The following is a 56,374-nucleotide window of genomic DNA, read 5'->3' as shown; positions in this document are numbered from 1 at the left end:
CTCAAGCCCGGCGGCCACTACCGGGCGGAGCACTTCGCGCACTGACCGCGTAGTTTCGCGAGGCTGCAACCAGCGTCTGGGACAATGGCGGCCATGAACACCCGGGCAGCTACCCCGCTCTCCCTGGCACCCGGCGTCGTCGCCGAGGCCGTCGTGGACCTCCAGGCGATCGCCCACAACGTGCGGGTGCTGCGGGGGCACGCCGGTGCGGCCCAGGTGATGGCCGTCGTCAAGGCCGACGGCTACGGCCACGGAGCGATCCCGGTGGCCCGCGCCGCGCTGGCCGCCGGTGCCGCCGAACTGGGCGTGGCTACCGTCGACGAAGCCCTGGCACTGCGCACGGCCGGCATCACCGCGCCGGTGCTGGCGTGGCTGCATCCGCCCGGCATCGACTTCGGACCGGCGCTGCTGGCCGACGTCGAGATCGCGGTGTCCTCGGTGCGTCAACTCGGCGAGCTGCTCGACGCCGTGCGCCGCACCGGACGAACCGCCACCGTGAGCGTCAAGGTGGACACCGGGCTGAACCGCAACGGCGTGCCGCCGGCCCAGTATCCGGCGATGCTGGCCGCGTTGCGCCGCGCCGTCGCCGAGGACGCCGTCCGGGTGCGCGCGCTGATGTCACACATGGTGTTCGCCGACCAGCCGGGCAACAGCGTCAACGACGTCCAGGGTGCGCGCTTCGCCGAGATGCTGGCCGAGGCGCGCGCCCAGGGTGTGCGATTCGACATCGCCCACCTGTCGAATTCGTCGGCCACGATGTCGCGTCCCGATTTGGCCTTCGACATGGTGCGGCCGGGCATCGCGGTGTACGGCCTTAGCCCCGTCCCCGAACGCGGTGACATGGGACTGATACCCGCGATGACCGTGAAATGTGCTGTGGCGCTGGTGAAGTCGGTCCGTGCCGGCGAAGGTGTGTCGTATGCGCACACCTGGATCGCCGAGCGTGACACCACCGTGGCGCTGATGCCGATCGGCTACGCCGACGGGGTCTTCCGGTCGCTAGGCGGCCGGCTCGAGGTACTGATCAACGGCCGGCGCCGCCCCGGCGTCGGACGCATCTGCATGGACCAATTCCTCGTCGACCTGGGCCCCGGTCACCTCGACGTGACGGAGGGCGACGAGGCGATCCTGTTCGGTCCCGGCGCCGATGGCGAGCCGACCGCGCAGGAATGGGCCGATCTGCTAGGCACCATCCACTACGAAGTGGTGACCAGTCCACGGGGACGGATCACCAGGACCTACCGCGAGGCCGAAAACTGTTGAGCAATGAGGAAATTCGCCGGCGACACGGGGGAAGGACGTGGTTTGCCGGGGGTGCCGGGCTGACCGCGGTCGCGACCATCGTCGGCGCCTCGGTGCGCCGATCCATGACGCAACGCATCAGCCACGTCGAAGACCCGTATGCTGGTGAGGATTTCGAGCGGATGCCCAGCGACCGTAGCTACGTGGTGACCACCGGCGACGGGGTGCCGCTGGCGGTGCGGGAAGTCGGTCCGGTGGACGCGCCACTGACGATGGTGTTCGTGCACGGTTTCTGCCTGCGGATGGGTGCCTTCTACTTTCAGCGCACGCGGCTCGCCGAGAAGTGGGGGCCACGGGTGCGCATGGTCTTCTACGACCAGCGCGGCCATGGCCGGTCCGGTGAGGCCGCGCCGGAGACCTACACCCTGACCCAGCTCGGTCAGGATCTGGAAAGCGTGCTGGCCGAGGTCGCCCCGCGCGGGGTTCTCATTCTGGTCGGCCACTCGATGGGCGGGATGACGGTGCTCTCGCACGCCCGGCAATACCCCGAGCATTACGGCACCCGTATCGTCGGAGCGGCGCTGATCTCCTCGGCCGCCGAAGGCGTTACCCGGTCACCGCTGGGCGAGATCCTGAAAAACCCTGCGGTGGAAGCATTTCGGTTCACCGCGCGGTCCGCCCCCAAATTGATGCACCGCGGACGCAACGTGTCACGCTCGCTGATCGGCCCGGTGCTGCGGGCCGCCTCCTACAGCGACCTGCACGTCAGCCGGAGCCTGGACGCGTTCTCCCAGCGCATGATGAACGGTACCCCGATCCCGACGCTGGTCGGCTTCATGCGGGCGCTGGAAGTGCACGACGAAACCGGCGGATTGTGGACGCTGCTGCGAATCCCGACGCTGATCGCCTGCGGCGACCACGATCTGATCACGCCGGACGAGTACTCGCGGAAAATGGCGGCGTCGCTGCCACAATCCGAGCTGGTGATCGTCCACGGCGCCAGTCACCTTGCCCTGCTGGACAAACCCGAGGCGATCAACGAGGGCCTGGTCCGGCTGGTCAACCGCGCCAACCCGGGCCGGGTGACGTTGTGGTACCGACGGATGGAAGATCGGTGGCGGCGTCGTGGCTGAGCTGAGGTCGAGCTCGGGCACCGCGACCTGTGACCGCGTGCAGGACACCATCGCGCTCGGTGCGCGGCTGGGCCGGGAGCTGCGCGCCGGTGACGTGGTCGTGCTCTCCGGTCCGCTTGGGGCAGGAAAGACGGTGCTGGCCAAGGGAATCGCCGAGGCCATGGACGTCGACGGGCCGGTCACCTCGCCCACCTACGTGCTGGCCCGGGTACACCCGCCGCGACGCGCGAACGCGCCGGCGATGATTCACGTCGACGTGTATCGGCTGCTGGATCGCCACGGCGCCGACCTGCTCGCTGAACTCGATTCGCTGGACCTCGACACCGACCTCGAAGATGCCGTCGTCGTGGTGGAGTGGGGTGAGGGCTTGGCCGAACGGCTGGCCGAACATCATCTCGACATCCGGCTGGAGCGTGTCAGCCACTCCGACGTGCGGATTGCGACCTGGCGATGGGCACACCCGTGAATCTGCTTCTCGCACTGGACACATCCACCCCGGCCGTGACCGCCGGCGTGGTCCGCCGCGACGGCGCGGCCTGCACCGTGCTGGCCCAGCGCGTCACCATCGACGCCCGCGCCCACGCCGAAAGACTCACACCTAACGCCCTGGGTGCACTGGCCGACGCCGGGCTGACGATGAACGACCTGGACGCCGTCGCGGTGGGCTGCGGTCCCGGCCCGTTCACCGGGCTGCGCGCCGGGATGGCCACGGCCGCCGCGTACGCTCACGCGCTGGGCATCCCCGTGCACGGCGTGTGCAGCCTGGACGCCATCGGGGTGCTGACCTCCGGCGACACCCTGGTCGTCACCGATGCTCGGCGACGTGAAATCTATTGGGCCCGTTACCAAGACGGAGTCCGCGTGCAGGGCCCGGCGGTCAATGCCCCCGCTGACGTCGACCCCGGTCCGGCCCGGGCCGTCGCCGGTTCGCCCGAACACGCCGCGCTGTTCGGCTTGCCCGTGCGCGAGCCCGTTCATCCCACCCCCGCCGGGCTTGTCGCCGCGGTGACGATGCCGGCCGGGACGGCGGACGGAGGAGCCGCGCCATCAGCCTCAGCGGTGCCGGACTGGTCGGCTGAGCCGGCGCCGTTGGTGGCGTTGTATCTGCGCCGCCCCGATGCAAAACCGTTGGCGGCGCGGCAATGACCGCCGCCGGCGAACCAGTGACCCTCGGCGCGTTGACCCGGGCCGATGCGCAGCGCTGCGCGCAGCTGGAAGCCCTGTTGTTCGACGGCGACGACCCGTGGCCCGCCGACGCGTTCAACCGGGAACTGGCCAGCGCCCACAACCATTACGTGGCGGCGCGCACCGCCGACACACTGGTCGGCTACGCCGGGATCGCCAAACTGGGCCGCAAACCGCCGTTCGAGTACGAGGTGCACACCATCGGCGTGGACCCCGCATACCAGGGCCGCGGGATCGGCCGGCGGCTGCTCGAGGAGCTGCTGAAGTTCGCCGGCGGCGGCGTCGTGTACCTGGAGGTACGCACCGACAACGAGCCGGCCATCGCGCTGTACCGCAGCGTCGGCTTCGAGCAGATCGGACTGCGCAGGCGCTACTACCGGGTCAGCGGCGCGGACGCCTACACAATGCGACGGGAAGCCACATGAGCACAACCATCCTGGCGATCGAAACATCTTGCGACGAAACGGGAGTGGGGATCACTCGGCTGGACCCCGACGGCACCATCACCCTACTGGCCGACGAGGTCGCCTCCAGCGTCGACGAGCACGTCCGGTTCGGCGGGGTGGTCCCCGAGATCGCGTCGCGGGCCCATCTGGAGGCGCTCGGCCCGACCATGCGCCGCGCGCTGGCCTCCGCGGGCGTCGCCAAGCCCGACGTCGTCGCCGCCACCATCGGGCCCGGCCTGGCCGGCGCGCTGTTGGTCGGAGTGGCTGCGGCCAAAGCGTATTCGGCCGCGTGGGGGGTGCCCTTCTACGCGGTGAACCACCTCGGCGGGCACTTGGCCGCCGACGTGTACGAACACGGTCCGCTGCCCGAGTGCGTGGCACTGCTGGTCTCCGGGGGCCACACGCACCTGCTGCACGTGCGCTCACTCGGCGCACCGATCGTCGAGCTGGGCAGCACCGTCGACGACGCCGCGGGTGAGGCCTACGACAAGGTGGCCCGGCTGCTGGGGCTGGGGTATCCCGGCGGCAAGGTGCTCGACGAGCTGGCCCGCAGCTGCGATGGCGCCGCCACGCAGATCCCCGTCTTCCCGCGGGGTATGACCGGCCCCGCCGACGACCCGTACGCGTTCAGTTTCTCCGGCCTCAAGACCGCGGTGGCCCGCTACGTGGAAAGCCAACCCGACGTGAACACCGCAGCCATCGCCGCCGGATTCCAGGAGGCCGTCGCCGACGTGCTCACCCGGAAGGCGGTGCGCGCCGCCACCGAGCTGGGCGTGCAGACCCTGCTGATCGCCGGGGGAGTGGCCGCCAACTCGCGGCTGCGGGAGTTGGCCACCCAGCGCTGCGCCGAGGCGAACGTGACGCTGCGAATCCCCAGGCCCCGACTCTGCACCGACAACGGCGCGATGATCGCGTCCTTCGCCGCGCACCTGGTGGCGGCGGGCGCGGCGCCGTCGCCGTTGGACGCGCCCACCGACCCGGGACTGCCGGTGGTAAAAGCCCAGGTGAGCTGAGCTCACAGCGGAAAAATCGGGGAAGCAGCGGGGCGGCCTTGAGTGCTAGCACTCTCGTGTATAGAGTGCTAGGTGGCAATCGGGCTATCCCCTGTGTCGGCACCCGCGACGACGGCCCAAGGGCATGACCGAATGCCGAATCATCTGGTAACTGGACGGTTCGGGCTCGGCCTGGATCGACCGCCAACACCAGTCCGGGCGATCGCCCGGACCCGATCCAAATAGTGGAGGCTCCAATCGTGGCGAAGGTGAACATCAAGCCACTCGAGGACAAGATTCTCGTGCAGGCCAACGAGGCTGAGACCACGACCGCGTCCGGTCTGGTCATTCCTGACACCGCCAAGGAGAAGCCGCAAGAAGGCACCGTCGTCGCAGTCGGCCCCGGCCGGTGGGACGAGGATGGCGACAAGCGGATCCCGCTGGACGTGTCGGAGGGCGACACCGTCATCTACAGCAAGTACGGCGGCACCGAGATCAAGTACAACGGCGAGGAGTACCTGATCCTGTCGGCGCGCGACGTGCTGGCTGTCGTTTCCAAGTAAGAACCGTGTCCCGCCCCGGCGATCACCGTGCGCAGGCACGGGTGATTTCCGGGGCGGCATGCGTTCACGGGCGTGTAAAGGACCCTGATGAGCAAGCTGATTGAGTACGACGAAACCGCGCGTCGCGCAATGGAGGCGGGCGTCAACAAGCTCGCCGACGCGGTGCGGGTCACGCTGGGCCCCCGCGGCCGGCATGTGGTGCTGGCCAAGGCCTTTGGTGGCCCGGTGATCACCAACGACGGCGTCACCGTGGCGCGGGAGATCGACCTGGAAGACCCCTTCGAGAACTTGGGCGCCCAGTTGGTGAAGTCCGTGGCGACCAAAACCAACGACGTCGCCGGCGACGGCACCACCACCGCCACCGTGCTGGCACAGGCACTGGTCAAGGGCGGCCTGCGCATGGTCGCCGCCGGTGCCAACCCGATCGCGCTGGGAGCCGGCATCAGCAAGGCCGCCGACGCGGTGTCCGAGGCGCTGCTGGCCGCGGCCACGCCGGTGGCCGGTCGCGACGGTATCGCCCAGATCGCGACGGTCTCCTCTCGCGATGAGCAGATCGGTGCGCTGGTCGGCGAGGGCATGGACAAGGTCGGCGCCGACGGCGTCGTCAGCGTCGAGGAATCCTCGACCCTGAACACCGAGCTGGAGTTCACCGAGGGCGTCGGGTTCGACAAGGGTTTCCTGTCGGCCTACTTCGTCACGGACTTCGACTCGCAGGAGGCGGTGCTCGACGACCCGCTGATCCTGTTGCACCAGGAGAAGATCAGCTCGCTGCCCGACCTGCTGCCGATGCTGGAGAAGATCGCCGAGACGGGCAAGCCCCTGCTGATCGTGGCCGAGGATGTCGAGGGCGAGGCGTTGGCGACGCTGGTCGTCAACTCGATCCGCAAGACCCTCAAGGCGGTCGCGGTCAAGGCGCCGTTCTTCGGTGACCGCCGCAAGGCCTTCCTCGAGGATCTGGCGATCGTGACGGGCGGCCAGGTGATCAACCCCGACGCCGGGCTGCTGCTGCGCGAGGTGGGCACCGACGTGCTCGGCTCGGCCCGCCGCGTGGTGGTCAGCAAGGACGACACCATCATCGTCGACGGCGGCGGCAGCAAGGACGCCGTCGAGAAGCGGGTCAAGCAGCTGCGGGCCGAGATCGAGGCCAGCGACTCCGACTGGGATCGCGAGAAGCTGCAGGAGCGGGTGGCCAAGCTCGCCGGCGGCGTGGCCGTCATCAAGGTGGGGGCGGCTACCGAGACGGCGCTCAAGGAGCGCAAGGAAAGCGTCGAGGATGCCGTCGCCGCCGCGAAGGCCGCGGTCGAAGAGGGCATCGTCGCGGGCGGCGGATCGGCGCTCATCCAGGCCGGCAAGTCGCTGCAGGATCTGCGTGCCTCGCTGAGCGGTGACGAGGCCGCGGGCGTCGACGTCTTTGCCGAGGCGCTCACCGCGCCGCTGTACTGGATCGCCACCAACGCCGGCCTGGACGGCGCGGTCGCGGTCAGTAGGGTCCGTGAGCTGCCGGCCGGCCACGGCCTGAACGCCAGCACCCTGAGCTACGGCGACCTGATCGCCGACGGGGTCATCGACCCGGTCAAGGTGACGCGCTCGGCGGTGCTGAACGCGGCGTCGGTGGCTCGCATGGTGCTGACCACCGAGACGGCGGTCGTCGACAAGCCGGCCAACGAGGACGACGACCACGGCCACGGCCACGGTCATCACCACCACCACTAGAAATCGCTGTGCGAAGCACCCCCGGTCTTTTCGCCGGGGGTGTTTTGCTTGCCGCCCGGTCTTGTGGCCCGCCGGAGTCAGATGATGCGGCCACCCAAACTCGCCGAATTCGCGGACCGGTGACGGCTCGGCGCCCCTCAGAGCCCGGCGATGACGATGCCCACGCCGACCACGACCGACAGCGACAGTGACACTAACAGCACGCTGACGATCATCTCTTTAGCCGCGGACGCCTGGTGGCCCGCCGCCGCGATCGGAGCGAGTTTGCGGCCGGCGCCCCAGGCCGCCGCCAGCAGCGAGGCCAACCAGTTCACGTAGGCCGAGTAGACGATCAGCACCACCGCCGTGGCGCCCCAGGCCGCCGGCAGCTGGACGTGTGGCCAGAGCAACCCGAGCACCACCAGGAACAAGCCGTTCAGTACGGCCTCGAGATGGCTGGACAGCGCCATGCGCGGATTCTTCAGCGCGGGAACGGCGATGCCGGTGAGCAGTCCCAGCAGGAACAAAACCAGCCCCAGCGCGAACAGCACCGTCTGCATGTCAGAACAGTACGGTTTGCAGGTCGGACCCGGGGCCGCTTCCCGGGACGCAAACCGTTACCGCCTGCCCGCCCCGGGGTACACGTCTGCGGTGACGTCGACGGAGTTGGGCTGTCCGAAACGGATGGAGTTCGGACCATGCGGCGGCGTGCGGCCCGACGGTCAATGCGAAATGCGCCCCGGCGCTTGCGTATTCGCCGACGTCGTGCCGTGGTCGGGAGTTGTATCGGCACCGCGGGCCGTGCGAGCTCCCCTGGTATTGGCCGACTTCAGCTGCACGCCGTTCGACCGCAACGACGTCGCGGCCACCGCCGCCGTCCTGGCTCCCGGCTGTGACGCCGTCCTGGTGGGCGAGCATCAAAACAAGCCCGATTTCCCGCCGACGTTGATGGGTTCGCTGTTGCTCGACGCGGGCGTGACGCCCTGGATGACCTTGTCGTGTCGCGACCGCAACCGCGTCGTGCTCGAACAGGAGCTCAGGGGCCTGCACAGCATCGGCGTCGAGACTGTGTTGTGCGTGACCGGCGACGGCCGGGGCTACGACGTGTGCCCGGACGTCACGCAGACTTTCGATCTGGACGGGCCACGACTGGTGTCGCTGGCCGCGTCGGTGGGCATGGTCGCGGCGGTTCCCGAGACACCGACCGCGCCGCCGGTGCACGCCCGCCCCGAACGGCTGGTCCAGAAGCAACGCGCGGGCGCGAGCCTGGCCGTGCTCAACCACGTGCCCTTCCCGGCGATCATCGCCGAGTTCATGACCGCGGCAACCGCGGCCGGGTTGACGATCCCGGTGATCGCCGCGGTCGCGGTGTTCACCGATCGCGTTTCGGCGGCGGTGTTGCAGGGCCTGCCCGGCCTGGAACTCGACGAAAGCGTGACCGAGCGGGTGCTGGGGGCGGCCGACCCGGTGGCCGCGGGCGTCGCGGCGGCGGTGGCGGAGGCGCGCGCGCTACTTTCTATCGAGGGTGTGGCCGGAGTCAACGTCTCCGGCCTCGCGTCGGCCTCGGGCGGCCGGCTCGGCGCGGAGATCAAGGCAGAGGTGGGCCGTGTGATTCGAGCGGAGGCATCGTGACCGATGCGATGGAGGCCGAGTTCGACACGGTGGCGGAATGGACGGCACGGGTCGCGGCGGACCTGGGACCGCAGTTTCACGTCCCCGCCGGGTGCCGGGGAAGCGGCAGCCCGGCCGCCCTGGACTGGCTGATCGAGCGCATGGGGCTGCAGCCGGGGGTTCGGCTGCTGGACTCCGGAGCGGGAGTAGGGGGTCCCGCCGCGTACGCGGCGCAGTCGCGGTCGGTACGGCCGGTGCTGGTGGAGCCGGAACTGGGCGCGTGCCGGGCCGCGGGAAAATTGTTCGGCTTGCCGGTGGTCTGTGCGGACGGGGACAAGTTGCCGTGGGCAGACGAATCTTTCGACGCCGCTTGGTCATTGGGTGTGCTGTGCACGACGCCGAATCAACTCGCGGTGCTCGAGGAGCTGCGGCGCGTGGTGCGGCCCGGCGCGGCTATCGGCCTACTCGTCTTCGTGGGCCGTCACGCCGACGCCCGCAAGCGGCTCGAGGCCAACCATTTCCCGACGCCCGACGAGCTGGTCGAGCTGACCCAACGATCCGGGCTGCGGGTCGAACACTGGCGAGGAACTGCCGATCTGCCCCCGATCCCCCAGGACTGGACGCGGCGCGTGGAGGCCGTCGAAAAGATGCTCAGCGACCGCTACGGGCACACGCAGACCTGGCAACTGGCCGAAAGCCAGAGCTCGGCGATCGGCGAGCTGCTGGCCGAGGAAAAGGTGACCGGCGAATTGCTGGTGCTGCGTCGCCCGTGACTGCGGCTGCCGGAATGTAACCGCCCCCACACATGGTTGGGTAAGGGCGTGACTATCAGACTTGGATTGCAGATCCCGAACTTCTCCTACGGCACACCGGTAGCCGAACTGTTTCCCGCGGTCATAGCCCAGGCCCAGGAAGCCGAGGCGGCCGGGTTCGACACGGTGCTGTTGATGGACCACTTCTACCAGTTGCCAGTCCTGGGTGAACCGGACGAACCCATGCTGGAGGCGTACACGGCGTTGGGCGCGCTGGCCACGGCTACCAAGAGGGTGCAGCTATCGACGCTGGTGACCGGCAACACCTACCGCAACCCGGCCCTGCTCGCCAAGGAGATCACGACGCTGGACGTCGTCAGTGCCGGGCGGGCCATCCTCGGCATCGGTGCCGGCTGGTTCGAGCTCGAGCATCAGCAGCTGGGATTCGACTTCGACACCTTCACCGAGCGGTTCGAAAAGCTCGAGGAGGCGCTGCAGATCATCGTGCCGATGCTGCACGGGCAGCGTCCCACCTTCTCCGGTAAGTGGTATCGCACCGAGAGCGCGATCAACGAGCCCCGCTATCGCGATCACATCCCGGTAATGCTCGGCGGCGGCGGTGAGAAGAAGACGTTCGGTTTGGCCGCCCGCTACGCTGACCACCTCAACGTGCTCGTCGACATCGACCAGCTGCCGCGCAAGCTCGAGGTGTTGCGGCAGCGCTGCTCCGAAATCGGTCGGGATCCGGCGACTTTGGAGACCAGCACCTTGCTGACGGTCGCGCTGGACGACGCGCCCCGCGACATCGCCGAGGCGCGCGGTGGCCGGGCGGTCGCCGGCAGTCCGGACCAGGTGGCCGACGAGATCAAGCGGCGTGTGCTCGACGTGGGTGTGGACGGTGTGGTGGTCAACCTGCCCACGCACGGTTACACGCCGGGCGTCATCACGACGGTGGGCGAGGCGCTTCGGCCGCTCGTCGGTGTCTGATCACACCAACGAGGTGGTGACCCGCACCTCGGAGGTCAGGGTCTGATGGACAGGGCAGCGCTCGGCGATGAGCAATAACCGGTCCCGTTGCGCGTGGTCGAGGTCGCCGGTCAGCTCGATCGAGCGGTCGATGTGGTCGATGAATCCGACGGTCGTCTCGCACTCGGCGCAGTCCCTGGCGTGAATACGCGAGTGCCGCAACGTGACTCGCACGCGCTTCAACGGCCACTCTTTGCGGTCGGCGTACATCCGTATCGTCATCGAGGTGCATGCACCCAAGGCGGCCAGCAGTAGGTCATATGGGTTGGGTCCGGCATCGTCGCCGGTCGGCGCCGGCTCGTCGGCGATCAGCTGATGGCGTCCGGCGGTGATCTGCTGCGTGTAGGTGCCGGTGCGCGTCTCCGCGACGATCACCGTGTCCTCGGACGACGGATTGTCCTGGCCGCTCTCGTGTGTGGTCATGACTCTTTGTACTCCACTAGGGTGAATCGCTATGTCGCCGAAAGCCTCGCTGGCAACCACACACAGCGCCATTCGCGCATTCTGGGAGGAGGAGGGCGCACGTTACGATCACAAGGACGCCCACGGCATCTTCTCTGAGAGCGAACATCGTTTGTGGACAACGGTTTTGGGTGAAATCACGCCCCCCTCCCGGGTGCTGGACATCGCCACCGGCACGGGCTTCGTCGCGTTGTTGCTCGCGGAGCTCGGTCACCAGGTGACCGGATTGGACGCGTCGCAGGCCATGCTGGCAAACGCCCGGACCAAAGCCACCGAACGCGGGTTATCCATCACCTTCGTGGAGGGCGTCACCGAGCAGTTGCCGTTTCCCGACGCCGGCTTCGACGCCGTGACGGCCCGCCACTTCATCTGGACCCTCGTCGAACCCGCCAAGGCGTTCGCCGAATGGCGTCGTGTCCTGACGCCGGGCGGGACGCTGGTTGCCGATTGTTCCCTCGATGCGCAAGTGGCGGCGCATCACTACGCCGATGACGTGGCCGCCGCATTGCCGTTCAGCGGCGTGGGTGATCCGGCGCCGGTCGTAGATGCGTTGCGGGCGGCGGGATTCGGCGCAGTCGACGTCGAAATTCTCGGCGGCGACGAGCAGCGCCGGCGCGCCGTCCTGCGGGCCCGCGCGTAACCCGTGGCCGCGGACTACCGAGCCCTGTACCAGGCTTATCTGAAATGCTGTAACGACCACGATTTCGACGGAATGGCATCGTTCTACACCCCGACCATCAAGGTCAACGACGCCACGATGGATCCCGCAGCCGTGGCCGCGCAGTTCGCGCCGATAGTCTCCGCGTTCCCGGACTGGCATTGGGATATGCGGCACATTGTCGTGGACACCGAATACATCTCGGTCCACTTCACCGTCACCGGAACCCACCGCGGCGTCTTCGAAGGAATCGAACCGACCGGCCGGCGGGTAAGCGTGTCGGAGTTCACGCTGTACCGCGTCGACAACGGCAAGTTCGCCGAGGTGTGGGATCTCGCCGACATGGGCAAGGTCGTCCGGCAGATCAGCTAGACGCGAACTCGCGGCCTCAGCGCGTTCCGGGAGGCAGGCTCGGCGGGGTCGTCGCCGGGGAAGCCGCTGTGGTCGGCAAGGACGACGTCGTCGGGGTCACCGTGACCGTGCTGGTGCTCACGGACGGCGGTGGCACGACGGCAGTGGTGGTCACCGTGGTGACGCTGCTCGTCGTGCTCGATGTCGTCGTCGTCGAACCGGACGCCGCGGCGATCACACCACAAGCGATGCGCTTGCTCTCAGTGCTGGACCCGGTGGTCAAATCCTCCGCGGTCTGGTGGACCACGAGCGAAGAACCCGAGCTGTTACGCAAGTCCGCCGCCGTCACCAAGTTCGTGGTGGTGACGAGTTTGGCCGAGCCGTCGGAACGTACCTGCAAGGCGGTCAGGTCACCGCTGGCGGGGAAGCCGCTGTGGTCCGGCGCCTGGTACACGCTTCCGGCCGATTCGAAGTCCGGCGACTCACATTTGCCGACCGCGTGAATCATTAGCCCATGGAACCCGGGGGTGAGGATCTGGTTGGGTCCGGCCTCCACCGTGACCGTGGCGTAACCGTTCGCGAAATCGATAGTGGCGGTGCCGACCTGGGTGCCGTCGGCGCTCTTCAACTGGGTCGTCATCCGCTCGGCTCCGGGTGCAGCGCTCGACGAGCCCGACGTGCCGGCCTGGTTGCCCTGCTGGTTTGCGCATGCAGCCAGTGGTGCGATGGTTGCGGTCAACGCCGCTATGGTGACGGATACGGGCTTTTTCATGGGTTTTTTCATGGGGCCGGATTTACCCCCGCTCACGCCCACCGAAACGAAGGTTGGCGGGCCCGTGCTCACCACTGCTGCACGGTCGGGCGGCGGCCACCGCGGCCGATGCGATCGCGTCCGCTTCGACAGCACGAATTACGTTGCGGCCCAACATAGCTTAATGGGGCGGACGTTACAGGCCGGCAGCAGCGGCGAATACTCTGAGCTCGCGTTCGATGTCGGATCCGGCTGGCTGGTAAACGATTTCGGTGACTCCCTGCGCGGCCAGTGCAGCGATCTTGGCCGCCAATTCCTCGGCGGTGCCGGTCACTGCCATCGAACTTGCGAAGGGAAGCACGTCGGCAACATGCGGCTCGTCACTGGGATTGGCTTGGACGAGATGTCCCTGATGGATCGCGAAATGGCGCTCGTCTTCGGGGTAGGCCTCGATCAGTTCACGCCAGTTCTGGCCGCCGGGCACGGCGTCGACCGCGGCGGCGCCACCGCGCTCGTACAGCGCGTGATCGATCACCACCGCGCCCGGACCCGCGGCGTCGACGGCGCGCGGCGACGTCAGTTCTTCCCCCTCGTCGAGCACGGTGCCGAAGCACAGCAGCGCGCGCCAGTCGCAAACCTGTGCGGCATCGGGCTGCGGTACCGCCGCGGAGAAGACGCCGTCGCCAAGTTCGGCGGCACCGCAATCGGGCGTGGTGCGCCGAAGCCGGGCAGGTGCAGCATCTTGATCTTGGCCCCGTCCCACTGCGCGGCTTCACCGGCGAGCAGCGCTTTCAGGCACCGCACGTACTCGGCGACCTGCCGCCAGGGCATCGCGCGCTGGCCCAGGGCCATGCGGCCGGTATAGCCGGAGCCGATCGCCACCACCACGCGTCCCGGTGCCAGGGTTGCCAACTCGGCGATCGCCGCGGCGTTGACCATCGGATGCCGCAAGCTGGGGACGAGCACGCCGGGCCCGATGCCGATGCGAGACGTGCGTTGCGCGCATTGGGTGAGAATCATCCACACATCGAGATACAAGGCGGGCGAGTCGTACAGCCAGGCCCGCTTGTACTGCAATGCTTCGGCCAGCTCCACGTGCGACGGGGTGTTCGTCGACGTCGCAAACGCGCACGAGATGTCCACATCCTCTAGTGGGCGGGCCGCGCCGTCAAGGTCGGCCACGCTCCTCGAGACTTAAGCCAGTGCGATAAGCGGCGGCGTGTCGTCGCAACTGGTTAAGTGTCGCGACGGGATCGCGCCACCTAAGAGTCCGCAGGTGCCCGCGGTTCAGGCCGAGCGGCGGATGCGGCCGATGTCTCCCTTGAGCAGCATGTCGCGCTCGGATTCGGACAGGCCACCCCAGACGCCGTACGGTTCACCGACATCGAGGGCGTGGGAGCGGCACTGCTGGATCACCGGGCACTGCCGGCACATCTCCTTGGCGCGCTGCTCCCGTTGCATGCGGGCGCGGCCGCGCTCCCCGTCGGGATGAAAGAACATCGACGAGTCAACGCCTCGGCACAGTCCCTGCAGTTGCCAGCTCCAGATGTCGGCGTTGGGCCCAGGTAGCTGCTCAGGCTGTGGCATGGTTGGTTCCCTCTCTGCACGGCGCGCCCAACGAGGTCGGGTTCGCAAAGTGAGTGTGCAACTGATTTAAGGGTGGCGTCACCGATGACTACCCGTCATCGCTAGAACTTAGGGGCGCTGATGAATTTCCGTCAATAGCCGTTTAGCGCGGCAAAGTATCTGAGATTAGAGCAGAATTAACTTTGCGTTCATCTGGCACGCATTTCGCGTAGGAGAACCGTGCTACCAGGCACTTGACGCCAGAAGGATTTCCCAGCTCAGGACACAAACACTTGGAAGCGCCATTTATTACAGACCCGATCGTGATTAACATTTCGGTAACACCCACAGCACGAAGTGTTTACTACTATCACCGTGATTGAAACCGGTTGCACTTCGATGATTGAGCCGACTCTGCGCGCGGCGGCGTTCGGCGATCAGCCGGGACGCTGGCCGCTACCGACCGCGACCACCAACGACGAGCTTTGGTTGCGGGCCGTCGCGGCCGGCGGCCAGGGCCGCTACGGCAGCGCCTACCGCGACCTCGCCGCCGTGCGCCGCAGCGCATCGTCCGGACGGCTGGTGTCGCTGGCCCACAGCACGCACGGATCGTTCCTGCGTCAACTCGGCGGGCATGCGCAAGCGCGCGGCTGGGACGGGCGTGCCCTCGCGCTGGCGGGCCCCGATCCCGAAGCCCGCGCCGACGCCCTGATCGGTTTGGCGGCCGACGCATTGGGCGTCGGCCGGTTCGGTGTCGCGGCGACGTTGTTGTCCCGCGCGGATTCGGTTCTCGGGGAGCCGACGCTGCCCGACCGGTTGCCGGTGCGCCGGCGATGGGTGGGTGCCGAGCTGGCGATGGCGTGCGGCGACGGCCGGACCGCGGTGCGTGCCGCCGAGGAGGCCGTCGCACTCGCCGCAGCCATGACCCCGGCCTCGGAGCGTCACCGCGTCAAGAGCGACGTCGTGCTCGCCGCGGCGCTCTGCAGTGCCGGAGCCATCCAACAAGCGCGCACCCTGGCCGACGCGGCACTGGACGCGGCGGGCCGATCGGGGCTCATTCCGCTGCGGTGGGCGGTGGCTTGCTTGCTAATCGATATCCAAAGCGTCACATTTTCGGCACCGGCGCTGACCGAAATTCGGGATATCTGCGCAGGCCAGGTGCGGCGCGCCGGGGGAACGTGGCTTTCCGCTTGAAACCGCTTGGGCCCGTTATTGTCATTGCGTGAGTTAACCCCGCGATGTGCCCGCTTTGTAACGTTGGAGATACCGCCGTCGATGACAATTCAAGCGGAACGTCTCGACGCTGTGGTTGCCGAAGCCGTAGCCGGAGACGGAAACGCCCTACGCGAGGTGCTGGAGACCATCCGCCCGATTGTGGTGCGATATTGCCGAGCGCGAGTCGGCACGGTCGAGCGGGGGGGCATGTCGGCCGACGATGTGGCTCAGGAGGTGTGCTTGGCGACGTTGACAGCACTGCCGCGCTACCGCGATCGCGGCCGCCCCTTTCTGGCCTTCCTCTACGGCATTGCGGCACACAAGGTGGCCGACGCCCACCGCGCCGCCGGCCGCGATCTCGCTTATCCCTCCGAATCCGTTCCCGAACGTTGGTCACCCGAAGCGGGTCCCGAGCAGCGGGCCATTGACGCCGATTCGGTCAGCCGCATGAACGAACTGCTCGAAATCCTGCCCGCCAAGCAGCGCGAGATTCTCATTCTCCGCGTCGTAGTCGGTCTGTCCGCTGAGGAGACCGCCGCCGCCGTCGGCGCCACACCGGGCGCGGTCCGGGTGGCTCAGCATCGGGCCCTACAACGACTCAAATCCGAGATGGTTGCGGCGGGGGACTATGCCTGAATCTGGGCCTGAATTCGGTTTCACCGAGCGACCGGGGCTGGACGAGCTGAGCCGTACCGATCTGCTCCTGGACGCGCTCGCCGAACGGCAGCCTGTCGACGTCGACGATCCCAACGAGGACGCACTGGCCACCCTGCTGGGCGATTGGCGCGACGACCTGCGCTGGCCGCCGGCCAGCGCGCTGGTTTCCCCGGAAGAGGCCGTCGGCGCGCTGCGCGCCGGCATGCTCGAGCGCCGGCGCAGCCGGCGCAGCCTCGCCACCATCGGATCGGTGGCGGCGACACTGCTGATCCTCAGCGGGTTCGGCGCGATGGTGGTGGAGGCTCGCCCGGGCGGGACGCTCTACGGCCTGCACGCAATGTTCTTCGACGAGCCCTCCGCAAGCCAAAGCCAGATCATGTTGTCCGCCAAGGCCGATCTGGCCAAGGTGCAACAACTCATCGACAAGGGGCAGTGGACGCAGGCCGAGGACCAGCTGGCCGAGGTCAGCAGCACGGTGAACTCGATGAACGACAGCGCCGGCCGCAAAGAGTTGCTGGACGAGATCGATCTGCTCAACGCGAGGGTGGATGCGCGCGATCCGAACGCGACATTGCCGCCGGCCGCCCCGCCCAGCCCCGCCGCGCTCCCGGCGCCGCAGTCGCAGGCCCCGCAGGCTCTGGCACCCTCGGCCGCGGGGTCGCCGGATGGAATCAGTCCGAGCGCTACCGTTTCGGCACCCGCGCCGTCGCCCACCCCGGCCGGCGGCCATCATCATCACCACCGGGGGTCGATTCCACCCAGTGTCACGCCCTGACGGGCGGCACTCAGCGGCGGTGAAAGCCGTCGGCGTCCGACGTCGCCTCGTTCAGCGATGCGTCGGCGTATCCCCGGCAATAATCCCAGGTGACGTAGGCGTCAGGCTCCGGGTCGTAGGCGGGCTCGTGGGGGCGGACGGTGCCGTCGATCAGCAGTTGCAGCAGGTTCGCCCGCAGCATGTCCCAGTCGTGATAGTGGTCCTGCTGACACTCGTCACAGCAGACCACAAGTCCACGAATTCCCTTGTGCGCCAATAGAGCTTCATAGACCGCGAGGTCGGCGAGGTCGGCCTCTACCGCCATCCGTTCTTGCTGATCCAGGGGTTGGCCGGGTTCGACGGCATCCAGCGCCGCCGACGGGTCACACGGGTCGTCCGCGAAAGGGTCGGGTGGCAAACCCGGCGGGAGGTGGTCACGCACGCCCCTAGCCTACGCAGGCGGGCCGTGGTAACGCCAGCAGGGAAACCTGCACGGTCAGCGTTCCGATTGGCCGGGCGGCGCGCCAGCACGTGCGACTCCTTGCCGTCCGGGACGGATAGGATGGCATTCTCGCTCCGCGCGCGTATGGAGGGTTTCACCGATGTCCCGTGGCACGTCTCACCTGGAAGACAGCTCCGACCTGGTCGCCAGTCCCTACCTGCGCGTCGGCGGTCTGGCGGACGACCGGGTGCCGACCGGCGGGGACAACCCGCACAAGGTCGCGATGCTCGGCCTGACCTACGACGATGTGCTGTTGCTGCCGGCGGCTTCCGACGTGGTTCCCGCCACAGCCGACACCTCCAGCCAGCTAACCAAGAAGATCCGGCTGAAGGTGCCGCTGGTCAGCTCGGCCATGGACACCGTCACCGAATCGCGGATGGCCATCGCGATGGCCCGGGCGGGCGGCATGGGCGTGCTGCACCGCAACCTGCCCGTCGCCGAGCAGGCCGGCCAGGTCGAGACGGTGAAGCGATCCGAGGCCGGCATGGTCACCGACCCCGTCACCTGCCGCCCGGACAACACGCTGGCCCAGGTCGACGCGCTGTGCGCCCGGTTCCGGATCTCCGGCCTGCCGGTGGTCGACGACTCCGGCGCGCTGGTCGGCATCATCACCAACCGCGACATGCGCTTCGAGGTCGACCAGACCCGGCCGGTGTCCGAGGTCATGACCAAGGCCCCGCTGATCACCGCCCGCGAGGGCGTCACCGCCGACGCGGCGCTGGGCCTGTTGCGCCGCAACAAGATCGAGAAGCTTCCCGTCGTCGACGGCCACGGCCGGCTCACCGGGCTGATCACCGTCAAGGATTTCGTCAAGACCGAACAGCACCCGCTGGCCACCAAGGACAGCGACGGCCGACTGCTGGTGGGCGCCGCCGTCGGTGTCGGCGGCGACGCCTGGGTGCGCGCGATGATGCTCGTCGACGCCGGCGTCGACGTGCTGATCGTCGACACCGCGCACGCGCACAACCGCACCGTGCTCGACATGGTCGGCAAACTCAAGGCCGAGGTCGGGGAGAAGGTCGAGGTGATCGGCGGCAACGTCGCGACCCGCGCCGCCGCCCTGGCCCTCGTCGAGGCGGGCGCCGACGCCGTGAAGGTCGGGGTGGGCCCGGGTTCGATCTGCACCACGCGCGTGGTGGCCGGGGTGGGCGCACCCCAGATCACCGCGATCCTGGAGGCCGTCGCGGCGTGCGGGCCGGCCGGCGTGCCGGTCATCGCCGACGGTGGCCTGCAGTATTCCGGCGACATCGCCAAGGCGCTGGCGGCCGGGGCGTCGACGGCCATGCTGGGCTCGCTGCTGGCCGGCACCGCCGAGGCGCCGGGTGAGCTGATCTTCGTCAACGGCAAGCAGTTCAAAAGCTATCGCGGCATGGGGTCGTTGGGTGCCATGGCGGGTCGCAGCGGCGGCAAGTCGTACTCCAAGGACCGCTACTTCGCCGACGACGCGCTTTCCGAGGACAAGCTGGTGCCCGAGGGGATCGAAGGCCGGGTGCCGTTCCGCGGCCCGCTGTCCTCGGTGATCCACCAGCTCACCGGCGGGCTGCGCGCCGCGATGGGTTACACCGGCTCGCCGACGATCGAGGTGCTGCAGCAGGCGCAGTTCGTCCGGATCACGCCCGCCGGACTCAAGGAGAGCCACCCGCACGACGTGACGATGACCGTCGAAGCACCCAACTACTACGCCCGGTGAACAGCGAACTGGCAATGGTCGAAATCGGGATGGGCCGTGTCGCCCGTCGCACCTATGAGCTCAGCGAAGTCAGCATCGTGCCGTCGCGGCGCACCCGCTCGTCGCAGGACGTGTCGACCGCGTGGCAGCTGGACGCCTACCGGTTCGAGATCCCGGTGGTGGCACACCCGACGGATGCCTTGGTCTCGCCGGAGTTCGCGATCGAGTTGGGTCGGCTCGGCGGGTTGGGTGTGCTCAACGGCGAGGGGCTGATCGGTCGGCATGCCGACGTGCAGGCCAAGATCGCTCAGCTCGTGGAGGCGGCCGAGAAAGAGCCCGAACCGTCGGCGTCGATCCGGCTGTTGCAGGAGCTGCACGCCGCGCCACTCAACCCCGACCTGCTGGGCGCCGCCGTCGCCCGCATCCGGGAAGCCGGCGTGACCACCGCGGTACGTGTCAGCCCGCAAAACGCGCAGGCGCTCACCCCGGTGTTGCTGCAGGCCGGTATCGACCTGCTGGTCATCCAGGGCACCATCGTGTCGGCCGAGCGCGTCGCCAGTAACGGGGAGCCGCTGAACCTCAAGACGTTCATCTCCGAGCTCGACGTGCCGGTGGTCGCCGGCGGGGTGCTGGATCATCGCACCGCGCTGCACCTGATGCGCACCGGCGCCGCCGGCGTCATCGTCGGCTACGGCTCCACCCGCGGCGTCACCACCAGCGACGAGGTGCTGGGCATCAGCGTGGCGATGGCCACCGCGATCGCCGACGCCGCGGCCGCCCGCCGCGAATACCTCGACGAGACCGGCGGCCGCTACGTGCACGTGCTGGCCGACGGGGACATCCACACCTCCGGCGAGTTGGCCAAGGCGATCGCCTGCGGCGCCGACGCGGTGGTGCTGGGCACGCCGCTGGCCGAGGCCGCCGAAGCGCAGGGGGAGGGCTGGTTTTGGCCGGCCGCGGCGGCACATCCATCGTTGCCGCGCGGCGCGCTGCTGCAGATCGCCGTCGGTGAGCGGCCGCCGCTGCAGCAGGTGCTCAATGGGCCCTCCGACGATCCGTTCGGCAGCCTGAACCTGGTCGGCGGGTTGCGCCGGTCGATGGCCAAGGCCGGCTACTGCGACCTGAAGGAATTTCAGAAGGTCGGTCTCAGCGTCGGGACTTAACACTGGTTTGCTACCGGCCGGTAAGTTCATACTGGTGGGGATGAAACCAGATTTCGACGTCCTGATCATCGGTTCGGGGTTCGGGGGCAGTGTCAGTGCGCTGCGGTTGACCGAAAAGGGTTATCGCGTCGGCGTATTGGAGGCGGGCCGACGGTTTGCCGACGAAGACTTTGCGAAAACGTCGTGGAATCTGCGCAAGTTCTTGTGGGCGCCCCGGCTGGGCTGCTACGGCATCCAGCGCATCCACCCCCTGCGCGACGTCCTGATCTTGGCCGGAGCCGGGGTGGGCGGGGGATCGCTGAACTACGCCAACACCCTGTATGTGCCGCCGGAGCCGTTCTTCGTCGACCCGCAGTGGGCGGGCATCACCGACTGGCGTTCGGAGCTGATGCCGCACTACGAGCAGGCCAAGCGAATGTTGGGGGTGGTCACCAATCCGACCTTCACCGACGCCGACCGCATCATCAAGGAAGTCGCCGACGAGATGGGGTGTGGCGACACCTTCGTGCCCACCCCGGTCGGGGTGTTCTTCGGTCCGGACGGCACCAAGACGCCGGGCCAGAAGGTGCCCGACCCGTACTTCGGCGGCGTCGGGCCGGAGCGCACCGGCTGTCTGGAATGCGGCTGCTGCATGACCGGCTGCCGTTACGGCGCCAAGAACACCCTGCTGAAGAACTATCTCGGGCTCGCGGAATCTGCTGGGGCGCAAGTGATTCCGATGACGACGGTCAAGGGGTTCGAGCAGCGTCCGGACGGGCTGTGGCAGGTGCGCACGGTGCGTACCGGCAGCTGGGTGCGCCGCCGGCGGCAAACCTTCACCGCGTCGCATCTCATCCTGGCCGCCGGCACCTGGGGCACGCAGCACTTGTTGTTCAAGATGCGCGACAAGAGCAAGCTGCCGCGGCTTTCGCAGCGGCTGGGGGTGCTCACCCGCACCAACTCGGAGTCGATCGTCGGTGCGGGACGGCTGGAGGTCTCGCCGGATTTGAACCTGACGCACGGCGTGGCGATCACGTCATCGATCCATCCCACGTCGGACACCCACATCGAACCGGTGCGCTACGGCAAGGGCTCCAACGCCATGGGCCTGCTGCAGACGTTGATGACCGACGGCCCCGGGCCCGAGGGCCCCGATGAAACCTACGTGCCGCGCTGGCGGCAGTTGCTGGACGCCGCCGGCGAGGACCCGCGCAAGATGCTGCGGCTGCTCAATCCTCGGCAGTGGAGCGAGCGGACCATGATCGCGCTGGTCATGCAGCACCTGGACAACTCGATCACCACGTTCACCAAGCGCGGCAAGCTGGGCATCCGCTGGTACTCCAGCAAGCAGGGCCACGGCCAGCCGAACCCGTCGTGGATCCCGGTCGGCAACGAAGTGACCCGGCGCATCGCCGCCAAGATCGACGGCGTGGCCGGCGGCACCTGGGGCGAGCTGTTCAACATCCCGCTGACCGCGCATTTCCTGGGCGGCGCGGTGATCGGCGACAGCCCCGAGCGCGGGGTGATCGACCCCTACCACCGGGTGTACGGCTACCCGTCGCTGCTGGTCGTGGATGGAGCCGCGATTTCGGCGAACCTGGGCGTCAACCCGTCGTTGTCCATCACCGCGCAGGCCGAGCGGGCGGCCTCGCTGTGGCCGAACAAGGGCGAGGTCGATCAGCGGCCGCTGCAGGGCGACCAGTACCGCCGGCTCGAGCCGATCCCGCCGCACCACCCGGTGGTGCCCGCCGCGGCGCCGGGCGCGCTGCGCTGGTTGCCGATCAACCACATCAACTCGACGGCCGACGCCAGTTGACGATCGCGGACGCTAGCTCGCGATCACCTCGAGGGGTGCGCCGCTGACCACCCGGCTGCGTTCGCCGTGCACGTTGACCGGCACGTCGCCCATCAAGGTGACACGGTGCATCAGCCGCGGCTGCCCGTCGTAGTCGTCGATCGCCCGGTGCTGGGTGGCGCGGTTGTCCCAGATGGCGACATCGCCCGACGCCCAGTTCCAACGAATTGTGTTCTCCGGCTTGGTGATTCGCCGCTGTAGCAATTCCAGCAGGGCGCTCGATTCGTAGCTGTCCAGGCCGACGAAGCCACGCACGAAATCGCCGGCCAGCAGCGTCGGTTCGCCGGTCTCCGGATGCACCCGCACCACCGGATGCTCGGTCTGGAAGTCTTGCTTCTCGAACGCCTGGCGAAACGCGCGCTGCGCATCGCTCATCGCGTCGACGGCCTCGATGCTCACATAGTCGTAGCGGTTGCTGTGCAGCGCCCACAGGTTCTCGGTGAGGCTCTTGAGCGGCTCGGGCAGATCTTGATAGGCAGCGGCGGTCGACGCCCACAGCGTCGAGCCGCCATAGCTGGGCAGGGTGACCGCGCGCAGGATCGAGGCCGCCGGATAGTTCGCCGCGAAGGTGACGTCGGTGTGCCAGCGGTTGGCGGTCCCGTACTCGGAGTTAATCGGGGTGATGACGGGCGCGTTCTTGGCGGCCAGCACCGACGCCGCCGGGTGCCCGACGGGGGTGCCGAGCAGCGCGCCGAAGGCGAGCTGCTGCTGATCGTCGAGGTGCTGCTGATCGCGGAAGAAGATGACCTTGTGCGTCAGTAGGGCCTGGCGGATCTCCCCGACGACATCGGGCGCGAGGTCGCCGCCGAGGCGGACCCCGTCGATTCTGGCGCCGATGCGGCTGCCGAGTTTGGTGACGGTGATCTGGTATGTCATGGCTGTCGTCCTATGCCCGAGGTTCTGTAGTCAACTGACTATGCCCCGAAGTGTAGTCGGGTGTCTACAGTGCGGCAAGGGTCGCGGTCAGCGGTCCGACGGGCGCTGGGTGAGCTTGTGCCGGTGGGTCGGTGCGCAGCCGGGCGGCTGCGGCGGCGGCAGCAGCAGCGCCTTGCGCTGCCGGACCGTGAACGTCGTCGGCGCGTCGGTCTTGAGCAGGACCTCTTCACCGGCGTGCCGGATTCGCAGCTCACCGCCGGACCCGTCGGTCAGCGTGTAGGTGACGTCGCTGTGATTGGCGTCGACCATCAGCCGGAAGTCGCGCCAGCGCACCCGGAACCGCAGCCGCGAGATGCCGTCGGGCAGGGCGGGATCGACTTCCAGGATGCCCTCGTCGTCGCGCAACCCGCCGAATCCCGCGACGATCGCCATCCAGGCACCGGCCAGCGACGCCATGTGCAGGCCGTCGCGGGTGTTGGAATGCAGATCGCGCAGGTCGATCAGCGCGGCCTCGTAGGCGTAGTCGTGTGCCAACTCCAGATGGCCGACCTCCGCGCACATCACGGCCTGACAGCACGCCGACAGCGACGAGTCGCGTACCGTGCGGCGCTCGTAGTAGTCGACGTTGCGGGCCTTCTGCTCGGGCGTGAAGGCGTGGCTTTGCCACTGCATCGCCAACACCAGGTCGGCCTGCTTGATCACCTGCGCCGGGTAGAGCCGCACGTACGGCTCGTGCAGCAGCAGCGGATAGTTGTGCCGGTTCTCGAAATCCCACTCCGCGAACTTGGTGAAGCCCTCGCACTGCTGGTGCACCCCCAGTTCCTCGTCGTAGGGGATGTGGACCGCGTCGGCCGCGTCGCGCCAAGAGGACGTCTCCTCGTTGGTGACGCCGAACGCCTCGGCCTTCTCGGGGTGGCGATTGCACGCATCGGCGGCCACCACCAGATTGTGCGCGGCCATCAGATTGGTGAACACGTTGTCGCGCACGATCGCCGTGTACTCGTCGGGCCCCGTGACGCCGTCGATGTGCCAGACGCCGTGGCGGTCATGGTGGCCGAGCGACATCCACAGCCGGGCCGTCTCGATCAGCACCTGCAGGCCGCACTCCTCCTCCAGGGTCTGGTCGCCGGTGACGACCCGGTAGCGCTCGAAGGCCATCGCGATGTCGGCATTGACGTGGAAGGCCGCGGTGCCGGCCGGCCAGTAGCCCGAGCACTCCTGGCCGCGAATGGTCCGCCACGGGAAGCTGATCCCCTTGAGGCCGAGTTCACTGGCCCGTTCCCGCGCGAGCTCCATCGTCGAGGCCCGCCAGCGCAGCGAATCGGCGACCGCGTGCGGCAGCGTGTAGGTGAGCACCGGAAGCACGAAACCCTCGGTGTCCCAGAAGGCGTGGCCGTCGTAACCGGTGCCGGTGAGTCCTTTGCTCGGGATGGCGCGTCGCTCGGCCCGGGCGCTGGCCTGCAGCAGGTGAAACAGTCCGAATCGCACCGCTTGCTGGGATTCGGAGTCGCCCTCGACCTCGACGTCGGCGTTGTCCCAGAAGTCGTCGAGGTACTTGCGCTGCGCCTCCAACAGTCCCTTCCAGCCGCTGTATCTGGCGCTGTGCAGCGCGGCGGCGACCTGGTCGCGCAGCGCCGGCCGCGAGCGCTGGCTGGACCAGCCGTAGGCCAGGTATTTGACCAGGCGCAGCTTCTGGCCGGGTCGCAGTCCGCAGATCACGGTGGTGCGCGCCAGGTCGGCCCGGGCGTCGGTGTTGATCTCGACCCGGCCGGGCACGTCCACCTCGTGGTCCATCCCGGCGGCCATCATCAGCGCGCTGGCCCGGGTGCGGTGCATGAGTAGCGCCCCGCACTCGGTGTCCTCGTGGTCGACGGCCTCCAGGGGGTTGTCCAGGATGGCCGCGACCCGCGGGTCGGCCGACGTCCGCGGCTGGTCCTCGTTGGTGACGAGCTCGGATTGCACGGTGACACGGACGAATTCGCCGACCGCTTCCACGACGTACTCGATGGCGGCGACGCTGCGGTGCGCCAGCGACACCAGCCGGGTCGAGGTCACCTTGACTTCCTTGCCGGCGGGCGACGCCCAGTGCGCGTTGCGGACCAGCGTCCCGGTCTTCAGGTCGAGGCATCGCTCGTGCGAGATGAGTTTGCCGTAGCGCACGTCGAAGGGTTCGTCCTCGACGAACAGCCGGATGATCTTGCCGTTGGTGACGTCGACGATGGTCTGGCCGGCCTCCGGATAGCCGTAGCCGGCCTCGGCATACGGCAACGGACGGATTTCGTAGAAAGAGTTCAGGTAGGTGCCGGGCAGGCCGTGCGGCTCGCCCTCGTCGAGGTTGCCGCGCAACCCGATGTGCCCGTTGGACAACGCGAAGATCGACTCGGACTGGGCGATCAGGTTCAGGTCCAGCCGGGTCTCGCGGACCGCCCACGGTTCGACCGGGAAGGCATCCTGGGTGATCACGCCGTGGCCTCGTTGCCGTTTTCCAGCAGTTCCGCGAGGTCGGTCACCACGACGTCGGCGCCGTTGCGGCGCAGGTCGTCGGCCTGGCCCACCCGGTCGACGCCCACCACGAAGCCGAAGTTGCCGGCCCGACCGGCCGCCACCCCCGACAGCGCATCCTCGAACACCGCGGCCGCCGCGGGGGCGACGCCGAGTAGCTGCGCGCCGCGCAGATAGGAGTCCGGGGCCGGTTTGCCCTTGATGTGTTCCTCGCGCAGCGTCACCCCGTCCACCCGTTGCTGGATGAAGTGGTCGAGCCCGGTGATCTCGAGCACCTCACGGGTGTTCGCGCTCGACGACACCACGGCGATGCCCAGACCGGCGGCCGAGGCGGCCTCCAGGTAGCGCCGCGACCCGTCGAAGACCTCGACGCCGTCCTTTTCGAGGACCTGCTGGAACATGTCGTTCTTCCGGTTGCCCAGGCCGAAAACGGTTTCCTGGTCGCCCGAGTCGTCGGGATTGCCGTCCGGCAGTTCGATTCCCCGGCTCTGCAGGAAGGACCGAACCCCGTCTTCGCGTTTCTTGCCGTCGACGTAGGTCCGATAGTCCGCGGTGGCATCGAAGGGCACGAACGTCTCCCCGGTGCGCTGGGCTCGCTGGGACAGGTAGGCGTCGAACATGGCCTTCCAGGCCTTGGTGTGCACGCTCGCGGTGTCGGTGAGCACGCCGTCGAGGTCGAACAGGCAAGCGTGCACCGTCTCTGGCAGACCCAGCACAGAGGATCCTCACTGTCGGAACTAGTCGGGCGCTACCACTCCACCATGCTTGTCGGCCTGCCGCCAGAAAACGGCGGTGATGTTCAACTCGCCCGGGCGACGCCTTGAATGACCCGCAGTCGTCCATCCCCCAACGCGACGGTCAGATTTTCGGCCTTGCGCGCAAAGTCGGCTACGAAGGTGTGCAGGCCGAGTGGGTTGGCCGGCTGAGCCAGCAGGGCTTGCATGATCGCGCCCGCCTGGTCGGTCAGGTCGTTCCAGACATCGACGGCGAAACCGGACGACTCGAGGACGCCGCGCAGCTCCTCGGCGCTGACCAGATGACTCTGATCCGGTGTCTGCGCCCAAGGTAGCGGGTAGTCGAGTTCGTCCGGCACGCCAATGGCGATGTCCCACAGGGCGAGTCGGCCGCCGGTGACCAGTACTCGGTGGGCTTCGGAGTACAGGCGTGCCTTGTCGGCGACGTTCATCTGAACGTGCTGGCTGACGGCGACGTCGAAGGTCGCCTCGGCGAAGGGCAATGCCGTGACGTCACCGTGGTGGACAGTGATCCGGTTGTCCAGGCCGACGAGTCGATTGAGCCAGCGGTGTGTTCGGCAGTATTCGTCGGTGAGGTCGACGGCGGTGACCCTGCATCCGAAGCGGTCGGCGAGATACCGCGCGGTGCCGCCGATCCCGCTGCCCGCGTCGAGCACCACGCTGTCTTGGGCGATTTCGGCGAGGTCCGGCAATTGGGCGGTGGCGACGCGGCCCATGGTGTGGAAGTCCTCGAGCACGGTCAAGTCGGCGGGCACCAGGCGGGTGAGGTCTCTTCCGGCGGCCAATAGCGCGTGTTCGATGTTGGGCTGGGAAAGACCCGTCGAATACTGAGTCATGCGTTCTCCCTTTCCAATTCGCGTGCCCGCAACAGCCGCGCCACGATGATCGCCGCACCCAGCGCGATGCCCGCACAGACCAGCGAACCAACCTGCAAGCCGTCCAGGAACGCATGGTTGACGACCTGGCGCACCCGCGTGGCGTGTTCGGCGGGCAGCTGTTGAATCACTCCGTGCGCCACTGCCATTGAGTTGCGCATCGCGGAGCGCACGCCGGCCGGCAGTGCGGTCAGCTCGGGCGCGGCGGCGAGCCGTGCGGAATACACCGACGCGAAGACGCTGCCCACGATCGCGACACCCAGGGTGCCGCCGAGCTCACGGGTGGTGTCGTTGACGGCGGAGCCGATACCGGCCTTGTCGGCGGGCAGCGATCCCATGATCGCCTCGGTGGCCGGCGAGAAGGTCAGGCCCAGACCACCGCCGAGCAGAAGCATCTGCGCGGCGATCTCGGCATAGCTCGTCGCCGCGTCGGCGGTGGATGCCCAGGCCAGTCCGGCGGCGAACACGGCCAAGCCCCCGGCCACGACGGCGGTGGTGCCGATCCGCGCTACCAGCCGCGGGCCCAGGACGCTGGCCAGCGCGATCGAGACGGCCACCGGCAACAAGCGGACGCCACTGTCGAAAGCGCGGTATTCCTTGATGAATTGGAAGTACTGGGTGATGACGAAGATGAAGCCGAACAGCGTCAGAAAGCCGGCGGTCACCGCCAGGCTGCCGCCGGAGAACCGTCGGTTAGCGAACACCGTGACATCCAGCATCGGGTGCGAGCTGCGGCGCTCGACTATCGCGAAAGCGGCGAGCAGCGCGGCGGCCGAGATGAACCGGACGGTGGCCCGGGTGCCGGTCCACCCCCACGAGGGCGCCTCGATGACGGTGTAGTCCAGCGCGGTGACTCCGGCCGCGGAGAGCAGCAGCCCGGGAACGTCGATTCGGGGTGCGGCGGGATCGCGGGAGGTCGGCACGAACAGCAGGCCGGCGACGATGGCCAGCAGTGCGACCGGAATGTTCACCGTGAAGATCGCGCCCCACCAGAAGTGCTCCAGCAGCCAGCCGCCGCTGATCGGTCCCACGGCCACGCCGACCCCGACCATGGCCGCCCACAGACCGATCGCCTTGGCCCGGGGGGCCGGATCGGTGAAGATGTTGGTGATCAGGCCCAGTGTGGTCGGGAAGATCAGCGCCGCACCCACCCCCATGGCAGCCCGCGCCGCAATCAACTGGTCGGCGGAATTCGCTTGCGCGGCAAGGCCAGAGGTGATCGCGAAGAGTGCGAGGCCGGCATTGAGCCAGCCTCGCCTGCCGTAGCGGTCGCTGAAGCTGCCGGCCGACAGCAGCAGCCCCGACATGACCAGGGTGTACGCGTCGACGATCCATTGCAGCTGTGAGGTGTCGGCATCGAGTTCGCGCGACAGGGTGGGCAGGGCCACGTTGACGATGGTGGCATCGACGCTGATGACGAAGACGCCCAGGCAGATGACGGCGAGCCCGACGGTTCTATGCATGGACAAGACACTAAAGTTGATAGACAAATAAATCAAGTACAAGATAGAAAACTTTGTCCTTTCTCGGTATGATCGGCCGGTGCGGACTCGCAACTACAACCAGAACTGCCCGATTGCGCGCGGGCTCGACGTCTTGGGGGAGCGCTGGACGCTGCTGATCCTGCGCGAGCTGGTCGGCGGGCCCCGTCGCTACGGTGATTTGCGCGCCGAACTGCCCGGCATCGCAACGAATTTACTGGCCGAGCGGCTCAAGGAATTGCAGGACGCCGGCCTGGTGGACCGGACCGACCTGCCGGCCCCGATCGGGCGAACCGTCTACACGCTCAGCGACCACGGCTGGCAGCGGGTGCTGCCGATCATCCAGAGCATCGCGTGGTTCGGCCTGGACCGGTTGGATCCTATTGACGACGGCCCCACCACGCCGCTCAACGGATTCCTGGCCGGCATCCTGCTCGGCTTCGACTCCGGCAAGGCCGTGGGATTAGAGGCGACGTGCCGGGCCGAAATCGACGGCCGGCGTTTCGATTTCCTGGTCACCCAGGGGCGCCTGGCCGGTGCCGACGGCGAGCCCGCTGTCACGATCACCGCCGCCGCCGCGGATTTGGTGACCGCCCGGCTGGGCCGCAGCGATGCCAAACGGAAGGCGGCGCTGCGGCGCGTCACCGTCGCGGGCGATCCGGCGACCGTCGAGGTGGTACGTCGAGCGTTTGCACTGTAGGCATGCGATGCGACTCGTTGGGTGCTTCTGCAATCCTGCTCGAATCCCGCCACTAAACTCGGTGAGCGTGGCTGAACCTGCTGACCTTGACAAGGTTGCACCCGCGACCCGACCGGTGCTGGTGGTCGACTTCGGCGCGCAGTATGCGCAGCTGATCGCCCGCCGCGTGCGCGAAGCGCGGGTTTTTTCCGAGGTCATTCCGCACACCGCCACCATCGACGAGATCAAGGCCCGGGATCCGTTGGCGCTGGTGCTCTCCGGTGGGCCGGCCAGCGTGTACACCGAGGGTGCCCCGCAACTGGATCCGGCGGTTTTCGACCTCGACGTGCCGGTGTTCGGCATCTGCTATGGATTTCAGGCGATGGCTCAGGCCCTCGGCGGTACCGTCGCCCACACCGGTACCAGCGAATACGGCCGTACCGAGTTGAAAGTCCTTGGTGGCGAACTACATTCGGGTTTGCCCGCGGTGCAGCCGGTGTGGATGAGCCATGGGGACGCCGTCACCGCGGCCCCCGAAGGATTCGACGTGGTGGCCAGCAGTTCGGGGGCGGCCGTCGCCGGCTTCGAAAACCGGGCCCGGCGCCTGGCCGGGGTGCAGTACCACCCGGAGGTGATGCACAGCCCGCACGGCCAGCAGGTGCTCAGCCGGTTCCTGCACGACTTCGCGGGCCTGGGGGCCCAGTGGACCGCTGCCAACATTGCCGACGCGCTGGTCGAGCAGGTGCGCGCCCAGATCGGTGACGGCCACGCGATCTGCGGGCTGTCCGGTGGAGTGGATTCCGCGGTCGCCGCCGCCCTGGTGCAGCGCGCCATCGGCGAACGGCTGACCTGTGTCTTCGTCGACCACGGGCTGTTGCGCGCCGGGGAGCGCGCCCAGGTCCAGCGCGACTTCGTGGCCGCGACCGGCGCCAACCTGGTCACCGTCGACGCGGCCGAGACGTTTCTGCAGGCGCTGTCGGGGGTGACCAACCCCGAGGGCAAGCGCAAGATCATCGGCCGTCAGTTCATCCGGGCCTTCGAGGGCGCGGTGCGAGACATCTTGAGCGAGACCGGGTCCTCTGATAAACAAGTCGAATTCCTGGTGCAGGGCACGCTGTATCCGGACGTGGTGGAGTCCGGCGGCGGCAGCGGCACCGCGAACATCAAGAGTCACCATAACGTCGGCGGGCTGCCCGACGACCTGAAGTTCAAGCTGGTCGAGCCGCTGCGGCTGCTGTTCAAGGATGAGGTGCGCGCCGTCGGGCGCGAGCTGGGTCTGCCGGAGGAAATCGTTGCCCGCCAACCATTTCCGGGTCCGGGACTGGGCATTCGGATCGTCGGCGAGGTCACCGCGGCGCGGCTGGACACGTTGCGGCGCGCCGACGCGATCGCGCGGGAGGAACTGACGGCGGCCGGCCTGGACAACATGATCTGGCAGTGCCCGGTGGTGCTGCTGGGCGAGGTGCGCTCGGTGGGCGTGCAGGGCGACAACCGCACCTACGGGCATCCGATCGTGCTGCGGCCGGTGTCCAGCGAGGACGCCATGACCGCCGACTGGACGCGGGTGCCGTATGAGGTGCTGGAACGCATCTCGACCCGGATTACCAACGAGGTGGCCGAGGTCAACCGGGTGGTGCTGGACATCACCAGCAAGCCGCCGGGCACCATCGAGTGGGAATAGCTCTCGGCTACTGCACGAATTCGCTTGTGCCATAGTCGGTTTGAACATCATCCCAATTCCCGCCGGCCGCGCTGACCAGCTTTTGGGCAAGCTCTCGATCAGCTCGGTCGGCGACCAGGATCAGCGTGTGATCGGTCGCGGTGACCGATCCGCCGCGCAGCCGGGTGCGGGCCGTCGGGTCGGCGGCCAGCGCGTCGCCAAGGCGGGCGATGTCGATGTTGGGCGCGGTGATGATGATTGCGGTGGATGCCTGCCGGGGCAGGTAGTCGAAGGACAACACGGATTCCTGGTCGAACTGACGGCGCAGTGCCTCGCCGGCGCGGTGCAGGGTGGACGGGTCGGTGCTGCACAGGTGAAATTCGCGCGACCGCTCGAAACTGAGCTGCCGCCGAGCGTCGGACCACCAGATGCCGTCGAGCGCGGTGGACCCCGTCACTGCGACGCCGCTGCGGACGATCGTCGCGTCGGCCTGCAGTTCGAACAGGGGATCGGCGGTGTCGGCGACGAAGAGCTCCGCGGGATGGCAGGGATCGGCATGGCTGGGTGCCGGGCAAACGCTACAAAAAAGCACCAGGAGCCCCACCAGCACCGACCGCATAAAGCAGCCTCTCATGTTTCTTGACGGTTGTCGGAGGGTGGGTGTTTACTCCAGCATGAATCGAACATACATTCGAAAATGTGTGAGTAAACGCTGGTAGGAGGCTTGTATGACGGCGGCTGTCGCCTCCGGCCAGGATCGTGCTCAACAGCTCGACTCGTTGCGCCGGCAGATCGCGGTGTTGTCCGGGAATTCGTCCGGGAATTCGTCTGGGGCGGTCGGCGCCCGCTCCGATGAGCTGTTGCCGGACTCGGAATCCCAGCTGCCGGTTCCGGCCTGGCTGGCCGAGGCGCTTCCCGTGCCGTTGCCCCGGGGGACGGTGGCGGTGCTGTCCGGGGCCCGGTCGCTGCTGCTGAGCATGGTTGCCGCGGTCACGGCGGCCGGTGGAAACGCGGCCATCGTCGGCCAGCCGCAGATCGGGCTGCTGGCCGCGGCGGAGATGGGGGCGGATCTGAGCCGGCTCGCGGTGATACCGGACCCCGGCACCGACCCGGTGGAGGTTGCCGCGGTGCTCATCGACGGCCTGGATCTGGTGGTGCTCGGCCTGGGCGGGCGCCGGGTATCACTGACCCGGGCACGGGCGCTGGTGGCGCGGGCGCGCGCCAAGGGCTGCACCTTGCTGGTCACCGACGGCGACTGGCAGGGCGCGCCGACCCGGTTGGAGGCCCGGGTCTGCGGCTACGACATCACGGCCGGTAACGGGGGCGCCCCCGGCTGCGGATTCGGACGCATCAGCGGGGTCCGGCTGCAGGTCAGCGGGGTATGTGCGGGCAGACGAGTGACCGGCCGGACGCGAACCGGGTGACGTCGGATGTCTTCCCGGGTGCTGGCCGTCTGGTGCATGGATTGGCCCGCGGTGGCGGCGGCGGTAGCAGCGGGCCTGCCGGTGACCGATCCGATCGCGGTCACGCTGGCCAACCGGGTGATCGCCTACTCCGCTGCGGCCCGGGCGGCCGGGGTGCGACGGGGACTGCGGCGCCGGGAAGCGGCGGCGAGGTGCCCGCAACTGCACGTGGCCACCGCCGATGCCGACCGCGACGCCCGTTTTTTCGAGGGGGTGATCGCCGCGGTCGACGATCTGGTGCCCCGCGCCGAGGTGCTGCGGCCCGGGCTCCTGGTGCTGCCGGTGCGCGGAGCGGCCCGCTATTTCGGATCCGAAGAGCAGGCGGCCGAGCGGCTGATCGACGCGGTGTCTGTGAGCTCGGTAGCCGGTGCCGAGTGCCAGGTCGGGATCGCCGATCAGCTGCCCACCGCCGTCTTGGCCGCCCGTGCGGGTCGTATCGTCCCGGCGGGCGGCGATGCAAAATTCCTGTCGGTGCTGTCGATCCGGCAGCTGGCCACCGAACCGAGCCTGTCCGGCCCGGGGCGAGAAGAGCTCACGGATCTGTTGTGGCGCTTGGGGATTCGTACCCTGGGACAGTTCGCCGCCTTGTCGTCGACCGACGTGGCGTCCCGGTTTGGCGCGGACGGAGTCAGCGCGCACCGGCTCGCCCGCGGTGAACCCGGGCGGGGACCGTCGGGGCGGGAACCGCCGCCCGAACTCGAGGCGGTGCTGGATTGCGATCCGCCGATCGACCGGGTCGACGCGGCGGCCTTCGCCGGTCGCTCGCTGGCCGGCGCATTGCACCAGATGTTGATGTCCGCCGGTGTGGGATGCACCCGGCTGTCCATCTACGCCGTCACCTCCCACGGTGAAGAGCTGAACCGGGTGTGGCGATGCGCGGAGCCGTTGACCGAGGACGCCACCGCCGATCGGGTGCGCTGGCAACTCGATGGGTGGTTGAGCAACCGGACCGGTCGCACCGGCCCCACCGCCCCGGTGACCTCGCTGCGGTTGCGGGCGGTGGAGGTGGTCTCCGCCGGGGCGCTGCAGCTGCCGCTATGGGGTGGTCTCGGCGAAGAGGACCGGCTGCGGGCGCGCCGCGCGCTGGTGCGAGTGCAGGGCCTGCTCGGCCCGGAGGCGGTGCGGGTACCGGTGCTGTCCGGCGGTCGGGGCCCGGCCGAACGCATCACGCTGACCCCGCTGGGTGACGAGCCGGTGCCGGATGCCGACCCGGGGCTGCCGTGGCCCGGCCAGTTGCCGGACCCGTCGCCGGCGGTACTGCTCGACGATCCGGTGGAATTGCTTGACGCGCAAGGCAATCCGGTGCGGGTAACCGCCCGGGGGATGTTCTCCACCGATCCCGTTCGGTTGGTCGTCCGCGGCCAGGTCGACCCGCTGCGTTGGTGGACCGGACCGTGGCCGGTCGACGAGCGGTGGTGGGATGACCGGCCACAGTCCGGTCCCGGGGGCGGTCGCACCGCCCGGGCTCAGGTGCTGCTGGAAAGCGAGCGTGCGCTGCTGCTGTGCTACCGGCAAAGGAGGTGGTATTTGGAAGGAAGTTACGAGTGAGGGGACTCAGTACCGGCCGAACGCCACGGCGACATTGTGGCCGCCGAATCCGAACGAGTTGTTGATCGCGTAGCGATAGTTGCCGGGTCGTGGTTGGCCCGCCACCACATCCAGGTCGATTTCCGGATCGAGGTTTTCCAGGTTCAGCGTCGGCGGGACCACCTGGTCCCGCAGGGCCAGCACGGTCAGGATCGACTCCACCGCGCCGACCGCGCCCACCGAGTGGCCCAGCGCCGCCTTGGGGGCATACACCGCCGCCTTGTTGCTGCCCAGCGCGTTGTTGATGGCCTTGGCCTCGGCCAGGTCGCCCACCGAGGTGCCGGTGGCGTGGGCGTTGATGTGGTCGATGTCCCCAGGGGTGAGGCCCGCCAGCTGTATCGCCCGGGTCATCGCATGCCCCGCGCGTGCGCCGTTGGGGTCCGGCGCCACCATGTGGAAGCCGTCCGAGGTGATGCTCGCGCCCATGATGCGGGCCAGAATGTTGGCGCCACGGGCCTTGGCGTGTTCCTCGGTCTCGATCACCATCAGCGCGCCGGCCTCGCCGAACACAAACCCGGTCCGGTCCCGGTCGAACGGGCGGCAGGCCCCGGCCGGGTCGTCGTTCTTGGTCGACATCACGATGCGCATCTGGGCGAACGCCGCGATCGCCACCGCCTCGATCCGCACCTCCACGCCGCCGCAGATGGCCACGTCGGCCTCGCCCAAAACGATGTTGCGCCAGGCCTGCGCAATGCCCTCCGAACCGGACGCGCACGCCGATATCGGCGTGATCACGCCGGCCCGGGCGCGACGTTCCAGCCCGATCGCCAGGGCGGGCCCGTCGGGCATGTACTTCGACACCGCCAGCGGCGAGACGGCATTCTTGCCGCGTGCGCGCAGATCGTCGTAGCTGAACACGATCTGTTCGGCCGAACCCAGGCCGGTGCCGACGGAGACCAGCAGCCGGTTGGGGTCCACCTCCGGGGACCCCGCGTTCTCCCAGACGCGGCGACTCAACACGGTGGCGATCTTCTGCAGCCAACCCATCCGGTGCCGCTCGGCGCGAGTCAGTCCGTGGTCGAAATCCTCCAGCAAGTGCCCGCCGATGCGCACCGGCAAGTCATAATGTTCGACGAACGAGTCATGCAGATGACGGATTCCACTTTGCTTGTCCAGCAACAACTTCCACGTGCTCTCGGCATCCGTTGCCAGCGCAGTCGTCATCGCAATGCCGGTAACCACGACATTCGGAAGTGCTTTCCCCGTAACCAGCTCTGTCATTGCGAAGGTCCTTCCTGCTGACTAACGCAACCGCGCCCTGTTACGCCACTATTCCACAGCCCCGCCGAGCTGCCTCGCGAATGGTCCCACACGTTCGATGAACCGGTCAAAGAACGCCGCGGGATCGACGCGAACGCCGATGCGCGCGTTCGGTTCTCGGCGTCCGGACCAGTCGGTCACGGTCATCCCCCGGGTCAGGGTCCCGGCCAGCTCGACGTCCACCCGCCCCGTGCGGGTCGCCACCAACTCCGGGTCCAGCGCGATTGCCGCGGCCAGCGGGTCATGCAGGTGCGCCAGATAGCCATGCCCGTTGTCGCAATAGCCTTCCATGTAGAACCGGATTGCGTCTTCGATCACCCGGATCACCGGATTAGACGCCGTCGATCGGGTTCCGCGTTCGTCCTGCACGCTCATCGTTGTCGTCGTCGACCCCGCGGCGGCGGCCAACCTCGCCAAAATTTCCGGTGTGATCGCGACCGTGCGCGTGAGGTCCAGGCCGCACAAAATCGGAAGCTGTTGTGGTTCAAGGTTTTCCGCCGACCAAGCCCGGAAGACCTGGTCCGCGGCCTCTGGATCGACGCTGATGTTCCATTCCGCCACCGCGGTGGTGTTCCCGACGTGGTCGTAGGACCCGCCCATGATCACCAGCCGGCGCAACAACGTGGGCAGCGCGGGCTCCGTGCGCAGCGCCAACGCAAGGTTGGTCAACGGCCCGGTCGCCAGGCCGATCAGCTCACCGGGCCGGGCCCGCGCGGCACGTACCCACGCGGTCGCCGAGTCGTAGTCGGTCAGCGCGGTGTCGCTGGGCGGCAGGTCGGCATAGCCCAGGCCGCGCGGGCCGTGCACTTTCGAGGGGGTCCGCAGCGGGCCGGTCAACGTCTCGTCCGCCCCCTTGGACACCGGGATGCCGGTGGCGTGGCACAGCTCGAGCAGACCCAGGTTGTTCGCGCAAACCTGTTGTACGTCAACGTTTCCACCGGTTGAGGCGATGCCAACAAGCTCGGCGTCCGGGCTGGCCAACAGGTAGATCAGGGCCAACGCGTCGTCGACACCGGTATCGACGTCGACGAAGATCGGTGCCGTGGGACCGGCGACCGCCGTCACCAATGAATCCCGGGCACCAGGCGGACCGCCTTGCGGACCGGCCGGGGCACCCCGATGCGGCCGACCGCCCGGACCGGGCGTCTGGGTCGTCTCGTCACCGGGGTCGGCGCCGCCGGGTGCTCAGTCGGCGTCTGTGCCGGCGCCACACCCAGGGCCGCCGCGGAATCGGGATATCCCAGGTACACCTGATGCAGAATCCGCCGCGACGTCCTGGGCAGCAGATAGTTGCCGGCCTCGGCGAGGGTGCCCAGCGGGGTGTCGATGCGAGCCGGCTTCTCGACGAGTCCGCGCACCACCATGGCCGCCGCCCGTTCGGGGCTGATCGGTGCGACCGGGTTGAGCCGCTGCGACGGCGCGATCATCGGCGTCTTGACCAGCGGCATGTGAATGTTGGTGAACGTGATGTGGTCCGACAGCGTCTCGGAGGCCACCACGTCGGAGAACGCGTCCAGCGCCGCCTTGGTCGGCAGATACGAGCTGTACTTCGGGTTGCGCGCCAGCACGCCGGCGCTGGACACGTTGACGACGTGACCGAACCGGCGCTCTCGCCAGTGCGGCAGCAGCGCCAGCACCATCCGCACCGCGCCGAAATAGTTGACCGCCATCACCCGCTCATAGTCGTGTAACCGGTCGGTGGAATTGATCACCGAACGGCGGATCGAGCGTCCGGCGTTGTTCACCAGATAGTCGACGTGGCCGAACCGGCCCAGGATGTCTTTGATGGTGTGTTCGACCGAGTCCGAATCGGTCACGTCGCACGTGAAGGCGTGGGCCTGACCGCCGTTGGCGCGGATCTCGGCGACCAGCTCGTCGAGCGCGGATCCGTTGCGTGCCAGGGCGAAAACGGTGGCACCCCGCTCGGCGACGGCGATCGCCGAGGCCCGCCCGATGCCGCTGGACGCGCCGGTGATGATGACATGCCGGCCCCGCAGCGCGCCGGCCGGATCGTCGCGGCGGGCCCGGTCGGGGTCGAGGTGTTCGGCCCAGTACCGCCACAGCTTGGGCGCGTAACTGCCGAACTCAGGAACCTCGATGCCGGTGTCGCGCAACGCGTTTCGGGTGTTGTCGCTGACGAACGTCGGCGCCAGGTCCACCAGGTCCAGGACCTCGGCGGGAATACCCAGCTGGGTGGCCGCCATGTTGCGCAGTACCTTGGCCCGCCCACTGACCTTCAGCACCGGGGTGGCCACCGCCCGCGGCAGCGATCCGCGCAGCGGGGGCAGTCCGGCCGCTTTGGCCACGCCGCGGTAAATCCCGCGCAGCCCAATGGTTTTCGGTGAGGTCAGATGGAAGGTTTGACCATCGCGGCCCGCGGCGTGCAGCAACTCGACCAGCGCGTCGACCACGTAGTCGACGGGGACGATGTTGGTCCGGCCGGTGTCGGGCAACAGGATCGGGGTCAGCGACGGCAAAATCGCGAGCTTGGCCAGCACGCCGAAGAAGTAATAGGGCCCGTCGATCTTGTCCATCTCGCCGGTTCGCGAGTCGCCGACCACCACCGCCGGCCGGTAGATCCGGTAGCGCAAGCCGGGGGTGGACCGCACCAACAGTTCGGCCTCGAACTTCGTCCGGTGATACGGGGTGGGCAGCTGCTGACCCACGTCGAAATCGTCTTCGGTGTATTCGCCCCGGAAATCGCCGGCCACGGCGATCGACGACACGTGGTGGACGGTGGCGTCCAGCCGCTGCGCCAACGCGATGACGGCGCGGGTGCCCTCGACGTTGGCCGCGCGTTGCTCGGCCTCGCCGGCGGTGACGTCGTAGATCGCCGCGCAGTGCACCAAGTGGTCGACCCGGCCCAGCTCCGCGACGGTCTCGTCGGTCGGTTGCAGCCCTACCACGTCACCGACCAGCGGTTTGACCCGTTCGCCCCACTCGGCGGCCAGCCGTTCGAAGCGCCCGAGCGACTGCCGCCGGACCAGGACCCATACCCGCGCGTCGGGCCGGGTGTCCAACAGGTGGGCCACGACGCGGCGCCCGATAAACCCGGTACCGCCGGTAACGACATACCGCATGCAGTCATGGTAGCGGGGTTCAGCTGAAGTTACGGATCCCGTCCCAATCAACCAGCGTCCACCCGTTGGTCGGATTGCCGGTGATCACCACGCGGCCGATGTTGGGCAGCGGATGGCTGGTCAGCAGGCTCGTTTTGCCGTTGACGGTGTTCATCAGGGTCCACGTCATGATCGCGGCGCCCTGGGAGAACACCACCGGTTTGCTGTGGCCGCTGTTGTAGATCTTGTTGACGGCGGCGGTGAACTGATCGTTGAACTGTTTCCCGCTGATCGAGCCCGGGATGCTGTTGCCGACGTCGCCGTCGATCCAATTGACCGGCGCCAGCAGGTACGTCGCGCCCGACATCGATTCGGGTTTGCCGTTGTACCAACCGGCGTTCAGCGATTGCACACCGTTGAGGATTTCGACCTGTTTGCCGAGCTCGCCGGCCAGCGGTCCGGCGGTCTGCTGGGCCTCGGCCATGGCGGAGGCGTAGACCGCGTCGAAGTCGTTGCGGCCGCTCTGGTGGGCCACCTGCTGGGCCTGGCCCTTGCCCTCGGCGCTGAGTCCGGGGCCCGGCGGGTCGGTGTTGATCACGCCGTCGGCTTCGGCTTGCGTCTGGGCGTTGCGGATGAAGGTCACCGTGATCGAGCGTGCCTGCGTCGAACCGCCGCAGGCACCGGCGACGAGTGTTGCGGCGAGTATGGCCACCAGCTTCGAGGCATTTCCGAACTTGCTGCGCGTCCCCATGGCGATAGCCTGCCCTGCCGACGGCCCCCGGGGGAAGGGTTTGCAATGGTTGTCTGCGGAAAAGCTCGAATCTTCAAGATTGAGGAGACTCGTATGGCGATTGACCCGACTGCCATCGGCGCAGTGACCGAGCCGATGTTGTTCGAGTGGACCGATCGGGACACCATGCTGTACGCCCTCGGTGTCGGGGCGGGTCTCGACGATTTGTCGTTTACCACCGAGAACAGCCACGACATCACCCAACAGGTGCTGCCCACCTACGCCGTGATCTGTTGCCCGGCCTTCGGGGCCGCCGGCAAGATCGGAAAGTTCAACTGGGCCATGCTGTTACACGGTTCGCAAGGCATCCGCCTGCACGCCCCGCTGCCGCCGGCGGGCAAGCTGTCCGTGGTCACCGAGGTCGCCGATCTGCAGGACAAGGGTGAGGGCAAGAACGCGATCGTCATGCTGCGCGGGCGCGGCACCGACCCGGACTCGGGCCAGCTGATCGCCGAGACGCTCACCACGCTGGTGCTGCGCGGCGAGGGCGGCTTCGGTGGTCAGCCGGGTCAGCGGCCCGTCGCGCCGGAATTTCCCGACCGCGAGCCCGACGCCCGGATCCCCCTGCCCACCCGCGAGGATCAGGCGCTGATCTACCGGCTCTCCGGGGACCGCAACCCGCTGCACAGCGACCCGTGGTTCGCCCGCGAGCTGGCCGGATTCCCCAAGCCGATCCTGCATGGCCTGTGCACCTACGGGGTCTCGGGCCGTGCGCTGGTCGCCGAGCTCGGCAAGGGCGTGGCGGCCAACATCGTCTCGATCGACTCGCGCTTCACCTCGCCGGTGTTCCCCGGTGAGACGTTGACGACGCTGATCTGGCGTACCGAGCCGGGCAGGGCGGTGTTCCGCACCGAAGCGTCCGGGGCCGACGGCGCCGACGCGCGCGTGGTGCTCGACGACGGTGCGGTGGAGTACACCGAGAGCTAACCGGTCGCGGCCAGCTGGCGGGCCAGCCGGTCGACGAACTGGGCGACCCGGGCCGGGCTGTCCAGCGCGTAGATCGCGGCGGTCGCCCGGTCGCCGTCGTCGTTGTGCCGCACCAGGATCGGAATGCCCGCGGCCGGGTCGTCACGCACCGCGTCGAACGCGTCCTCGTCGGTGATGTCGTCGCCGAGATAGATCGGGGTCACCTGCGCCGCGCCGGCCAAATGATCGATCACCCAGCGCAGGGTTTTGCCCTTGTCCCAGTCGACGTCGGGACGCAGTTCGATGACCTCGCGGCCGGTGGTCACCCGCAACCCGTCACGGCGTCCCGCGGCGCGCACCGCAGCCGCCACCTCACCGACACGCTCGCGTGCCGCATTGCGGTAATGCACGGCCACGCCAAATCGCTTGTGTTCCACCACGACTCCGGGAATGGCGCCGAGCCGCTCGCGCAGCTGGTCGGCCGCCTGGGTCAGCACCGGCACGGTCGCGGCCGCGGCCTCGTTCTGGTGGTGGGTCCCGTCCGGCGCGGTCAGTTCGAATCCGTGGCTGCCGGCGTACCAGATGCCGGGCAGTCCGACCCGCTTCGTCACGTCGGCCAGGTCGCGGCCTGACAAGATCGCGACCGGGCACCGCGCGGCCAACCGCTGCAGCGCCGCCCTGCCCCCGGCGACCAGTTGGGCCGCGTCCGGATCGTCGACGATGTCCGACAGCGTGCCGTCGAAGTCGAAGAACACCGCCGGGTGCCTGCCGGGGAGGTCCTCGTCAAGCAGCCGGGATGCGTCGGCGAGCTGGGACATGCGCCGGTCGCCGGCGCGGACGGTGACGCTGCTCAGCTCCTGCGCGTCGATCACCAACGCGAACCCGCCATCGCGGGCGGTCGTGGCCGTCGCCTCGCTCGCGGCCACGACCGCGCAGCGTCCGGCCCGAATGCCCCGCAGGTCGTCGGCCGAGGTGAAGGTGTCCGTGGTGACGCCGGCGTCACGCAGTTGCGTGGCCAACGCGGGCGGAATATCCAGCGCGGCATCGAAGAGCACCGCGTCGTGACGGCGCGGGTCGATGAGTAGCGGCTCCGAGTCGGGCACCGATCCACCTTCTCACGGTGATCGCCCCCGCCCGGTCCGGGTCAGTGCCGCGCCCGCGCGCTCGGATGGGTCGGCGGCACGCCGCGCGGCAGCGCGCGGGCCCGGCGGCCGCGGCGATCGCTGCTGAACAACAGGACGGAGTCCTGGCTGAGCGCGGTCAAACGCGCCATCTCCCGTTCGATTCCGGCGGCGACCTGCTGGAGTTCCGGCGCGGCGTCGTACTCGGCGGTGATGCCGAAAATCAGCTCGTCGCCGTAGCTGAGCACGGCGACCCCGCTGGGCAGCTGCGAGGCCGTCGGCGGGATCGGCAGTAGCCGTTCCACCGTGGCGCCCATCAGCGCCAACCGGTGCCGCGGCCCGGGGGCGTTGGTCGCAAGCGTCACCACGCCGGGCTGCGGCAGCCGGCTCAGCACTAATTGAAATGCCTTGGCGCACAGGGCTATCGGCGTTATCGGCATGAAACTCGGCCGACCATCGGGCTTGGGCGTGTTCAGTCTGCTGTGCACGATCCGCAGCCGCTGCACCGGGTCGGTGTGCTCGACCGGGAGGTAGGGCAGCTTGCCGGCGATGTCGTCGGCCCTGTCCAGGGTGCGCACCGACCCCGGTCGGGGCTGTTCGCCGCGATGCAGCAGCATCGCGCGGAAGCCCTCGGTGATCGCGGCGAGTGCCACGTCGTTGGTCGTCACCCGGAACTTGCCGCACACCGCGTCCACCGCGGCCAGCGGAACACGCACGGTGCCGTAGCGGCGCATCGTGACCACCGGGGCGGCCGACGAGATCCGCGCCGCCGACCAGATGGTGTCGGCCAGGTTGTTGGTGATCTCGAGGGCCGACTCCAGGGCCATCTCCAGGGCCCCGGCCCAGCCGCCCTTGCGGATCGGTGGCGGCGGATCCGGTTCGGACACAGGCTGATTGGCGAACATCTTACCGTCGGCGTCGTCGCAGAGCCGGGTCAGCAGGTGCGCGGCCGGGATGATCTCGGCGAGGTGGTAGTGAACCTTGATCAGGACCGCCCACGTGCCGCGCAGGCCTTCGACGGCCCAGCACTCCCACGGCGGCCGGTCCGGGTCGAGGGGCCGTGCCATGGCGTGGGCGACCGCCCGCGACAGGTCGGCTTCGTCGCCGGGGCGGGCAACCGCAACCCGGTGCAGGTGATGGCCGGGGTCGAACGCCGGGTCGTCGGTCCAGTGCGCCGCGCCGCTGAGCGGGTGCGTGCGCAACACCTGGGTGCATCGCGGTACTGCGAGAATACGTTCTGCCAAAAGGGCTTTGAGCCGACCCAAGTTGGGCGCCGGGCCGTCGATGATGGCGACCGCACCGGTCACCATGCCGGCCTGCCGATCCGGATCCGCAGCCGCGCGCAAGCCCGTATCCAATGCCGCTGTCAGCTGTACCATCTGCAGTTCCCGCCCGTCGTCGGCTCCGTACCAGTATTCGTCGCGGCGGTGCGATCGCGGTAGGTCCTAGTCCGTTAAGACTGTGTTTAGAAGTTGAAGCCCCGTTTAACAACAGCTTTAACAACCCTGCACGTAATCGAACATACATTCGATAGACTGTTCGGATGGGTTTCAGCAACGAGCCGCGCAGTTGGGCGGAGATGGAGCGGCTGCTCGACAGCAAACCGCGGCACGCCGGCACGCCGATTGCCGCGGAGCCCGCGCCGGAGGCTCCCTGGTCGCGTAAGCGCCCGGCCTATCGGCCACCAGACGGTGGTCGGGCGGCCCGCTCGCCCGTCGCCTACGCCGAGCTGCACGCGCATTCGGCGTACAGCTTCCTGGACGGGGCCAGCACACCCGAGGAGATGGTGGAGGAGGCCGCCCGGCTGGGTCTGCGCGCGCTGGCGCTGACCGACCACAACGGTCTGTACGGTGCGGTGCGGTTCGCCGAGGCGGCGGCCGAACTCGACGTGCGTACCGTGTTCGGCGCCGAGCTGTCGCTGTCGCCGGTTCCGCGCACCGAAACGCCGGACCCGCCCGGCCCGCATCTGCTGGTGCTGGCCCGCGGCCCGGAGGGCTACCGGCGGCTGTCGCGGCAGCTGGCCGCGGCCCAGCTGGCCGGTGGGGAGAAGGGCAAGTTGCGCTTCGACATCGACACCCTGACCGAGGCGGCGGGCGGGCATTGGCACATCCTGACCGGTTGCCGCAAAGGCCATGTGCGCCAGGCGCTTTCCGAGGGCGGCCCATCGGCGGCCGAGCGGGCGCTGGCCGACCTGGTGGACCGGTTCGGTGTGCACCGGGTCAGCATCGAGCTCACCCATCACGGTCAACCCCTCGACGACGAACGCAATGCGGTGCTGGCCGGGTTGGCGCCGCGTTTCGGCGTCGGCGTCGTCGCCACCACCGGCGCGCATTTCGCGGGGCCGTCGCGGCGCCGGCTGGCCATGGCGATGGGCGCGATCCGGGCGCGGCGGTCGCTGGATTCGGCCGCCGGATGGTTGGCCCCGCTGGGTGGCTCGCATCTGCGGTCCGGTGCGGAGATGGCCCGGCTGTTCGCACGGGTGCCTTTCGGGGGACCTGACGTGGTGGCCGCCGCCGCCGAACTCGGCGAGCAGTGTGCGTTCGGGCTGGCGCTGATCGCGCCGCAGTTGCCGCCGTTCGACGTGCCCGCCGGCCACACCGAGGACAGCTGGCTGCGGCAGCTGACGATGGCGGGGGCACGGGAACGCTACGGGCCGCCGGAGAGCGCGCCGCGCGCGTACGCCCAGATTGAACGTGAGTTGAAAGTCATTGCGCAGCTGAGTTTTCCGGGCTACTTCCTGGTGGTGCACGATATTGCCCGGTTCTGCCGGTGCAACAACATCCTGTGTCAGGGCAGGGGATCGGCAGCCAACTCCGCGGTCTGTTACGCCCTCGGTGTGACCGCGGTGGATCCGGTGGTCAACGAGCTGTTGTTCGAGCGGTTCCTGTCGCCGGCCCGCGACGGGCCGCCCGACATCGACATGGACATCGAGTCGGATCAGCGGGAAAAGGTCATCCAGTACGTTTACGACAAATACGGTCGTGACTACGCCGCTCAGGTCGCCAACGTCATCACCTACCGGGGAAAGATCGCGGTGCGCGACATGGCACGCGCCCTGGGTTACTCGCAGGGGCAGCAGGACGCGTGGAGCAAGCAGGTCAACCACTGGAACGGGCTGGCCGATTCACCCGATGTCGAGGGCATCCCCGAACAGGTGATCGACCTGGCCAATCAGATCCGGAACTTGCCGCGGCACATGGGGATTCATTCCGGCGGCATGGTGATCTGTGACCGTCCGATCGCCGACGTGTGCCCCGTGGAATGGGCGCGGATGGAGAATCGCAGTGTCCTGCAATGGGACAAAGACGACTGCGCGGCCATCGGTTTGGTGAAGTTCGACCTGCTCGGGCTGGGTATGCTCTCGGCGCTGCACTACGCGATAGATCTGGTGGCCGAGCACAAGGGCATCGAGGTGGACCTGGCCAAACTCGACCTCTCCGAGCCGGCGGTCTACGAAATGCTGTCCCGCGCCGATTCCGTCGGAGTGTTCCAGGTGGAGTCGCGCGCCCAGATGGCGACGTTGCCCCGGTTGAAGCCGCGGGTGTTCTACGACCTGGTGGTCGAGGTCGCGCTGATCCGTCCCGGGCCCATCCAGGGCGGATCGGTGCATCCCTACATTCGGCGGCGCAACGGCCTAGACCCGGTCGTCTACGACCACCCGTCCATGGAACCGGCACTGCGAAAGACGTTGGGAGTGCCACTGTTCCAAGAGCAGCTGATGCAACTGGCGGTCGACTGCGCCGGCTTCTCCGCCGCCGAGGCCGACCAATTGCGCCGCGCCATGGGATCCAAGCGTTCGACCGAGCGGATGCGACGGCTACGCGGCCGGTTCTACGACGGCATGCGCAGCTTGCACGGGGCCACCGACGAGGTGATCGACCGGACCTACGAAAAACTGGAGGCGTTCGCCAATTTCGGCTTCCCGGAAAGCCATGCGCTGTCCTTCGCGTCGCTGGTGTTCTATTCGTCGTGGTTCAAGTTGCACCACCCGGCCGCGTTCTGCGCGGCGCTGCTGCGCGCCCAGCCGATGGGTTTCTATTCACCGCAGTCGCTGGTGGCCGACGCGCGCCGACACGGTGTGCTGGTGCACGGCCCCGATGTCAACGCCAGCCTGACGCACGCCACCCTGGAGAATGCCGGCACCGAGGTCCGGCTCGGGTTGGGGGCGGTTCGCCATATCGGCGAGGATCTGGCCGACAAGCTGGTTGAGGAGCGAAAAGTCAACGGCCCCTTTGCTTCTCTGCTGGACCTGACGACCCGGATCCAGCTTTCGGTACCGCAGACCGAAGCGTTGGCGACGGCGGGGGCGCTGGGCTGTTTCGGGGTGTCGCGGCGGGAGGGGTTGTGGGCGGCCGGGGCCGCGGCCACCCAACGCCCGGACCGGTTGCCCGGCGTGGGCTCGTCATCCCACGTGCCGGCGCTGCCCGGGATGAGCGATCTGGAGCTGGCCGCCGCCGACGTGTGGGCCACCGGCATCTCCCCGGACAGCTACCCGACCCAGTTCCTGCGGGCCGACCTGGACGCGATGGGCGTGGTACCCGCCGAGGCGCTGTTGAGCGTGCCCGACGGCGATCGGGTGCTGATCGCCGGCGCGGTGACCCACCGGCAACGGCCCGGCACGGCGCAAGGCGTGACGTTTATCAACCTCGAGGACGAGACCGGGATGGTCAATGTGCTCTGCACTCCCGCGGTGTGGGCCCGGCACCGCAGACTGGCCAACACCGCCCCGGCGATGCTGGTGCGCGGCCAGGTCCAAAATGCCAGCGGCGCAGTCACTGTGGTGGCCGAGCGGCTGGGCCGCCTCACCCTGGCCGTCGGCTCGAAATCCCGGGACTTTCGCTAGAATCGCTTGGAATCGCTTGGAATCAGTTGTATTGACTACAGTTTCAAGGAAGCCGGAATGAAGTTCAGGGGCACTCGCCGCGGCATTGCGCTATTGGGTTGCGCTGCGGCGGTTGTTCTTTTCCCCGCCGTGGCCAAAGCAGATCCGGCTGACCCGCATCAGCCGGACATGACAAAAGGCGACTGCCCGGGCGGTCGTTGGGGCTACGGCAGTTTGGCGGTGTGCGACGGAGACAAGTACCCCGACGGGCCATTTTGGCACCAGTGGATGAAATCCTCGATCGCCGGGCCGCAGTTTCACTACGACTGCGTCGGCGGTGACGAACCTCTCCCGGGCCCGCCCCCGCCCGGTGGCTGCGCCGGCGCGATCCCACCCGACCAGCCCCCGCCGCCCGCAACCTGACCTGAAGGAGAAAAGGAGAAGACGTGTCGGAGAAAGTCTGGTTTCTCACCGGAGCCTCGCGCGGGTTCGGACTCGAGATCGCCCGCAAGATTCTGGCGCAGGGCGACCGGGTGGTGGCGACCGCGCGGCGCGCCGCGCAGATCCTGGACCACCTGCCCGACGCCGGTGACGCGCTGCTGGCCATCGACCTCGACGTCACCGACGCCGAGCAGGCCGCGCGGGCGGTGCAGTCGGCCGTCGACACGTTCGGCCGGATCGATGTCCTGGTGAACAACGCCGGCCGCGGTCTGCTCGGCGCCGTGGAGGAGGCCTCCGACGCCGCGGTCCGGGCCGTCTACGAGGTCAACGTGTTCGGCACCCTGAACGTGCAGCGGGCCGTGCTGCCGGTGATGCGCGCTCAGCGCGACGGCCACATCATCAACCTCAGCTCGGTCGGCGGACTAATCGGCAGCCCCGGCTGGGGCATCTACTGCTCGACCAAGTTTGCGCTCGAAGGCTTCAGCGAGGCGCTGGCCAAAGAGGTGCGGCCGCTGGGCATCCGGGTCACCATCGTCGAACCCGGCTACTTCCGCACCGACTTCCTCGACGGGTCCAGCCTCGAGACCGAAGCCAACGTCATCGCCGACTACGACGCGACCGCCGGGGCGGTGCGTGCCCGCGCCGCGGACGTCAACCACGCCCAGCCGGGCGACCCGATCAAGGCGGCCGCGGCCATCGTCGACATCGCCTCGGCCGCTGAGCCGCCGGTGCATCTGCTGCTGGGCGCCGACTGTGTCGCCGCGGCGGAAGCCAAGATTGCGGATCTGCAAGCCGACATCGAAGCGTGGCGGACGTTGTCTACCTCGACCGACCTAGAGTCGACGCATGACCCTGGATCTCTCCGTTGATGAACTGCTGACCACCACTCGCTCGGTGCGCAAGCGCCTCGACTTCGACAAGCCGGTGCCTCGCGAAGTCCTGATGGAATGCCTCGAGCTGGCGTTGCAGGCGCCCACCGGGTCCAACGCGCAGGGCTGGCAGTGGGTGTTCGTCGAGGACGCCGAGAAGAAGAAGGCGATCGGCGACATCTACGTGGCACATGCCCGGCCCTACCTCAGCGCCCCGAAACCTGAGTATGGCGAGGGCGACACCCGCGGCGAACGGATGGGCAAGGTGGTGGATTCGGCGACGTACCTCGCCGAGCACATGCACGAGGCGCCGGTGCTGCTGATCCCGTGCCTGGAAGGCCGCGAAGACAAGTCGCCGATCGGTGGGGTGTCGTTTTGGGCGTCGCTGTTCCCGGCGGTGTGGAGCTTCTGCCTGGCGCTGCGCTCCCGCGGCCTGGGCTCGTGCTGGACGACGCTGCACCTACTCGGCGACGGCGAACGCAAGGCCGCCGAGGTGCTCGGGATTCCCTACGAGGAGTTCAGCCAGGGTGGGCTGTTCCCGATCGCCTACACCAAGGGCACCGACTTCTGTCCGGCCAAGCGGCTGCCCGCCGAACAGGTGACGCACTGGAACAGCTGGTAGCCGCTACTTTGCGCCCGGGTAGCCCTGCTGGCGCCAGGCCTCGTAGACGGCGATCGCCGCGGCGTTGGACAGGTTCAGCGATCGCCGGCCCGCCAGCATCGGGATGCGCACCTGGCCGGTGATGCGCGCATCGGCCAGGATCGCGGCGTCTAGGCCGTCGGGTTCCGGGCCGAACATCAACACGTCGCCGGGGCGGTAGGCGACGTCGGCGAACACGGTCGGCGCGTGCGCGGTGAAGGCGAACACCCGCGCCGGCAACACCGCCTCCCACGCGTGCTGCAGCGTCGGGTGCACCGTCACCGAGGCCAGATCGTGATAGTCCAGTCCGGCGCGGCGCAGCTTGGGTTCGGATAGATCGAAGCCCAGCGGCTCGACCAGATGCAGTTCGGCGCCGGTGGCCGCGGCCGTGCGGATCGCGTTGCCGGTATTGGGCGGGATCCGGGGCGACACGAACATCAGCTTGAACACAACGCGATAATGGTCGCATGGTCGAGCAGAGCATCTGGATGCAGAAGGTCGCTGCCGATCCGGGACATTCGCATTGGTACATCGAACGATTCCGTGCCATGGCTCGCGCCGGCGACGACCTGGTCGGTGAGGCGCGCCTGGTGGACGCGATGGCGCCCCGCGGCGCCCGCATCCTCGACGCCGGCTGCGGGCCCGGCCGGGTGGGCGGGTACCTGGCCACGGTCGGTCACGACGTGGTCGGTGTCGACGTCGACCCGGCGCTGATCGCCGCGGCCGAACAGGACTATCCCGGCCCGCGTTGGGTGGTCGGCGACCTCGCCGAACTCGACCTGCCCGCCCGCGGCATCGCCGAACCGTTCGACATCATCGTCTCGGCCGGCAACGTGATGGCGTTTCTGGCGCCGAGCACCCGGGGCCGGGTGCTCAGCCGGCTACGGGCCCACCTCACCCACGACGGTCGCGCGGCGATCGGGTTCGGCGCGGGCCGCGACTACGAGTTCACCGAATTTCTGGCCCACGCGGCGGCCGCCGGCCTGACGCCCGACATGCTGCTGTCCACCTGGGACCTGCGGCCGTTCACCGCCGACTCGGACTTTCTGGTCGCAATCCTGCGGCCCGCGTAGCCCGGAGCTATCTGGTCAGTAACGATCCTGGTGACGCGGGCCGTTGGCTGTCATACTCGTCGAATTGCCACGCGTTTACCGCTCGCGCGTCGCGGCGTGGGGGAAGCGGAACAAAAGCAGGAAGCTCATGAGTCTCTCGTTTGATTGGGCGCGCGGTGCCGGCGCAGCCGCCGGTCGCGCAGCCGCCGCATGACCATGTTCAACCGCCCGGCCGCCCCGGCCGAGGCGGCGCCCACCGAAATCGCTGCGGCCCCCGCCAGTTCGGCAGCTTCGGCGAAACGGCCGCCGGCGTGGTCGCCGAGCAACTGGCCGGTCCGGTGGAAAGTCCTTGCCATTGTGCTGGTTCCGCTGATCCTGGCCGGGCTGTTCGGTGGGCTGCGGGTCAAAGACGCGATGGCCAGCTCCAGCGGACTACGGCTGGCCGCCGCCCGCGCCGACATGCTGCCGGCGCTCACCAAATACATGTCGGCGCTGGACGTGGCGTTGCTGGCCGGTTCCACCGGCCGCGACGTGGTCGGCGCGAAGAAGAATTACGAGGCGCGCAAGGGAGAGCTGCAGACGCGGCTGGAGGACACCGACGTCACCCCCGACGTCCGGTCGGGCGTGCGCACGCTGCTGGACGGCGGTCAATCGCTGCTGGACAAGGTGGCCGACAACAGCCTCGGTTTGCGTGACCGGGTGACCACCTACGCGCCGCTGCTGTTGACGGCCGAGGATGTCATCAGCGCCTCGGTGCGGGTCGACGATGCGCAGATCCGCGCCCAGGCACAGGGATTGAGTCGCGCGGTCGGCGCCCGGGGTCAGATGACGATGCAGGAGATCCTGGTGACCCGCGGCGCCGAGCTGCCCGAACCGCAGCTGCGGACCTCGATGATGACCCTGGCCGGCACCGAGCCCTCGACGCTGTTCGGCATGAGCCAGGTGCTTGGCGCGGGCTCCCCGGACAGCAAGACCCTGCAGCAGCAGATGGTGACCCGGATGGCGATCATGTCGGATCCGGCCAGCGTGCTCGTCGACAATCCCGACCTGCTGCGTTCGATCCAGGCCACCGACACGATCGCCGAACGGGTCATCGCCGACGCGACCGCCTCGGTGACCAAGGCGGTGCACAGCCAGGCCGACGCACGACGAGCCGCCGCGATCCGGGACGGCGTGCTGGTGCTGGCCGCCATCGCGCTCGCCCTGATCATCGTGGCGTTGATGGCGCGCGCGCTGGTGGTGCCGCTGCGGGTGCTGCGCGACGGCGCGCTCAAGGTCGCCCACACCGACCTCGAGGAGGAGGTCGCCCGGGTCAAAGCCGGTGGCGCCGAACCGATTCCGGCTCCATTGCCGGTGTACACCACCGAGGAGATCGGCCAGGTCGCGCACGCGGTGGACGAGCTGCACACCCAGGCCCTGCTGCTGGCCGGTGACGAGGCGCGGCTGCGGCTGCTGGTCAACGACATGTTCGAGACCATGTCCCGGCGCAGCCGGTCACTGGTCGACCAGCAGCTGTCGCTGATCGATCGGCTGGAGCGCAACGAAGAGGACCCCGAGCGCCTGGACAGCCTGTTCCGGCTGGATCACCTGGCCGCCCGGTTGCGCCGCAACAGCGCCAACCTGCTGGTGCTTGCCGGTGCCCAGCTGGCCCGCGACCAGCGTGCGCCGGTGCCACTGTCCACCGTGATCAACGCGGCCGTCTCCGAGGTGGAGGATTACCGCCGCGTCCAGATCGCCGCGTTGCCCGAGTGCATGCTGGTCGGCGGGGTCGCCGGCGGGGTCATCCATCTGCTGGCCGAGCTGATCGACAACGCCCTGCGCTACTCGCCGCCGACGAGCTTTGCCCGGATTTCGGCGGCACGCGGGCGGCAAGACCCGCACGGCGTGGTGCTGCGAATCGCGGACTCGGGCCTGGGCATGAACGACGCCGACCGGCGGATGGCCAACATGCGGCTGCAAGCCGGCGGCGAGGTGACTCCCGAAAATGCCCGGCACATGGGGCTTTTCGTGGTGGGGCGGATCGCCGCGCGGCACGGCATCCGGGTCGGGTTGCGCGGGCCGGCGCCCAACGAGGGGCAAGGCACGACCGCCGAGATTTATCTGCCGGCGGCGGTGCTGGCCGACCCGTCCGACGGGCAAACCGCGGTGCCGGCCCGGGAACGGATGCGGGCGGTCTCATCACCGAGCGCCAAACTCGCCAGCGCGGTCACCGCGCCGCCGGAGGTGACAACGACCACGATGGCCGCGGCGCCGACGAAAGCCGACGGGACGCCGCCGAAAGCCGACGGGACGCCGCCGGTCACGTTGTTGCCGCGCCGCAGCCCGGGGTCAAGCGGCATCACCGACGTTCCCGCCCCGCCTGCCGCGCAGGAGACACCCCGGCGCCGACGCGAGCTGCCCACCCCGAGGTGGGAGCAGGACGACGCGGCCCGGCCCGCGCCGCCGGCCCCCCCGAAGGCGCCGGCCCCGAGCGTGTCGGACACCTCGGCGTTCTTCGCCGCCCGGCCCCGGGTCCAGCCCACCGAAACCGCCCGGCCGACCGAGCCCACCCCGCCCGCGTCCGGCGGCGTACCGAGCGACGACGTGATCTACCGGCGGATGCTCTCGGAGATGATGGGCGACCCGCACGACCTGGTCGACAGCCCCGATCTGGACTGGAAGTCGGTATGGGATCGCGGCTGGTCCCTGGCCGCGCAGGCCGAGGACAAGCCCGTCGAGGAGCACACCGCCGAGCACGGCTTGCCGGTCCGCACCCCCGGCGCCCGGCTGGTGCCGGGGGGCGGGGGCGGCGTAAGCGCCGACGAGCAGCACCCCGACCCCGACCATGCGGGTTCCCTCGTAGGATCGAACGGCGGGTTGCACGCGGCCCGCGACCCCGAGGCGGTTCGCGCCTCGTTCAGTAGCCACTTCGGCGGCGTGCACAGCGCACGGTCGCACGCTCGGCACTCGAGTCAAGGAACCGAACAGGAATGACCCAGCAATGACGGGGCCTGGCAATTCGCTGGACTGGCTGGTGACGAAGTTCGCCCGCGAGGTTCCCGGCGTCGCGCACGCGCTGCTGGTGTCCGTCGACGGCCTGCCCATCGCCGCCAGCGAGCGGCTGCCCCGGGAACGCGCCGATCAGCTGGCCGCGGTGGCCTCCGGGCTGGCCAGCCTGGCGACCGGCGCCGCGCAGCTGTTCGAGGGCGGTCCGGTGCTGCAATCGGTCATCGAGATGCAGAACGGCTACCTGTTGCTGATGCGGGTCGGTGATGGGTCGCATCTGGCGACCCTGGCCGAGACACAGTGCGACATCGGTCAGGTCGGCTATGAGATGGCCATGCTCGTCGAACAGGTGGGCGGTGTCGTGCAGTCGGTGCGCCGCTCGGTACCCGAGCGCTCGTGAGCCGCGATGGACAGACGCGAATCCGGGCCGCCCGCGCGTGAAGCGAGCCTGGTCCGCCCGTACACGCTGACGGCGGGACGCACCCACGCCGGGGTCGACATTCCGCTGGAGGCGCCGGTGCAGACGTTGCAGGCCGGGCTGTCCCTGCGGTGGCCGCCCGACGATACGAGAGGCAAGATCATCCAACTGTGCGTCACACGACCATCGGTAGCCGAGATCTCGGCCCGGCTCGATCTGCCCGTCGGCGTCGCGCGCGTCCTGGTCGGGGATCTGGTGCTGTCCGGCTACCTGCGGGTGCATCGGACGTTGACCGACGCCTCGACCCGCGATGAGCGCCACGAACTCATAGGAAGGACCCTGCGTGGTCTCAAGACACTCTGATTCCGGTGCGACCGCTTCGACCAAGATCGTCATTGCGGGTGGGTTCGGCGCCGGGAAGACCACGTTCGTCGGCGCGGTGTCCGAGATCATGCCGTTGCGCACCGAGGAGATCGTCACCGACGCCTCGGCCGGTGTCGACATGCTGGAGGCCACGCCCGACAAGCGAACCACCACGGTCGCAATGGATTTCGGCCGGATCACGTTGGACCGCGATCTGGTGCTCTACCTGTTCGGCACCCCGGGGCAGCGGCGGTTCTGGTTCATGTGGGACGACCTGGTGCGCGGCGCCATCGGCGCGATCATCCTGGTCGATTGCCGTCGACTGCAGGACAGCTTCGCCGCGGTCGACTTCTTCGAGCACCGTAACCTGCCGTTTTTGATCGCGGTCAACCAATTCGACGGCGCGCCAAGGTATCCCGTGCACGCGGTGCGCGAGGCGCTGGCTTTGCCCCGACATATTCCGGTGATCAACGTCGACGCCAGGGATCGCAGGTCGGCGACCGACGCGCTGATCGCGGTGAGCGAATACGCCCTGCACCGACTGTCGGCGTGACCACCATGCCGTCCTGGCCTGTTCGCCGTTAGGTCTTCTCCTCGGCCGGCAATGTCGGCAGTTCGATGCCGACGGAGGCATTCTCCTCGACGCTGCCCAGCCAATAGCCGTAATCCATCGCGAGTTCGACGAATCGCGCCATCGCCCGCGGGGTCGGCGGCCGGCCCTGCGGGCCGGACAGTTCTCGAAAGAACTGTCCCAGGCGCGCCGTGGTGACGATGAGGTCCACGGCAGGCTCATCGGAGATGTTGCGGTGGGCGTGCACAACACCGCCCGGTACGTGCACGTAGTCCCCGGCGCGGGCATCGCGCCACGTCAGGTCCGGCCCGTCGGCCACCAGGACTTGCTGAGTACCGGACAGGACCAGGAAGCCTTCGTAGTCGTCGTGGCTGTGCAGCGGCACCGTCACGCCCGGTGGCACGACGCCACGCATGATGCAGATCTCGTCGCTGCCCCCGGCATCGCCGGGACCGTTGTTGAGAAACTCGATGGTGGGACCCAACACGTCGAAGACGCGGTTACCGGTTCCCCCGGCTAAATTGGTGTACACAGCGCTGGTCTTCGTGCCTCTTTCCACCACGGGCCTTTCTGCAGTCGGGGCCCACGACGCGTCGGCAATTGGCCGATGGTCATGGGGATTCATCAAATCCGGCTTCCGCCGGACGCCGCCAGGATCTAGTGGCTCCTTGGTCAGAGGGCAAAACTACGACGCGTCAGCGCCGCAGCCGGATGCGCCACCACACCGCCCCGCTCGAAGCGCAGCAGCAGGTGCGCCCGGGTGACCAGGGGGTGTGCCACGCGAACGTCGGCACGCACGTCGCTGCCGGCGACGACCTCGCCACCAGGGGCCAAACTGACCTCGGACCGATCGGATCTGCCGGTCAGTACCGGTTGCGCGGGGCTACGTGTCAATTAGCGTCGTTTCAGCCGGATCTTCCACCACACGATCGCGCTATAGGTCACGCAGAGAACGCCGAGCATGGCCATGTCGAACAGCAAGATGTGTTTCGAGTGTTGCCATATCGGGTCGTCCGTGGGGATTTGCTTGACCTTGACCAGTGCCGGAAAGTCGATCGACGACGCGGCCGCCGCGTAGCCCCAGCGTGCCGGTGTCAGCCAGGCCAGCTGCTCGAGACCCGGGCGCTGGTAGACCGGGATCATTCCGCCGGCCAGCACCAACTGGCTCATGATCGAGACCACCAGCAGGGGCATGATCTGCTCGTTTGACTGCGCGAAGGCGGACAGCAGCAACCCGAAAATGGCCGACGCCACGCACGCCCCCGCCACGGTGACGAACAGCGACACCGTCGAATCGCCGAAGAACAACGCGGGCTGGGTGGGCGCGCCTTTGCCGAGCCGCACGATGAACACCGCGATCGCGGCCTGCATGGTCGCGAAGAGGCAGAACACCGTGATCTTGGCCAACAGGTAGGCCCCGGTCGACAGGCCGACGGCCTGTTCCCGGCGGAAGATTGCGCGCTCGCCGATGAGGTCGCGGATGGTCAGGGCCGTGCCCATGAAGATGGCGCCGATGTTCAACAGCACCATGATGTACTGCGGTTGGGTCGGCGCCAGGCCGAGTGGGTCCGCGGGGCCGAGACCGGGTTTGGGCCCCTTGACGGTCAGGGACAGCGCGCCGATCAGGAACGGCAGCACCGCCAAGAAGATGGTGTAGCCGCGGTCGGAGAGGACCAGACGCACTTGACGCCGGGCGATCGTCGAGATCTGCCGGCGCAGGTCGGTCGGTGGCGGGTCGCCCAGGTCCGCCGGGCTTTCGGGCGCCGGCGGCTGCATCGACTGTTGTTGGCGCTCCTTGAAGCGGCGATTGGCCTCGTCGGGGTCGGCGCCGACACTGGCGAAAATGTCGGCCCAGTTGCGCGTGCCCATGACGGCTTCGACCTGGTCGGGCGGGCCCTGGAACGCGGTCTTGCCGCCCGGTGCCATCAGCAGGATCTGGTCGCACACGTCCAGGTAGGACACCGAGTGGGTGACCACCAGAACCACTCGTCCCGCGTCGGCGAGCAGGCGCAGCATCAGCATCACCTGCCGGTCCAGCGCCGGGTCCAGTCCCGAGGTCGGCTCGTCGAGCAGCAGCAGCGATGGCTGGGTCAGCAATTCGAGCGCGACGGAGGCGCGTTTACGTTGTCCGCCCGACAGTTTGTCGACGCGGGTGTCGGCGTGCTTGGTCATCTCCAGCTCTTCGAGCACCTGCGCGACCACCTGGGCGCGTTCCGCCTTGCTGGTGTCCGGCGGCAGCCGCAACTCGGCGGCGTAGCCGAGCGCCTGGTTGACCGTCAGCTGCCGGTGGACGACGTCGTCCTGCGGGACCATTCCGATCCTGCTGCGCAGCGAGGCGTAGTCGGTGTGGATGTTGTGACCCTCGAAGGTCACCGAACCGGCACTGGGGCTGGTGTACCCAGCGATCAGCCGCGACAGCGTGGTCTTGCCGGCACCGGAGCCCCCGATGATCGCGGTCAGGGTGCCGGGCCGCGCGGTCAGCGAGATGTGGTCGAGCAGCTGCTTTCCGTGGTCGACGGTGTAGCACACCGAGTTCACTTCCAGACCGCCGCTGCGCGTGGCGGCTTCGGTGCGCCGGACCAGCGTGTCGCGGGTGAAGACGAGGTCGACGTTGCCGATGGTGACCACGTCGCCCTCGGCGATGACCGCCGAGCCGACACGGACGCCGTTGACGAAGGTCCCGTTGACGCTGTGCGCGTCGCGGATCTCGGTGCCCAGCGGTGTCTGGATCAAGAATGCGTGATGGCGCGAGGCCAGAACATCCTGGATGACGATGTCGTTGTCGGTGGCCCGGCCGATCGTCTGCGCGCCGACGGGGGTCTGGATGGCGCCGGACCGAGACGGCAACAGCGCCTGGAACATCTTGGTCGCGAGGTTGCTCACCTCGGGCGCTTTGACCTCGGCGGCGACGGGCGAGACCTGGGTCTGCGGGGCGGCGGGCGCCGGCCTGGGCAACCCGTGTATCCGACGTCGGT

At 68.4% G+C, this 56,374-nt stretch carries 56 protein-coding genes and 1 pseudogene (1 of these 57 cut by a window edge); 34 read left to right on the top strand and 23 right to left on the bottom strand.

The annotated features are described in order from the left end of the window. The 9 genes from gad to groL form a co-directional block, all read left to right on the top strand. Positions 1-45: the final stretch of a glutamate decarboxylase gene (gad, locus tag AWC25_RS01035; protein WP_069399116.1), read on the top strand. The gene continues 1,338 nt to the left of window position 1, outside the view; the window shows 45 of its 1,383 coding nt (coding positions 1,339-1,383); its start codon lies beyond the left edge, outside the window; its stop codon occupies positions 43-45. Between the two features lie 48 nt (positions 46-93). Further along, a complete protein-coding gene (gene alr, locus AWC25_RS01030; protein ID WP_372513458.1) occupies positions 94-1,263 on the top strand; it encodes an alanine racemase in 1,170 nt (389 codons plus the stop codon). Between the two features lie 59 nt (positions 1,264-1,322). Then, positions 1,323-2,375: an alpha/beta fold hydrolase gene (locus AWC25_RS01025; protein ID WP_198166599.1), complete on the top strand. Its 1,053-nt coding sequence runs from the start codon at positions 1,323-1,325 to the stop codon at positions 2,373-2,375. Then, positions 2,368-2,841 carry a tRNA (adenosine(37)-N6)-threonylcarbamoyltransferase complex ATPase subunit type 1 TsaE gene (tsaE, locus tag AWC25_RS01020; protein ID WP_069399113.1) on the top strand — a complete coding sequence of 158 codons (474 nt, stop codon included), beginning with the start codon at positions 2,368-2,370 and terminating at the stop codon, positions 2,839-2,841. The genes AWC25_RS01025 and tsaE overlap by 8 nt, the downstream gene beginning before the upstream one ends. After that, positions 2,826-3,521, top strand: a complete 696-nt coding sequence (gene tsaB / locus AWC25_RS01015; RefSeq protein WP_142278648.1) for a tRNA (adenosine(37)-N6)-threonylcarbamoyltransferase complex dimerization subunit type 1 TsaB — start codon at positions 2,826-2,828, stop codon at positions 3,519-3,521. The genes tsaE and tsaB overlap by 16 nt, the downstream gene beginning before the upstream one ends. Then, entirely contained in the window at positions 3,518-3,985 is a 468-nt protein-coding gene (gene rimI, locus AWC25_RS01010) for a ribosomal protein S18-alanine N-acetyltransferase (RefSeq protein ID WP_069399111.1), read from the top strand. Before tsaB ends, rimI begins: the two co-directional genes overlap by 4 nt. Continuing rightward, the gene (gene tsaD, locus AWC25_RS01005; RefSeq protein WP_069399110.1) at positions 3,982-5,019 is read left to right on the top strand and encodes a tRNA (adenosine(37)-N6)-threonylcarbamoyltransferase complex transferase subunit TsaD; all 1,038 of its coding nucleotides are present in this window, start codon (positions 3,982-3,984) and stop codon (positions 5,017-5,019) included. Before rimI ends, tsaD begins: the two co-directional genes overlap by 4 nt. A 239-nt stretch (positions 5,020-5,258) precedes the next feature. Next, the gene (gene groES / locus AWC25_RS01000) at positions 5,259-5,561 is read left to right on the top strand and encodes a co-chaperone GroES (protein ID WP_044512867.1); all 303 of its coding nucleotides are present in this window, start codon (positions 5,259-5,261) and stop codon (positions 5,559-5,561) included. An 87-nt stretch (positions 5,562-5,648) separates the two neighbouring features. Then, a complete protein-coding gene (gene groL, locus AWC25_RS00995; RefSeq protein ID WP_085166229.1) occupies positions 5,649-7,274 on the top strand; it encodes a chaperonin GroEL in 1,626 nt (541 codons plus the stop codon). A 137-nt stretch (positions 7,275-7,411) separates the two neighbouring features. On the opposite strand, the gene AWC25_RS00990 is transcribed toward groL, so the two are convergent. Next, positions 7,412-7,813: a hydrogenase gene (locus AWC25_RS00990; RefSeq protein WP_069399108.1), complete on the bottom strand. Its 402-nt coding sequence runs from the start codon at positions 7,811-7,813 to the stop codon at positions 7,412-7,414. A gap of 124 nt (positions 7,814-7,937) precedes the next feature. On the opposite strand from AWC25_RS00990, the gene AWC25_RS00985 reads away from it, so the two are divergent. Genes AWC25_RS00985 through AWC25_RS00975 form a run of 3 tightly spaced genes read left to right on the top strand, consistent with a single transcriptional unit; the run spans position 7,938 to position 10,603 of the window. Further along, the gene (locus tag AWC25_RS00985; protein WP_244899439.1) at positions 7,938-8,885 is read left to right on the top strand and encodes a methylenetetrahydrofolate reductase; all 948 of its coding nucleotides are present in this window, start codon (positions 7,938-7,940) and stop codon (positions 8,883-8,885) included. Next, entirely contained in the window at positions 8,882-9,637 is a 756-nt protein-coding gene (locus AWC25_RS00980; protein WP_232326909.1) for a class I SAM-dependent methyltransferase, read from the top strand. Before AWC25_RS00985 ends, AWC25_RS00980 begins: the two co-directional genes overlap by 4 nt. Before the next feature lie 48 nt (positions 9,638-9,685). Next, a complete protein-coding gene (locus AWC25_RS00975) occupies positions 9,686-10,603 on the top strand; it encodes an LLM class F420-dependent oxidoreductase (RefSeq protein ID WP_085166227.1) in 918 nt (305 codons plus the stop codon). On the opposite strand, the gene AWC25_RS00970 is transcribed toward AWC25_RS00975, so the two are convergent. Continuing rightward, positions 10,604-11,065 carry an OsmC family protein gene (locus AWC25_RS00970; RefSeq protein WP_085166226.1) on the bottom strand — a complete coding sequence of 154 codons (462 nt, stop codon included), beginning with the start codon at positions 11,063-11,065 and terminating at the stop codon, positions 10,604-10,606. It abuts the gene before it with no gap. A 31-nt stretch (positions 11,066-11,096) separates the two neighbouring features. Between AWC25_RS00970 and AWC25_RS00965 the strand changes: the two genes are divergently transcribed. Together AWC25_RS00965 and AWC25_RS00960 are read left to right on the top strand one after the other, a co-directional pair. Beyond that, a complete protein-coding gene (locus AWC25_RS00965; RefSeq protein WP_069399104.1) occupies positions 11,097-11,744 on the top strand; it encodes a class I SAM-dependent methyltransferase in 648 nt (215 codons plus the stop codon). Between the two features lie 3 nt (positions 11,745-11,747). After that, entirely contained in the window at positions 11,748-12,134 is a 387-nt protein-coding gene (locus AWC25_RS00960; protein ID WP_069399103.1) for an ester cyclase, read from the top strand. A gap of 16 nt (positions 12,135-12,150) precedes the next feature. On the opposite strand, the gene AWC25_RS00955 is transcribed toward AWC25_RS00960, so the two are convergent. The 4 genes from AWC25_RS00955 to AWC25_RS00945 form a co-directional block, all read right to left on the bottom strand. Beyond that, the gene (locus AWC25_RS00955; protein ID WP_085166244.1) at positions 12,151-12,885 is read right to left on the bottom strand and encodes a superoxide dismutase family protein; all 735 of its coding nucleotides are present in this window, start codon (positions 12,883-12,885) and stop codon (positions 12,151-12,153) included. A 175-nt stretch (positions 12,886-13,060) separates the two neighbouring features. Then, a complete protein-coding gene (locus AWC25_RS27220; RefSeq protein WP_244899438.1) occupies positions 13,061-13,465 on the bottom strand; it encodes a hypothetical protein in 405 nt (134 codons plus the stop codon). After that, entirely contained in the window at positions 13,441-14,046 is a 606-nt protein-coding gene (locus tag AWC25_RS27215) for an LLM class flavin-dependent oxidoreductase (RefSeq protein WP_232326906.1), read from the bottom strand. Before AWC25_RS27215 ends, AWC25_RS27220 begins: the two co-directional genes overlap by 25 nt. A 105-nt stretch (positions 14,047-14,151) precedes the next feature. Then, positions 14,152-14,451 carry a WhiB family transcriptional regulator gene (locus tag AWC25_RS00945; protein WP_044509927.1) on the bottom strand — a complete coding sequence of 100 codons (300 nt, stop codon included), beginning with the start codon at positions 14,449-14,451 and terminating at the stop codon, positions 14,152-14,154. A gap of 378 nt (positions 14,452-14,829) precedes the next feature. On the opposite strand from AWC25_RS00945, the gene AWC25_RS00940 reads away from it, so the two are divergent. The 3 genes from AWC25_RS00940 (at position 14,830) to AWC25_RS00930 (ending at position 17,077) form a co-directional block, all read left to right on the top strand. Further along, positions 14,830-15,624 (top strand): tetratricopeptide repeat protein, encoded by a 795-nt coding sequence (locus AWC25_RS00940; RefSeq protein ID WP_069399100.1) that lies wholly within the window; start codon positions 14,830-14,832, stop codon positions 15,622-15,624. A gap of 81 nt (positions 15,625-15,705) precedes the next feature. After that, complete coding sequence (locus AWC25_RS00935) at positions 15,706-16,281, top strand: sigma-70 family RNA polymerase sigma factor (RefSeq protein ID WP_069399099.1); 576 nt, start codon at positions 15,706-15,708, stop codon at positions 16,279-16,281. Further along, entirely contained in the window at positions 16,274-17,077 is an 804-nt protein-coding gene (locus AWC25_RS00930; protein WP_085166225.1) for an anti-sigma-D factor RsdA, read from the top strand. Before AWC25_RS00935 ends, AWC25_RS00930 begins: the two co-directional genes overlap by 8 nt. A 10-nt stretch (positions 17,078-17,087) precedes the next feature. Here AWC25_RS00930 and AWC25_RS00925 read toward each other — a convergent pair whose 3' ends face one another. Beyond that, positions 17,088-17,498: a DUF5319 domain-containing protein gene (locus AWC25_RS00925; protein WP_044509930.1), complete on the bottom strand. Its 411-nt coding sequence runs from the start codon at positions 17,496-17,498 to the stop codon at positions 17,088-17,090. Positions 17,499-17,658: 160 nt separating this feature from the next. Here AWC25_RS00925 and guaB point away from each other — a divergent pair, with 160 nt between their 5' ends. Genes guaB through AWC25_RS00910 form a run of 3 tightly spaced genes read left to right on the top strand, consistent with a single transcriptional unit; the run spans position 17,659 to position 22,185 of the window. Beyond that, on the top strand, positions 17,659-19,248 hold the full coding sequence (gene guaB, locus AWC25_RS00920) for an IMP dehydrogenase (protein WP_069399097.1): 1,590 nt from the start codon (positions 17,659-17,661) through the stop codon (positions 19,246-19,248). 14 nt (positions 19,249-19,262) lie between these two features. Next, entirely contained in the window at positions 19,263-20,390 is a 1,128-nt protein-coding gene (locus tag AWC25_RS00915) for a GuaB3 family IMP dehydrogenase-related protein (protein WP_069399190.1), read from the top strand. A 40-nt stretch (positions 20,391-20,430) separates the two neighbouring features. Beyond that, positions 20,431-22,185: a GMC oxidoreductase gene (locus AWC25_RS00910; RefSeq protein ID WP_069399096.1), complete on the top strand. Its 1,755-nt coding sequence runs from the start codon at positions 20,431-20,433 to the stop codon at positions 22,183-22,185. 12 nt (positions 22,186-22,197) lie between these two features. Here AWC25_RS00910 and AWC25_RS00905 read toward each other — a convergent pair whose 3' ends face one another. The 5 genes from AWC25_RS00905 to AWC25_RS00885 form a co-directional block, all read right to left on the bottom strand. Beyond that, positions 22,198-23,100, bottom strand: a complete 903-nt coding sequence (locus AWC25_RS00905) for a TauD/TfdA dioxygenase family protein (RefSeq protein ID WP_069399095.1) — start codon at positions 23,098-23,100, stop codon at positions 22,198-22,200. A gap of 87 nt (positions 23,101-23,187) precedes the next feature. Continuing rightward, positions 23,188-25,563 (bottom strand): glycoside hydrolase family 65 protein, encoded by a 2,376-nt coding sequence (locus AWC25_RS00900; RefSeq protein ID WP_069399094.1) that lies wholly within the window; start codon positions 25,561-25,563, stop codon positions 23,188-23,190. Further along, positions 25,560-26,318, bottom strand: a complete 759-nt coding sequence (locus AWC25_RS00895) for a beta-phosphoglucomutase family hydrolase (protein ID WP_069399093.1) — start codon at positions 26,316-26,318, stop codon at positions 25,560-25,562. Before AWC25_RS00895 ends, AWC25_RS00900 begins: the two co-directional genes overlap by 4 nt. 83 nt (positions 26,319-26,401) lie before the next feature. After that, a complete protein-coding gene (locus tag AWC25_RS00890) occupies positions 26,402-27,193 on the bottom strand; it encodes a class I SAM-dependent methyltransferase (protein ID WP_069399092.1) in 792 nt (263 codons plus the stop codon). Then, positions 27,190-28,695: an MFS transporter gene (locus AWC25_RS00885; protein WP_069399091.1), complete on the bottom strand. Its 1,506-nt coding sequence runs from the start codon at positions 28,693-28,695 to the stop codon at positions 27,190-27,192. The genes AWC25_RS00890 and AWC25_RS00885 overlap by 4 nt, the downstream gene beginning before the upstream one ends. 79 nt (positions 28,696-28,774) lie before the next feature. On the opposite strand from AWC25_RS00885, the gene AWC25_RS00880 reads away from it, so the two are divergent. After that, positions 28,775-29,413, top strand: a complete 639-nt coding sequence (locus AWC25_RS00880; protein ID WP_085166224.1) for a winged helix-turn-helix transcriptional regulator — start codon at positions 28,775-28,777, stop codon at positions 29,411-29,413. A gap of 67 nt (positions 29,414-29,480) precedes the next feature. Next, a complete protein-coding gene (gene guaA / locus AWC25_RS00875) occupies positions 29,481-31,073 on the top strand; it encodes a glutamine-hydrolyzing GMP synthase (protein WP_084229171.1) in 1,593 nt (530 codons plus the stop codon). Positions 31,074-31,080: 7 nt separating this feature from the next. Here guaA and AWC25_RS00870 read toward each other — a convergent pair whose 3' ends face one another. Next, positions 31,081-31,686, bottom strand: coding sequence for a hypothetical protein (locus AWC25_RS00870; protein ID WP_069399088.1), 606 nt, complete (start codon positions 31,684-31,686; stop codon positions 31,081-31,083). Between the two features lie 94 nt (positions 31,687-31,780). Between AWC25_RS00870 and AWC25_RS00865 the strand changes: the two genes are divergently transcribed. Together AWC25_RS00865 and AWC25_RS00860 are read left to right on the top strand one after the other, a co-directional pair. Continuing rightward, on the top strand, positions 31,781-32,476 hold the full coding sequence (locus AWC25_RS00865) for a hypothetical protein (RefSeq protein WP_069399087.1): 696 nt from the start codon (positions 31,781-31,783) through the stop codon (positions 32,474-32,476). A 6-nt stretch (positions 32,477-32,482) separates the two neighbouring features. After that, complete coding sequence (locus AWC25_RS00860) at positions 32,483-34,063, top strand: DNA polymerase Y family protein (RefSeq protein WP_198166593.1); 1,581 nt, start codon at positions 32,483-32,485, stop codon at positions 34,061-34,063. Between the two features lie 6 nt (positions 34,064-34,069). On the opposite strand, the gene kasB is transcribed toward AWC25_RS00860, so the two are convergent. Genes kasB through AWC25_RS00840 form a run of 4 tightly spaced genes read right to left on the bottom strand, consistent with a single transcriptional unit; the run spans position 34,070 to position 39,172 of the window. Then, complete coding sequence (gene kasB / locus AWC25_RS00855) at positions 34,070-35,323, bottom strand: 3-oxoacyl-ACP synthase KasB (protein WP_085166223.1); 1,254 nt, start codon at positions 35,321-35,323, stop codon at positions 34,070-34,072. Positions 35,324-35,371: 48 nt separating this feature from the next. Further along, positions 35,372-36,427 carry a nucleoside hydrolase gene (locus AWC25_RS00850; protein WP_069399085.1) on the bottom strand — a complete coding sequence of 352 codons (1,056 nt, stop codon included), beginning with the start codon at positions 36,425-36,427 and terminating at the stop codon, positions 35,372-35,374. Further along, positions 36,424-38,442 (bottom strand): SDR family oxidoreductase, encoded by a 2,019-nt coding sequence (locus AWC25_RS00845; RefSeq protein WP_085166222.1) that lies wholly within the window; start codon positions 38,440-38,442, stop codon positions 36,424-36,426. The genes AWC25_RS00850 and AWC25_RS00845 overlap by 4 nt, the downstream gene beginning before the upstream one ends. Positions 38,443-38,461: 19 nt before the next feature. Continuing rightward, entirely contained in the window at positions 38,462-39,172 is a 711-nt protein-coding gene (locus AWC25_RS00840) for a histidine phosphatase family protein (RefSeq protein WP_085166221.1), read from the bottom strand. 93 nt (positions 39,173-39,265) lie between these two features. Here AWC25_RS00840 and AWC25_RS00835 point away from each other — a divergent pair, with 93 nt between their 5' ends. Then, positions 39,266-40,138 (top strand): MaoC/PaaZ C-terminal domain-containing protein, encoded by an 873-nt coding sequence (locus AWC25_RS00835; RefSeq protein ID WP_069399082.1) that lies wholly within the window; start codon positions 39,266-39,268, stop codon positions 40,136-40,138. Here the strand turns inward: AWC25_RS00835 and otsB are convergent. Beyond that, on the bottom strand, positions 40,135-41,220 hold the full coding sequence (gene otsB / locus AWC25_RS00830) for a trehalose-phosphatase (protein ID WP_069399081.1): 1,086 nt from the start codon (positions 41,218-41,220) through the stop codon (positions 40,135-40,137). The two genes, AWC25_RS00835 and otsB, sit on opposite strands and share 4 nt — an antisense overlap. 41 nt (positions 41,221-41,261) lie before the next feature. Beyond that, positions 41,262-42,617, bottom strand: a complete 1,356-nt coding sequence (locus AWC25_RS00825) for a wax ester/triacylglycerol synthase domain-containing protein (protein ID WP_069399080.1) — start codon at positions 42,615-42,617, stop codon at positions 41,262-41,264. A gap of 164 nt (positions 42,618-42,781) precedes the next feature. Between AWC25_RS00825 and AWC25_RS00820 the strand changes: the two genes are divergently transcribed. The 4 genes from AWC25_RS00820 to AWC25_RS00805 all read left to right on the top strand — a co-directional run bounded on the left by AWC25_RS00820 (position 42,782) and on the right by AWC25_RS00805 (position 47,992). Next, entirely contained in the window at positions 42,782-46,081 is a 3,300-nt protein-coding gene (locus AWC25_RS00820; RefSeq protein ID WP_069399079.1) for an error-prone DNA polymerase, read from the top strand. A gap of 168 nt (positions 46,082-46,249) precedes the next feature. Next, the gene (locus tag AWC25_RS00815; protein WP_232326905.1) at positions 46,250-46,483 is read left to right on the top strand and encodes a hypothetical protein; all 234 of its coding nucleotides are present in this window, start codon (positions 46,250-46,252) and stop codon (positions 46,481-46,483) included. Between the two features lie 23 nt (positions 46,484-46,506). Further along, complete coding sequence (locus AWC25_RS00810) at positions 46,507-47,370, top strand: oxidoreductase (protein ID WP_069399078.1); 864 nt, start codon at positions 46,507-46,509, stop codon at positions 47,368-47,370. Beyond that, entirely contained in the window at positions 47,348-47,992 is a 645-nt protein-coding gene (locus AWC25_RS00805) for a nitroreductase family protein (protein ID WP_069399077.1), read from the top strand. Before AWC25_RS00810 ends, AWC25_RS00805 begins: the two co-directional genes overlap by 23 nt. Positions 47,993-47,995: 3 nt before the next feature. On the opposite strand, the gene AWC25_RS00800 is transcribed toward AWC25_RS00805, so the two are convergent. Next, on the bottom strand, positions 47,996-48,460 hold the full coding sequence (locus tag AWC25_RS00800) for a tRNA (cytidine(34)-2'-O)-methyltransferase (protein WP_069399076.1): 465 nt from the start codon (positions 48,458-48,460) through the stop codon (positions 47,996-47,998). Positions 48,461-48,477: 17 nt separating this feature from the next. Between AWC25_RS00800 and AWC25_RS00795 the strand changes: the two genes are divergently transcribed. From AWC25_RS00795 to AWC25_RS00775, 5 genes are all read left to right on the top strand, one after another. Beyond that, the gene (locus AWC25_RS00795; RefSeq protein ID WP_069399075.1) at positions 48,478-49,083 is read left to right on the top strand and encodes a class I SAM-dependent methyltransferase; all 606 of its coding nucleotides are present in this window, start codon (positions 48,478-48,480) and stop codon (positions 49,081-49,083) included. A 189-nt stretch (positions 49,084-49,272) separates the two neighbouring features. Next, positions 49,273-52,035 (top strand): ATP-binding protein, encoded by a 2,763-nt coding sequence (locus tag AWC25_RS00790; protein WP_069399074.1) that lies wholly within the window; start codon positions 49,273-49,275, stop codon positions 52,033-52,035. Positions 52,036-52,042: 7 nt separating this feature from the next. Further along, positions 52,043-52,447 carry a serine protease inhibitor gene (locus AWC25_RS00785; protein ID WP_069399073.1) on the top strand — a complete coding sequence of 135 codons (405 nt, stop codon included), beginning with the start codon at positions 52,043-52,045 and terminating at the stop codon, positions 52,445-52,447. Positions 52,448-52,453: 6 nt separating this feature from the next. Next, positions 52,454-52,828, top strand: a complete 375-nt coding sequence (locus AWC25_RS00780) for a DUF742 domain-containing protein (protein ID WP_085166220.1) — start codon at positions 52,454-52,456, stop codon at positions 52,826-52,828. Continuing rightward, positions 52,809-53,381: a GTP-binding protein gene (locus AWC25_RS00775; protein WP_069399071.1), complete on the top strand. Its 573-nt coding sequence runs from the start codon at positions 52,809-52,811 to the stop codon at positions 53,379-53,381. Before AWC25_RS00780 ends, AWC25_RS00775 begins: the two co-directional genes overlap by 20 nt. Before the next feature lie 28 nt (positions 53,382-53,409). Here the strand turns inward: AWC25_RS00775 and AWC25_RS00770 are convergent, their stop codons facing one another. The 3 genes and pseudogenes from AWC25_RS00770 to AWC25_RS00760 all read right to left on the bottom strand — a co-directional run. Continuing rightward, a complete protein-coding gene (locus AWC25_RS00770; protein ID WP_069399188.1) occupies positions 53,410-53,931 on the bottom strand; it encodes a cupin domain-containing protein in 522 nt (173 codons plus the stop codon). Positions 53,932-54,125: 194 nt separating this feature from the next. Further along, positions 54,126-54,293, bottom strand: a pseudogene (locus AWC25_RS00765) (FHA domain-containing protein); the annotation flags it as partial. Further along, on the bottom strand, positions 54,294-56,374 hold a 2,081-nt coding region (locus AWC25_RS00760; protein WP_211281006.1), incomplete at its 5' end, for an ATP-binding cassette domain-containing protein.

Source organism: Mycobacterium sherrisii (genome assembly GCF_002102355.1).
GTDB lineage: Bacteria > Actinomycetota > Actinomycetes > Mycobacteriales > Mycobacteriaceae > Mycobacterium > Mycobacterium sherrisii.
This window is presented reverse-complemented; position numbering and strand designations above follow the sequence as displayed.

Bases quoted from the DNA above. Each gene is read 5' to 3' on its own strand.
- alr (WP_372513458.1), top strand. From the start codon at position 94: ATGAACACCCGGGCAGCTACCCCGCTCTCCCTGGCACCCGGCGTCGTC.
- tsaB (WP_142278648.1), top strand. From the start codon at position 2,826: ATGGGCACACCCGTGAATCTGCTTCTCGCACTGGACACATCCACCCCG.
- rimI (WP_069399111.1), top strand. From the start codon at position 3,518: ATGACCGCCGCCGGCGAACCAGTGACCCTCGGCGCGTTGACCCGGGCC.
- tsaD (WP_069399110.1), top strand. From the start codon at position 3,982: ATGAGCACAACCATCCTGGCGATCGAAACATCTTGCGACGAAACGGGA.
- groL (WP_085166229.1), top strand. From the start codon at position 5,649: ATGAGCAAGCTGATTGAGTACGACGAAACCGCGCGTCGCGCAATGGAG.
- AWC25_RS00990 (WP_069399108.1), bottom strand. From the start codon at position 7,813: ATGCAGACGGTGCTGTTCGCGCTGGGGCTGGTTTTGTTCCTGCTGGGA.
- AWC25_RS00985 (WP_244899439.1), top strand. From the start codon at position 7,938: ATGGAGTTCGGACCATGCGGCGGCGTGCGGCCCGACGGTCAATGCGAA.
- AWC25_RS00970 (WP_085166226.1), bottom strand. From the start codon at position 11,065: ATGACCACACACGAGAGCGGCCAGGACAATCCGTCGTCCGAGGACACG.
- AWC25_RS00965 (WP_069399104.1), top strand. From the start codon at position 11,097: ATGTCGCCGAAAGCCTCGCTGGCAACCACACACAGCGCCATTCGCGCA.
- AWC25_RS00955 (WP_085166244.1), bottom strand. From the start codon at position 12,885: ATGAAAAAGCCCGTATCCGTCACCATAGCGGCGTTGACCGCAACCATC.
- AWC25_RS00945 (WP_044509927.1), bottom strand. From the start codon at position 14,451: ATGCCACAGCCTGAGCAGCTACCTGGGCCCAACGCCGACATCTGGAGC.
- AWC25_RS00940 (WP_069399100.1), top strand. From the start codon at position 14,830: ATGATTGAGCCGACTCTGCGCGCGGCGGCGTTCGGCGATCAGCCGGGA.
- AWC25_RS00935 (WP_069399099.1), top strand. From the start codon at position 15,706: ATGACAATTCAAGCGGAACGTCTCGACGCTGTGGTTGCCGAAGCCGTA.
- AWC25_RS00930 (WP_085166225.1), top strand. From the start codon at position 16,274: ATGCCTGAATCTGGGCCTGAATTCGGTTTCACCGAGCGACCGGGGCTG.
- guaB (WP_069399097.1), top strand. From the start codon at position 17,659: ATGTCCCGTGGCACGTCTCACCTGGAAGACAGCTCCGACCTGGTCGCC.
- AWC25_RS00915 (WP_069399190.1), top strand. From the start codon at position 19,263: ATGGTCGAAATCGGGATGGGCCGTGTCGCCCGTCGCACCTATGAGCTC.
- AWC25_RS00910 (WP_069399096.1), top strand. From the start codon at position 20,431: ATGAAACCAGATTTCGACGTCCTGATCATCGGTTCGGGGTTCGGGGGC.
- AWC25_RS00905 (WP_069399095.1), bottom strand. From the start codon at position 23,100: ATGACATACCAGATCACCGTCACCAAACTCGGCAGCCGCATCGGCGCC.
- AWC25_RS00890 (WP_069399092.1), bottom strand. From the start codon at position 27,193: ATGACTCAGTATTCGACGGGTCTTTCCCAGCCCAACATCGAACACGCG.
- AWC25_RS00885 (WP_069399091.1), bottom strand. From the start codon at position 28,695: ATGCATAGAACCGTCGGGCTCGCCGTCATCTGCCTGGGCGTCTTCGTC.
- AWC25_RS00870 (WP_069399088.1), bottom strand. From the start codon at position 31,686: ATGAGAGGCTGCTTTATGCGGTCGGTGCTGGTGGGGCTCCTGGTGCTT.
- AWC25_RS00865 (WP_069399087.1), top strand. From the start codon at position 31,781: ATGACGGCGGCTGTCGCCTCCGGCCAGGATCGTGCTCAACAGCTCGAC.
- AWC25_RS00860 (WP_198166593.1), top strand. From the start codon at position 32,483: ATGTCTTCCCGGGTGCTGGCCGTCTGGTGCATGGATTGGCCCGCGGTG.
- kasB (WP_085166223.1), bottom strand. From the start codon at position 35,323: ATGACAGAGCTGGTTACGGGGAAAGCACTTCCGAATGTCGTGGTTACC.
- AWC25_RS00845 (WP_085166222.1), bottom strand. From the start codon at position 38,442: ATGCGGTATGTCGTTACCGGCGGTACCGGGTTTATCGGGCGCCGCGTC.
- AWC25_RS00840 (WP_085166221.1), bottom strand. From the start codon at position 39,172: ATGGGGACGCGCAGCAAGTTCGGAAATGCCTCGAAGCTGGTGGCCATA.
- AWC25_RS00835 (WP_069399082.1), top strand. From the start codon at position 39,266: ATGGCGATTGACCCGACTGCCATCGGCGCAGTGACCGAGCCGATGTTG.
- AWC25_RS00825 (WP_069399080.1), bottom strand. From the start codon at position 42,617: ATGGTACAGCTGACAGCGGCATTGGATACGGGCTTGCGCGCGGCTGCG.
- AWC25_RS00820 (WP_069399079.1), top strand. From the start codon at position 42,782: ATGGGTTTCAGCAACGAGCCGCGCAGTTGGGCGGAGATGGAGCGGCTG.
- AWC25_RS00815 (WP_232326905.1), top strand. From the start codon at position 46,250: ATGACAAAAGGCGACTGCCCGGGCGGTCGTTGGGGCTACGGCAGTTTG.
- AWC25_RS00805 (WP_069399077.1), top strand. From the start codon at position 47,348: ATGACCCTGGATCTCTCCGTTGATGAACTGCTGACCACCACTCGCTCG.
- AWC25_RS00795 (WP_069399075.1), top strand. From the start codon at position 48,478: ATGGTCGAGCAGAGCATCTGGATGCAGAAGGTCGCTGCCGATCCGGGA.
- AWC25_RS00790 (WP_069399074.1), top strand. From the start codon at position 49,273: ATGACCATGTTCAACCGCCCGGCCGCCCCGGCCGAGGCGGCGCCCACC.
- AWC25_RS00785 (WP_069399073.1), top strand. From the start codon at position 52,043: ATGACGGGGCCTGGCAATTCGCTGGACTGGCTGGTGACGAAGTTCGCC.
- AWC25_RS00780 (WP_085166220.1), top strand. From the start codon at position 52,454: ATGGACAGACGCGAATCCGGGCCGCCCGCGCGTGAAGCGAGCCTGGTC.